Consider the following 57,671-nt stretch of genomic DNA (forward strand, 5'->3'; position numbering starts at 1 on the left):
GGACACGGTCCGAAACGCTCTATCCTTTTTCTTCATGTAACTGGAGAGGAACATGGCTTACACGGTTCAAGATATTATGCTGAACATCCTTTATTCCCTTTAAAAAATACTATTGCCGACTTGAACATTGACATGATTGGTCGTCGTGATGAAAAACATAAAGATAACGGAAATTATGTGTATCTGATTGGCTCTGATCGCTTGAGTACCGACCTTCATAAGATATCAGAAAAAGCAAATCAAGACTATATTAAGCTATTGCTGGATTATAAATACAACGACAGGAACGATCCTGAAAGAATCTATTATCGTTCGGATCACTATAACTTCGCGAAAAACGGAATTCCGTCGCTATTTTATTTCAACGGCGTTCATGCTGATTATCATAAGTCGACAGACACGCCAGATAAGATCGAATACGACCTGCTTCAAAAAAGAGCCCAGCTTGTTTTTGTAACAGCTTGGGAATTGGCAAACCGAAAAGAAAGACCTGTTATTGACAGGGATGGCAAATAATAAAAAAGCTCCGAAATCGGAGCTTTTTTATTTTATAAATCTTCTTTTACATCTGCATCGGGAGCATTCTTCTTTACCGATTCAATTCCGTTATCACGGCCGGAAGTCGAAGCATACATCTGGCTCGAGCCAATAATCTGTCCGTTAGTAGCTTTTAGATTGAAGTATGCCTTTCCGTTTGAAGCCTCCTTTTTTTCAAACTTTGAATCGTCTTGAGAATTTTTCCTCACCGATTCGATACCGTTTGTGCAATTTGCTTTGCTTGAATAACCTTCGCTACTCAAGATAACTTCTCCGTTTCCTGCTTTTAATACAAACTGAAACTCGTCGTTTTTTCTTTTAGAAATCAAGAATGTACCCATAAAATTTAATTTTTTAAGTTATACTAATTTGGTTCTTATGCAATTCTTAGAAATATATAAGCCAAAATATAACAATTTTATTAAATTTTATAACAAATCTTCATTATTTTTTCTTAAAACAATTACGAATTGAGATTTTCATTCTTTACAATCTGGATTTTTCCAAGTTCGACGCTATCGTCTTGGAGCAGCAATACGCCAAAGACATTAATCGGAATTTCAAATGTTTCTCCGGCAGAATGCTTTATTTCCTCAATAAGGCTTTTAAAATTCAACGGATTTAAAACAATAGAATCACCTTTGTTGATCTTATGATCGAATATATAATCTCTGATTGATTTGAAGGAAAGCGGATTTCCTATGAATATTTGCTGTGACATGATGTTTTTCTTACTAATTTAAAGAATAAAGCCCACAGAAGCAGTTCCTTTAAGTTTTAATTAGCAAAGAATAGGGAATAAAAAAAGCCTTGGAAGTTTCCAAGGCTTTAAAAATGGGTGGCAGACCGGGTTCGAACCGGCGACCCTCGGCACCACAAACCGATACTCTAACCAGCTGAGCTACAACCACCATTTGTTTAACGAGTGCAAATATACTGCAAAAGTTGATTTCTGCAAACAAAAAATTTAAAAAATTATATCAAATCTCCTAAGCTATTGACAGCCAAATATCTTTCTACGGTAAATCCTTCTGCATACTCCGAGTTAATCAACCTTCCTAAGTCTTGCGCACGGTAGAGTATGCTGTCTTTAAAGTTCTTTGTCGCTATTGGCGTTGTTGGCTCATTGGAATTCGGATCGTAAAATTGAGATTTGTATTCCATCAAAGAGGCAACTTTCTTATCCATAAATCCGCTGACATCAACAACAAAGTCTGGCTTCAGGTCTTTCCATTGAATGTAATGGTAGACAAGTTTCGGCCTCCAAGCCGCTTGGCTTATACCATCAATTTCTGTCTCAATCTTAATCAAGCCTGATAAAAAGCAAGAATCAGAAACGAGCTTGCTGCCTTTGCCGTGATCGATATGCCTATCATCTACTGCATTGCAGATTACGATTTCTGGCCTGTATTTTCGAATCATTTTGATGACTTCCATCTGATGAGCTTCATCGTTAGTAAAAAAACCGTCGCGCATTCTCAGGTTTTCGCGAATTTCGACACCTAAAACCGAAGCTGCATTTTTAGCTTCTTCGTCACGAATTTCTGCAGTTCCGCGTGTTCCAAGCTCGCCTCTTGTAAGATCAATAATTCCCACATTTTTGCCTAATGAGACTTCTTTAGCAATGGTAGCGCCACAGCCCAGCTCGACATCATCTGGATGAGCGCCAAAAAAAAGTATATCTAATTTCATGTTGTTTATTTGTTGTTATTCGTAAAAATACGAAGAATAGCGACGCGCTACCCTAGTATGTTTTTCATAGTTAATGATTTGTTCACGGTTTCCAAAAACTCTTTTCCGGGAATGCTGTCTTTGGTGATGCCGCATCCTATAAATAAATTAGCTGTTTTATTTTCCACCTTCATGCAACGAAGATTTACAAATAGATCGGAATTCTGCTCCTGCCCTTTTGCAAAGTCCTTGTTTAATTCCCCTAAAAATCCTGAATAATATTCCCGGTCGTAACCTTCGTTCTTTAGGATAAACTCTTTCGCCTCTTTCTTTGGAAGGCCGCATACCGCTGGCGTCGGATGCAGTATTTTTATAATCATACCTAGATCCTCCTGATTCTGCAGACGGGCTTCGATATCTGTTTTTATATGGACAATATTTCCTGCCCTGAAAGTATATGGTTCCGAAATAGTTTGTTCAGCAACATAGCTTTTCAATCCGTCGAGAATAAACTCAGTAACGAATTGCTGCTCTTCTTGCTCTTTGTTTTCCCATGTAATTTCACCTTCATGATATACCTGAGTTCCTGCCAAGGCAACAGTTTTTATATGATCGTTTGAAACTTTCAGCAACTGTTCAGGCGTAGCGCCCAACCACAATCCTATTTTAGGATGAAAAAAACAATATTTGAAAGCCGCGGGATAGGCAGAAAGTAATTTTTGAAAAAGAAGAAAAATATCAATCTGTTCCAATACAACCGATTCTTTTCGCGATAAAACAACTTTTTTGAAATCGCCCTCACGAATTGTATCAACGCCTTTCTGTACCAATTCTTCAAAATTTTCTTTGGCACTTGTATTTGCTTCAGCTACAGAATTAACAGTACTTTTACTAGGAGTCAGTACATAATTTTCAATATAAACCTCAGACTCTTTTTCGGGCAGCACTACAAAATCTTTTCCTTCAAAGGGTGCAAAAACAAAACCTACTTCGGTAAAATCTGTTGTAAAATGCAAAGAATCGTCCTTCTGGAAAATCCCGACAGCAACTGTTTCGTTCGGTTTCGAATACAGCGCAAAAGGAAGCCTGCTTTCGAAATGTTTTTTTGCTTGTTGGTATAAATCAGACATATTATTTGGTTCTTTCCAATACGATATTGGTGATTTTGCAGAGTGAGATCAGCATATCGTTTTCGTCAGTAATCTTGATTTCCCAAAGGTGTACCATTCTTCCTTTGTGGATGATTTTTGCCGTTCCGTACACCATTCCGGCACGTTTGCTCTTTACATGGTTGGCAGAAATCTCTATTCCTCTCACTTCGTGAGTTTCTGGATTGATGAACATTAAGGAAGCCGCGCTTCCCACGCTTTCTGCCAATGCCACAGAAGCACCGCCATGAAGCAATCCCATTGGCTGGTGGACTCTTGGATTTACTGGCATTTGGGCTTTTAAAAAACCTTCTCCAGCATCAATAAATTCTATTTCTAAAGTCTGCATTAGCGTATTTTCGCACCACTTTTTGCAGTTTTCAAGCATTGTATTTTTATCGAAAGCCATCGTTTTAATTTATTTTTCCAAAATTACGGAAATAAATATGGAACATAAACGTTCGGATTCTATCAGAAAAGTTAAAAAGACTATACTAATTTTAACATTTTTGAGTTTACAAATCAATCATCGTTCAAATTTGCAAATTAACCTATTCAATAAATCAGATTTTTACTATTTTTACCAAAATTCAAACCAATGCGTACTTCATTTTTCTTTCTATTTATAATTGCAGCTATTTCCTTGACTTCTTGTCGAAAAGATTTTGATTTCGAACCGAGCAATGGCAATCTTGGATTTTCAAAAGACACGGTATATCTAGATACCGTCTTTACCAACATCGGCTCCAGCACTTATACTTTGAAAGTGTACAATAGAAGTGATAAAGACATCAACATTCCTACTATCCAACTAGCTAAAGGAATGAATTCAAAATACAGAATGATGGTGGACGGAATGCAAGGGACTGAAGGGAAAATTTTCAATAACGTTGAGCTTTTGGCTAAAGACAGCTTGTTCATTTTTATAGAAACAACTATCGATTACGATGATTTTGCCAATCCAGAAGCAGAATACCTTTATACAGACCAAATCCTATTCGACGCTGGGACAAAACAGCAGAAAGTCGAATTGGTCACGTTAGTTAAAGACGCTGTATTTTTATATCCGACACGCGATAACGAAGGCAATTACGAACAAATTCCGATTGGAGTTGATGAAGAAGGTAATCCTATTACAGGTCGAGGCTTCTTTTTAGACGATACTGAAAGGCATTGGACTAAGGATAAGCCCTATGTCATATATGGCTATGCTGGCGTGCCTGCAAACGAAACGCTTACAATAGATGCCGGAGCGAGAGTACATTTCCACTCTGGTTCAGCATTAATCGCTTATAATGGAAGTTCCATCAAAATAAACGGAAGCCGATCTTTTACCAACCAGCTCGAAAACGAGGTTATTTTTGAAGGCGATAGACTAGAACCTGGTTTTTCTGATTCGCCAGGGCAATGGCTCGCTATCTGGCTGACCAACGGTAGTACCGGACATGAATTTACAAATCTTACAATCAAAAATGCTACTGTAGGGATTTTAGTTTCAGGGAATGCAGGAATCAACAATCCTGTTGCCGATTTGAAACTGAAAAACGTACAAATCTATAATTCGTCGAATGCCGGAATACTTGCACAGACAGGACATATACAAGGCGAAAATGTAGTTATCAATTGGGGCGGCTCTTCCAGCTTTATAGGAAGCTATGGCGGAAAATATGATTTCAAGCACTGTACCTTTAACAACAACTGGTCAGGTTCTAGAAAATATGCCGTTGCACTTGATAATTTTATTGATGGAGCAACGCCAGAAACGCAACCCTTAGACGCCAGCTTTAAAAACTGTATCATTTTTAGTTCTAACCAATCAGGATTACTGCTAAATAAAAAAGAAGGAAGCGATAATTTCAATACCGTATTTACGAAATGTCAGATCAAACTCAGCACCTCAATCAATACTACCAATAACTTGTATTCTTTCGTGAATGATGCTGCAAATATTGTTAGGAACGGAAATCCAAATTTCTTGGACATCAACAATAACAAATTAGCAATTGGTGAAGAATCAAGCGCTAATGGTTTTGGAGACCCTACTGTTGCTGTACAAGTTCCAGAAGATATAAAAGGAACAGCAAGAAATCTGACAAGCCCTGACCTTGGAGCTTACGAATCCATCACTTTTGAAGAAGAATAGAAATCTTTAAAAACACCTCCTTAAAATACGATTAAATGCATTTTTTTCATAATTTTATACGAATCAAACAAAATCAATTCAATTATGAAAACAAACTACATTTATTTAGGAGCACTGCTTTTATGTCTGACAGCTTGTAAGAAGGAAGTCAAGGTAGAAGAAAAAGTAGTGGTTGAAAAAGATTCTGTACCAGCAGAAGTCGTGAAATCGGAACCAATGGATTCTATTGCCATGCAAAAAGCCTGGGAAGAGTATATGACTCCGAGCGAAATGCACAAAAAAATGGCTGCTGATACAGGAACTTGGGAAGAAGAACTTACTTTCTGGATGGGTCCTGATGATACCAAACCACAAAAAAGCACGGCAACAGCCAATACTAAAATGATCTTGAACGGACTCTACCAAGAATCAGTTCATACCGGAAACATGATGGGAATGCCATTTGAAGGACGTAGCACTCTAGCGTATGACAATGCTGCGAAGCAATATGTCTCTACTTGGATCGATAATATGGGATCGGGAATCATGGTCATGAGAGGAAACTATGATGAAGCTTCAAAAACAGTAAAAATGGAAGGCGAAGTTACCGACCCAATGACCAAAAAAGTCAAAAAAATACGAGAAGTAATCACAGCTATCGATGCCAATACGCAAAAGATGGAAATGTATGACATGTCTCCTGACGGCAAAGAATTCAAGAGCATGGAAATCATGATGAAAAGAAAAAAATAATACCGAAAACAATACGAGAAAGACTGTCGAAAGGCAGTCTTTTTTATTTTAGTACAATGTTTTTGAACTTTTGACTTTAAGACTTTTGACTTTAGACTTTTTGAACTAAATTTGCACCACAACAACAACTAAAATAAAAACAATGATTCATTTCTTCGGAAACGAAAGCAATACCGTTTTTGCAGTACAGACGCAAAACGAGCTTTCTGCGCAAGACATTTCAAAACTAAACTGGCTTTTTGGCAACACTCATAAAATAGAAAAATCCGTCCTTGCGGATTTTTTTGTTGGCCCACGTGCCGCAATGATTACTCCGTGGAGCACGAATGCTGTTGAGATTACCCAAAACATGGCCATAGAAGGTATCATCAGAATTGAAGAATTTCAAAAAGTAACCGAAGCTTTTTCTGATTTTGACCCGATGCTTTCTCAGAAATATCCTGAATTAAATCAAGACATTTATACCATAAATATTCAACCAGAACCTATCCTTGAAATTGAAGATATTGCCGCTTTTAATGCAAAAGAAGGTTTAGCTTTGAGCAAAGAAGAAGTTGAATACTTAGATAATTTATCAAAAAAACTAGGCAGAAAACTAACCGATTCTGAAGTTTTTGGATTCTCTCAAGTCAATTCAGAACACTGCCGCCACAAGATTTTCAACGGGACTTTCGTCATTGACGGAGAAGAAAAACCTTCTTCCCTATTCAAATTGATCAAGAAGACATCTTCTGAAAATCCAAACGATATTGTTTCAGCTTATAAAGACAATGTGGCTTTTATCAAAGGTCCAAAAGTGCAGCAATTCGCACCAAAATCGGCAGACAAGCCTGACTTCTACGAAACAAAAGACTTTGATTCTGTTATTTCGCTCAAAGCGGAAACACATAATTTCCCAACAACGGTGGAGCCTTTCAATGGAGCTGCAACAGGTTCTGGTGGAGAAATTCGCGATCGTTTAGCAGGCGGACAAGGTTCGTTGCCATTGGCTGGAACTGCTGTTTATATGACATCCTATTCCCGTTTGGAAGAAAATCGTCCTTGGGAAGAAGCAATGAACGAAAGAAAATGGCTGTATCAAACTCCGATGGATATTTTAATCAAAGCTTCAAATGGAGCTTCTGATTTCGGAAATAAATTCGGACAGCCTTTGATTACAGGTTCAGTTTTGACTTTCGAACACGAAGAAAAAACTACAGACACTAACGCTGACAGGGTTTCAAACCCTGTCAGCGTCGAGACTTCAAACCCTGTCAGAGTTGAAGACAGAAAATTAGGTTACGATAAAGTAATCATGCTTGCCGGAGGAATTGGCTACGGTAAAGAAAGCCAAGCCATCAAACAAAAACCAAAAGAAGGCGACAAAGTCGTTATTTTAGGCGGAGAAAACTATAGAATCGGAATGGGCGGTGCGGCAGTTTCTTCAGCAGATACAGGTGCTTTCAGTTCTGGAATTGAATTGAATGCAATCCAGCGTTCTAATCCTGAAATGCAAAAACGTGCTGCCAATGCCATCCGTGGATTGGTAGAAAGCGACAACAATCCGATTGTTTCTATTCACGATCACGGTGCTGGCGGACATTTGAACTGTCTTTCTGAATTGGTGGAAGAAACAGGCGGCTTGATTGATTTGGATAAATTACCAGTTGGCGACCCGACGCTTTCTGCCAAAGAAATCATCGGAAACGAATCACAAGAAAGGATGGGATTGGTTATCGGCCAAAAAGATATCGAAACTTTACAAAAAATTGCCGATCGTGAACGCTCACCAATGTACCAAGTTGGGGATGTCACGGGTAATCACCGTTTTACTTTTGAATCAAAAACTACAGGTGCCAAACCGATGGATTTTGCTTTGGAAGACATGTTCGGAAGTTCTCCAAAAGTCGTAATGACCGATACTTCAATCGATAGAAAATATAATGATTTAGACTATACTCAAGAAAGCTTCAAAAAGTATCTTGACCAAGTGTTGCAGTTAGAAGCCGTCGCTTGTAAAGACTGGCTGACAAATAAAGTGGATCGCTGCGTAGGCGGAAAAGTAGCCAAACAACAATGTGCTGGACCGTTGCAGTTGCCTTTGAATAATGTCGGCGTTATGGCGTTGGATTATTTAGGAAAAGAAGGTGTTGCCACGACTGTGGGTCACTCGCCTATCGCCTCTTTGATTGATCCTGCTGCAGGAAGCCGAACTGCAATTGCTGAAGCATTGTCAAACATTATCTGGGCCCCAATCAAAGACGGATTGAAAGGCATTTCGCTTTCTGCCAACTGGATGTGGGCTTGCAAAAATGAAGGCGAAGACGCTCGTTTGTACGAAGCAGTTCAAGGTTGTTCCGATTTCGCTATTGAGTTGGGAATCAACATTCCCACAGGAAAAGATTCGCTATCCATGAAACAGAAATATCCTGATGGAGATGTAATTGCTCCTGGAACTGTAATTATTTCTGCAGGCGGAAACTGTATAGATATTCAAAAGGTGGTAGAACCGGTTTTAAAGAAAAACGGCGGTAACATTTACTATATTAATCTTTCAGAAGACGATTTCAAATTAGGAGGTTCGTCTTTTGCACAGATTTTGAATAAGATTGGAAACGAAGTTCCTACGATTAAAAATGCAGCGAACTTCAAGACGGCGTTCAACGTAGTTCAAGATTTGATTAAAGCCGATAAAATCCAAGCGGGACACGATATCGGAAGCGGTGGCTTAATTACCACTTTATTAGAAATGTGTTTTGCTGATGTAAATTTGGCCGCTGATTACGACTTGAGTTCCTTACGCGAAAGCGATACTATAAAAGTATTATTTTCAGAAAATATCGGAATTGTTTTCCAAGCGGATGCTTCCGTTGAAACGGTTTTTAATGACAATAATGTAACGTTCTTCAATATCGGAAAAGTAAAAGAAGGCAATACCGTTACCATTAAAAACGGAGATAAAAACCTTTCGGTTAATGTAGCAGAAGCTAGAGATACTTGGTACAAAACTTCGTATTTATTAGACAAAAAACAATCGGGAGAATTAAAAGCGAAGGAACGTTTTGATAATTTCAAAAACCAGCCTTTACGTTTTGAATTCCCAAGTCACTTTACAGGAAAGAAACCAGAAATTGATTTTTCTAGGCCAAGACCAAAAGCGGCGATTATCCGTGAAAAAGGAAGTAATTCAGAGCGAGAAATGGCCAATGCTATGTATCTAGCTGGTTTTGATGTAAAAGACGTCCACATGACCGATTTGATTTCTGGCCGTGAAACTTTAGAAGATATTCAATTTATCGGAGCAGTTGGAGGTTTCTCTAATTCTGATGTTTTGGGCTCTGCAAAAGGTTGGGCTGGTGCTTTTTTATACAACGAAAAAGCAAAAACAGCTTTGGATAATTTCTTCAAAAGAGAAGATACTTTGTCTGTCGGAATTTGCAACGGAGCACAATTGTTTATGGAATTGGAATTGATCAATCCAGAACATGAAGTTCATGGAAAATTAAGACATAACGATTCTCACAAACACGAAAGCGCATTTACCTCAGTAACCGTTTTAGAAAATAACTCTGTGATGCTAAACACTTTGGCGGGAAGCACTTTAGGAGTCTGGATCTCTCATGGAGAAGGGAAATTCGACTTGCCTTACACAGAAGATAAATATAATGTGGTTGGAAAATATGGCTACGAAAATTATCCAGCTAACCCAAATGGTTCTTTCTTTAACATTGCCATGATGTGCGATAAAACAGGAAGACACTTGGCGATGATGCCTCATATCGAACGTTCGACTTTCCAATGGAACTGGGCGAATTATCCTGAAGGCAGAAACGACGAAGTTTCTCCTTGGCATGAAGCTTTTGTGAATGCGAGAAAATGGGTGGAGAATAAAAAATAGATTATTTTTAACTATTTAAGAAAAGGCTTTCAGAAAATGGAAGCCTTTTCCTATTTTAGCAAGACTTAAACCTTATTATTTATGGAAAGCCCCTATTGTTTAAATTGTCAGGAACCTATTGAGAAGAATTATTGCTCCAACTGTGGCCAAAAAACCGATACACACAGAATCAATTTTAAACATTTTATTTTCCATGACATTTTGCATGGGGTATGGCATTTTGAGAAAGGTATCTTCTTTACAGTTAAAGAGGCCTTCACGCGACCGGGAAAAGCTGCTTTGGATTATATTAGCGGAAAACGAATTAAGTATTATAATGTATTCTACCTAACCGTTTTATTGGTCGGACTTAATATTTTTTTAGCAAATTATTACGACCATCTTGAATTAAAATATTATCCTGAACTACACGAAATAAAGCTAAATAAAGACCTTAAATCAGGCGATTTTTTATCCGATTATGCTAAAATATTAATTCTTTCCCTGATTCCTCTTTTTGCATTGACCAGCTTTGTCCTTTTTCCCAGAAAGAAATTAAATCTGAGTGAGCATTTTATAGTTTCTGGAATGACTTTTTTAGGCGTAATGCTAATCAGTACATTTAGCATATTTCTTTCCTTTTTAGGCTTTTTAGAAGGTTTCTCAACAGTTGCTTATGTCATTGATAAAATAACTCCAATAGCCTTATTGCTGTATATTAGCTTTGCTTACTACAATGCTTTTCATTTGATGTACACCAAATTAAATATAATCTTGAGAGTAATTGCTTTTGACATTTTATTATTATTAGAAATAGCCCTATTTATTATTGGTACTTTTTTCATCTTTAAATAAAAAAAATCCTTTCTAAAATTTAGAAAGGATTTTTTTCTATCGTTTCCCTTTCATCATAACAGCACCAACACCTGTCACAATACCTGAAGCCGCAAAAGCAAACATTCCGGAAGCAATCATTTCCTGTCCTGCAAATAATGCATTCTGTGATATTTGATTGTTAAATAAGGCACCGCCGGCTACGCCTGCAATGATTCCGATTACTGATAAAATCGAAAAGTCTCTCCAAGGTTCAGGATCCGGATGTGGAGGCACCGGAAAACGCCACCAGCCTGGAAATTTTGTTCCGCACCATCCCATCGCTAAATAAAATAACATTCCCATAATAGTAAGTTTTAGTTGTTGCCTACTCTTTTGCTTTTCGGCTTACGCATTAATCATAAGTCAAAAGTAGATACAGCTATTCACATACATTCAAGGTCATTTCCTGTTTTTTCTAGAGTGAAAATACCGCTTTTTATAGGGTATAAATTAGTATGTTTGTCAAAATTCCATACTTCTTCCTATCATGAGAAACAATAGAATTCTCTACTTTTTACTTTGTATCAGCATAATTGCTTTGGGAATCTTGTCCCGAAAAACAGAGATTATACCCTTAGTTGTAGGCGATATATTGTATTCCATAATGGTTTATTTCTTGATACGATTTTTGTTCCTGAAAACCAAACTGCAAAAAATAGCCTTTGTTTCGTTGCTAGTATGCTATGGCATCGAGACTTTACAGCTTTACCAAGCAGATTGGATTAATGAAATCAGGCATACTATTTTAGGTCGTTTAGTCTTAGGAAAAGGATTTTTATGGAGCGACCTACTTGCTTATAGCTTTGGAATAACGATTGCTTTTCTAGGCGACATGTATCTGATTCAGAAAAATAAATCTTAAACATTTTGTCTATTCTAAAGCCTGGAAAATCTTAATTTACGAAATGATAAAAACATTGCTGATTTATTAATAATTTCCTATTTTGCAGGGAATTTAATCTTCAACAAAATGGCTTCAATTACTAGACTGTTTGATTTTCCATATCATCAGCAAGAAAAATATAGCATTCCTGATTCATTAGTTACGAAACACAATGGCGAATGGGTCAAGACATCTACTGATGAATATATTTCAAAAGCCAATGCCATATCGAGGGCGCTTTTGAGAATGGGAATACAGAAAAATGACAAAATTGCTGTCATCTCTTCCAATAACAGAACAGAATGGCATATTCTAGACATTGGAATTCTGCAGACCGGAGCGCAAAATGTTCCTATCTACCCGACTATTTCTGAAACAGACTATGAATATATCTTAAACCACTCCGAAGCAAGTTATTGTTTTGTTTCAGACGATGTGGTATTGGGCAAGCTAAATGCGATCAAGAATAATGTTCCGAAATTAAAAGGAATTTATTCTTTTAATCAGATTGAAGGTTGTAAAAATTGGACGGAGCTATTAGACTTAGGAAAAGATACAAGCAATCAAAGTGAAGTAGAAGAACGAAAAAACAACGTAAAACCACTTGAACTTGCTACCATAATTTATACCTCTGGAACAACCGGAAAACCTAAAGGAGTAATGCTTTCGCACAATAATATTGTTTCAAACGTATTAGATTCTGCCAGTAGAATTCCGTTTGAAGCAGGGAAAAGCAAAGCGCTCAGTTTCTTACCTATCTGTCATATTTATGAACGAATGGTGACCTATATCTATCAATATTATGGTGTTGCTATTTATTTTGGAGAATCGATCGAAAAGATTTCTGACAATGTAAAAGAAGTGCAGCCAAACGTAATGACCGGCGTTCCGAGGCTTATCGAAAAGGTATATGAAAAAATTATTGCCAAAGGTTCTGAACTGACCGGAATTAAAAAGAAACTGTTTTTCTGGGCGATTTCTGTTGGTTTAAAATACGAACCAGACAATGCAAATGGCTGGTGGTACGGGTTTCAATTAATGATTGCCAGAAAACTTATTTTCAGTAAATGGAAAGCCGGGTTGGGCGGAAAATTAGATCTAATAGTAAACGGAAGCGCCGCACTACAACCGCGGTTGGCACGCGTATTTGCAGCAGCAGAAATCTATGTAATGGAAGGATATGGTCTGACAGAAACATCACCCGTAATATCTGTGAATGATACACGCAATGGAGGCTTCAAGATCGGTACTGCTGGGAAAATCATCGATAATGTAGAAATAAAAATTGCCGAAGATGGAGAAATCTTGTGCAAAGGTCCAAACGTAATGATGGGCTATTATAAAGATGAAAAACTTACCAGCGAAGTTATCGTTGACGGTTATTTTCATACAGGCGATATCGGCCTTATTGATAAAGACGGCTTCTTGAAGATTACCGACAGGAAAAAAGAAATGTTCAAGACGTCTGGCGGAAAATATATCGCGCCGCAGCTCATAGAAAATGCCATGAAGCAATCCCGTTTTATTGGCGAAATCATGGTCATTGGCGATGGCGAAAAGATGCCTGGCGCCTTTATCCAGCCTGATTTTGATTTCGTAAAACAATGGGCTTCTAAAAAAGGACTCTCAATCGGAAGCACAAATAAAGAGATTGTTGCCAACGAAGAAGTCAAAAAACGCTTCCAAGAAGAAGTAGACGATATCAACAAAAAATTCGGACACTGGGAAATGATCAAGCGCTTTGAGCTGACTCCAGACGTCTGGTCTATTGATGGCGGAGAGCTCACTCCTACCCTAAAACTGAAACGTAAAAACGTCAAGGAAAAATACCAAGACCTATACGACAAGATTTATAAAGACGCATAAAAGACGAAACCACAAACATAATGTTTGTGGTTTCGTCTTTTTTATACGACACTGTAGCTAATTTTTCTTTATCAATACCCCATAACAAAACAGCCACAGATTCAATGAATCCATGGCTGCTTTTTATTTAAGGAAAATGTCCTTTAACTGAGTGATGACGTTGCCGCCGCCAGAAATGGTGATTTCACCAATCCTATCTGCGATTTTCTCGACATATTCCATCTCTTTCAATTTCCACAACATTTCGTTTTCTTCCATCAATTTTGCCGTATTCAGCAAGCTTCTGGTCGAAGCCGTTTCTTCACGCCTCATGATGCTGTTCGCCTGTGCTTTTTTCTCGGCTACAAGCACCTGGTTCATGATTTCCTTCATATCGCCAGGCAAGATAACGTCTCGGATACCTGCATCAGAAACCGCCAAGCCCAAATCCTTGATTTTTGCTTCCACGTTTTCCAAGATTTCTTTAGCAATCGTATCTTTCCTGTTCAACAATTCATCCAATGTCAGGCTTCCGATAAAAGCCCTCAAGGCCAATTGCATTAAAACGTACAATTGCTTTTCAAAATCCTTGTTGCCGACCAAAGCATTGTAGATATCCGAGACTTGGTACCTCACAAAAAAGTTGATTCTCAAGCCTGCCTTGTCTTTAGTCAGCAATTCTTGTCCTGAGATTTCCAATTGCTGCTGCCTTGCGTCAATAGTCTTCACTTCAACAGAAATGGCATTGTTCCAAAAGTAATAAGCGCCTGCTGTCAATTCCTTGATAAAAGAACCGTTGACAAACAACAATCCTTTTTCATAGCTGGCTACCTGAAAGCGCCTTACATACATTTTCAACTTGGCCGTTTCCAATAAAGCAGTCGGAATCGGTTCGGTAATCTCTGTTTTTGACAAGTCTGCCCTTACGAATTCGTTTTTGACATAGCCTTTCCAGAAAGCATACCTTCCTGTGACCAAGACTTCTTTAAAGATACCGTTTACAAAATACAAGGCAATTTCGGTATCGGCAATCTCAACAACTTCTAGCAACGAAGCCAAGGCTTCATTCTGCAACAAAAGGTTCAGTTCTACTGGAGCCACAAAGGTTTGTTTCTTTTCAAAAACCATTACCTCTTTGTTTCCGAATACCCATGCTGTGCCTTCTTCCAAGACATCCACTAATTTTCTATTTTCAAATACCAGACCTACTTGGTAGGCATTAATACGTACTTTTCTAATCATTTTTATACTTTTTAAATTCAACATAAATAAGAAAACGAACCTTCTCCATCCTTCTTCAAAAACGGGAGCGCTGGTCGGTCTTTTTTTAATCAGGATCTGTTTCTGTCCATTTCCAAAAGAAATCCAGCAAATGAAATCTTTTGTCAAGCCAGAAAGAAAAACCAATAGTCCAAAAGACGCTTCCATGCTCGCAGGCCCTGTCAAAAGTGCAAGAACCCAGACATTAGATTCGGGCATTGCTGATAGAGACAGGCTCCTTCTCTTTGGTGGCATTATTTTTAAGAGCAATGCGACTCTTGCTTACAGATTGATAGTCTGCGAAGGCGACAACCGCTGTCAAACCGAAACGAGCTCGGTGCAGGATTCGAACCTGCGTAACTTCTATTGTTCTAACCAATTGAACTATCTGCCTAATGCAGAGCGGGACTCGAACCCGCAACCCATAGAGTGGTGATGGTTTTTTGGCAAACCACCCAAACCTCCAAATCAAGTTGCATAGAAAAACATGATGCTTTTCGGCAAAGTTCTCTACAATGGTGCCATACAGAAACACGCAACAGGACTTGTTTGATATTGTTGTTTCAATGAACTTGTCTTATTCCTCTACAAAGATTTTAAAACCACTGCGCAATTATTTTGCGCAGTGAATTAAATTATAAAAGCCCCCTATTTTTCTGGTGCTCTCGGTCTCTCTGTTCGATTGCCCCAAAGGGACTTCCTTTGAAATAGCCTATATTCACGAAGCCGTTTTCTTCTGTTATCAGCGATTCTTTTTTAGTGACGGCTCCAGTATATTTAGAACCATAACTGCCCGTCAGCTTTTTTGTCGCCGGATCCACGTCGCCCCATTCGGGCGTCTTCCCGTTATAGATCGGCTCGACAAAATAAACAATACCCGTCAGTCGCGACTTCATCAAGAAGCGGCCCGTCTCATCCGTATTGGTCAAAAACCTTTTTAAAATGTCTTGTCTCATGATTCTCATTCTTTTTAAATTAAACACTGCGGAACAGATTCGAGTCGAACGAATACCTCTAGTGCTTCAAACTACCGTGCATACCACATACACCACTGTTCCTTTTCGTACAGGAAGAGAGACTCGAACTCTCAAAAAACAGATCCTAAATCTGCCGCGTATACCATTCCGCCATTCCTGCATTTTGGTGGAAGTAGTAGGAATCGAACCTACTCCGTACTTAAACAACAGATTTACAGTCTGCCCCAACCCTCCAACTTTGGCGTACTTCCTTACTTTGTCTGAGAAGCAGGATTCGAACCTGCGGCCTCCCGCGTCCAAGGCGGACAAACAACCTCCGTTATCTTCCCAGTTTTAGGGTGCTTTCGGGAATCGGACCCTGTTCTTCAGAACCACAATCTGAGGTTTTACCAAATAAACTAAAAGCACCATTCGCGGCTCATACGGGGATCGAACCCGTTTCTCCCGAGAGACAGTCGGGAAGGTTAGCCAGTAACCCCAATGAGCCAGTTCCTTTCTAGAACTCGTGTGGCCTCGACTGGATTCAAACCAGTAACCTGCTGCTTCGTAGGCAGATGCTCTATTCTGTTGAGCTACAAGGCCATTGCGGAGAGCAAGAGAATCGAACTCTCATTGCCTTTTGAACAAAACCGATTAGCAGTCGGTTGCAACAAACCACTATTTGCCTACTCTCCTTTTGGGCATAAAAAAAGCACCTCGTTAAAGGTGCTTCAAATCATAGGGCAGGATATGCTTATCCTATCAGCCTGTAATCATCATACACCTGTATCTTATAAAATCTGCGATCGAGACTCGGGCTAGACGGCTGCCCGTTATGTGATCTAAAATAAATAGCCATCGCTTCTGTGTTTTTATATAGTGAATTCATTGTCTTCATTTGTAATTCGTAATTTCTAATTCCCAATTCTAAAATTTCTTCGGCAAAGATAAAGTCAAAAAAATCAAACCTCCAAATTATTTTTAAATTTATTTTATTGATAATCAGTTAGTTATACTTGTATTTACGCATAGAAAATCTTGTCCGTTATACAACAGATATCCTTACAATATTCAAATGACTGTCTCTCATTTGGTTAGCTTCCAAGTCTTATTTTCGTTTTTTTATACTAGGCATGAAACATTTTTTTGCTTTTTTTTAGGCCGTATTTGCTATGGCGCTTGTTTTTATATCATTTCTGTTCTTTTTTGCTTTTTATTTCTTCTCTAAAACCGCTCATGTTTGTTCCTATTCGTTTCCAAATAGAGTGAAAACAAAAAAAGCGCCCCGATGTCGGGACGCTTTTGCTATATAGTTTCAGATTACCAGTTACAAATCCTGCTTGAAATCTTTACGATACCTACCACATCCATGACGTTCCGCCAGAAGTTTTGCTTCATGACGATCGCTTATTGGTCCAAAAGACGGTGTGCTATGTTGGTATGTATTTTTCATTTCGAGGGCAAATGTAGTTGATTTTTTTAAATAAACGATGAGACTAAAAGTGACACATGATTAAGCAAACTTCAGATAAGAATATAATTGTAAAACATATTCCTAAAATAGGAAAGAAAAGCTATCTATATAACAACAATATATCACTATATACTTTTTACTTTATAGACAGACAAGAATAAAATTAATTCCTATATAGCAAAGCAGTATCTATACCATATTTCATATCTATAAAGTCATCCAACTTTCCTTTGTCTTGTTCGTTTATTAAATGATTTATTTCTTCTTCTGTAAAATCATAAATTCCAAATCGTTTAATGTAATTTCGGCTTAAGGAGAAATATCCCGACCCATAAGGCTTACTTGAATTAACAATATAAAACCAAAAGAGCCTTGAACTCATTATTTTTTTCATAAATAACAAGTCTTTCTCATTAGAACTGATAAGAGCCAAACCATTATAAAATAATAAATCTTCATCAAGATTTACAACAAAATTTGGTGTATTTGGTGTTATATGTGGAAAAAACAATTTATATTTTAATTTTTCTATTGATTGATTTCTACCATATGCAAACCAATTTTCATATTTCCCATTCCCTTTGTCTCTTTTTGCTAGAATCTGTTTTTTAGATTGTAAATATTCATAAGCCTTTGGAAAATTATTTTTGAAGTTAGTTTCTTCAATCAATTTTACATTTCCTTCTTCATGATAATAAGGGAAAATTATTTTCTTCTTTAAAAATTCAATAGAATCAATTTTAGTTAATTTATTTGGATTTATAATTTCCTTACAAATTTCCTTTTCTATTTGATATAAACTTCCATTTTGTAAATAAAAATACTTATCGTCTTCTTTTATTGAATCAAAAATAAAAATATCGTTTTTTAAGGTCGCAATTCCATTTCTAGTCTTAAACTTTTCACCTAAAGGAGTACCTATAGATTCAATTTTATTTAGAATTTCAATTTCTTGAAGATTCCATCCATTTAATGTTCCTAATGAAGAATATAGTATATTATTAAATTTTATTCTTGATAAAACAAGATCATGAGGATTGTTTAATTTTGAATATTGTATGAAATCTGAATTTGTTTTTTTTATTAAGCATAAACAGGTATAAGTAGATTTTGAATGAAATACCTGTTCACCACCAAAATCAATTAATATGAACTTATTTTTTTCCTTTTGAAAATATTCCCTTAATGCTCTACCATTTATGCTCTTAAAAAAAGTGTTCATAGTAATATAACCTAAGATACCGTTCGGTTTAAGAATAGATAATCCTATTTCAAAAAAAGGAATATATAAATCCGGATGCCCTGATGAACAGACTGTCCATAACTTTAGATATTCTTTAGACTCTTTATCAATATTACGAGAACAAACATAAGGTGGATTACCAACAACGATATCAAAACCTTCAAAGTTTGAAATTTTTTTATCCCACTTAAAATTTAAGGCATTTCCTTTGAAAAAATTGAATTCAAATATTTCTTCATCCTCTCCATCAATTATTGCTAATAATGAGAGTAATAATTCCGACCTTTTAACAGAATATTTTTGAATATCTAATCCGAAAATATTTGTTTTGAAAATATCGAAATAAGTTTTTTTTGTTTTGTTCTTTATTTTTTTTGAAACATTGTACAGGAATCCTGCACAACCACATGCCGGATCACATATCGTTATTCCATCAAAATCGTCATAATTAGAAAGTGCATAATCTAAAATATAATTTCTAATATAATCCGGAGTATATATTGCCCCAGTAACTATTTTTTCTTGAGGAGATATTACAAATTCAAATGCTTCAATTAACTCTTCAAAGGATGATAGTTTTTGAATTTTTAAAAAATCTGTCAATTCATTATAATCATCACATTCCTTCGTTATTAAAAGTTTTTTTATTCTTTTATTATTAATTGAAAAAATATTATTAGAATACAAAAAGGCAGAAACTATTAATCTATTTATTTTTTCTGTACTAAAAGAATATGATTCTAAATATTTGAATATTTCTTGTTTCATTACATTATTTGTGGACATATATCCTTAGTATTCCAATCATTATTTATTGCATGGAAGCCAAAGTGATGAGCTAAACTAGCAATAAACGGTTTTAAAGTCCTTTCCTGCGAACTTTTTAGGGCTTTTAAGTATTTAGGGTCTTTTTTAAGTTTACGCCATAATGCAGGTGAGAAATTTGATAAAACGAAATCTAATCCTGATATAAAGTCCATCGGGTAATGCATGAATCTAGGATTATCTAAGATTAGGTGATTACCGAAATTCCTTCCTACAGCATTATATTTTCCTAGCTTTCTTCCCCCCATTTGGAAATGATAAATTGGATGGACTTCATTCGATGGATTTTCTCCTTCTATATGTCTATCCAAATGATATGATAAAATATGGTCTTTTTGACTTCTAGACTTACCTTCAATGACTATATTGAATTCTAGATGCTTAAAAGGGTCTTTACATTCTTTTGATGCATCAAAATATTCTCCTTTTAAATCAACACTAAACTCCAATATTGCCTTCTTAACAGTCTTAGGATATTGAATGTTACTTGATATATCAATTTCAATAATAAAACTGTTTACACTGTATCCCCAACTTAAAGGCGTACCTACCATTTGTCCATCCTTTCCAACAAATGTAGGTGGTAGATTATACTTATCTTTTAATCTTTTAATTGCTCTATCAATTGTTCCTATTGAACTTTTATCAACTTGGCATCTATCCAAAGCTTGCTTTAATAGATTCAATTCGTCAGCTAAAGCCAATCGATATTTATAATTTGATTCATCAATTGTCATTTAGTCTATTTTTTTTCTTTCAAAACTTAGTCGCTCTATATCAGTTGGATGTACTTTTATTCCTTTTTTTGACACCAAATCTGGCTCTTCAACAATTGCATATAAGGAAACATATGCATAATCTTGCCATGGCTTTGGTTCTCCTTTTCCACATATTTTAAATCCTTCAAAAGGATCTAATGGTCTCCTTGTAATTTCACATATATTCCAATAATTACTACTTTGAAAAAGTTCAATTGGTTTTGCTGTCTTTAAATCATTAAAACCCGTTTTTTCTCTTAACAATGTGACTCTAGATTCCGCATTAAGACTTGCAAGATTTTCATTTGTCATATTTTCAAAAACGTCAATCACTATATCATTCCACCATCTGTTCCAACTATTATGGAAAATTCCATCATATCTAGCTTCTAAAAAAAATTTCACAAGAGCACTCCAATCTTTTGATTCATAGATATTAATCCCTAATCTTGCCGCTAGTGTTTCCTCGCTAATTAATACACCAGTAGGTTGAATAATATCTTTAAATATAACTCTAGCAATTTCATGAATTGGCGGATTCTCTTCAATAACAAATCTAGACAACATTCTTTCATCTAGTTCCTTATAGTCTCTTTTTAATATTAAAGAAAAATCTTTTTTGCTTGTATTTAATATTTGATATCCATCTATTAAAGAAGATATTTTATTAACTGTTTCATTATCGATATCGTCCTTTAAAAAAGTCCAATCAAACAAATCATGACTAGTAAAATCTCTAGTAAAAGAATCTTTAATTTTATCTTCAGTAGAACATAGAATAATTGGTAAATCAGGTAACAAACCTTCAGATGCTAAAGTTCTAATCATTTGTGCCAATGGAGGTGCTTGATATCTAACTTGAAATTTTATGTCTTTTTCATCGGCAGTATTTTCTTGAGGTCCATTTAATTGGAGATCCAAAATTAAAGCATTATAACTTTTAAGTTGTTCAACTAATATGTCTAATTCATTTTCAAAATTGTGAGGTTTCCTTAAACTAACTTCTAATATATCATTTGCTTCTAGTTTTTTCTTAATTGGTTGGGTCAAATCATCTTTCTCATCATCAAGATAAAATACTCTATATTTACTCATAATCTTCTATTTCAGTTTTTGGTAATTCAATTCTAATTGTAGTAGCATAATTCTCTTTTGGTTTTGTTACAAATACTTCACCACCGTATCCTTCTATAATGTCTTTCACAATTTTAAGACCTAAACCTGTACCTGATAGTTCTTCTATTTCAGTAGAACTACTGCCAGATGGGTTGCTTGTTGTATAAAAAGCATCAAAAATTTCATCTTCCTTTTCAGGGGCAATACCAATACCATTATCTGAAAACTCTAAATATACTTTATCTTTAATTTTGCCAGCCTCAATACTAATCTTACCAACTATAGATTTTTTAGCAATTGCTTTTTTTGAATTTGTATAAAAATTAAACAAAATTGAAGCCCACTCTGATGAATGCATAGGACAAGTAAATAAATTATATCCTTTAAATTCTGGCTTCTCTAAATAAATATTACTTCTCTCTAAATCAGGTGTAATTATTTCAATGAAATTAGAAATTGGCTCTCGTAATTCAATTGGCTTAAGTTCTCTATTCACATTTTTAGAAATAGCATCCTTAAAAAAAGATGTATAAACGGTGAATGCTTCTAAATTTTTTTGCAAACGAAGTCCTGTTTTTTTACCCTGAATATCTTCGATTAAATTTGTTAAATATTCGGCATCATATTTAAATGCTGGTTCATAATGATTTACTTCATGAACAAATTCACCAATCGTCAAACCCAATCCTGCTAGAATTCTTAACATTTGTATTTCCTTGAGTAATTCTTTTGTTTCTATTTCATGATCTATCGTTTCTTGCTGTTGTACCTCTTCCAACTCAATTAATTTCTCGTTAATTGTTTTTAATTTCGTTGAAATATTTTCTTTTGTGTTTGATTCAATAGTACTCTCATCAGTGATTAACTCTGGACTAACTATTTCATTAAATTCTTTTTTAACTTCTTTAATTATGTCTGCAGTTGTTTTTTTATCCCAATCTTTTTGACCAGCAGTACCCTTTTTATCTCTAGTTTGTGAAACTTTTAAAGCTACATCAGTTAATACTTTGTATCCAAAATCCTTAAGTTCTACTAATGCATTTGTCTCCAACAATCCTTCTCTACTTGATAATTCTTGAAAATTAATTCCATTTTTATCAATTACTTCAACAAAACCAAAAAAATGTAAATTCGAATGGGGAGCTAAGATACTTCTTCTTCTCATTGAAGCATCTAATGTAAGCCAATCATCATTTTTTTCAGCATATGGTAAAACTCTAAATCCATTTCTATATAGTCTAATTCCACCATATTCCTTTGCATTTTCTAGTATGTAAGAATTGACTGTTTTAGGGATAAATGAAGTTTGATTTCCGTTATAAATAAAATAGAATGCTTTCAGGTGAACATTCTTTAAATCTGAATACTTATCATCTCTTTCTTTTTTTCCTACTAAATATACTTCTTCTGGAATTGATAGTTTATCACTTTTAAAGGAATAATATCCTTGTCCTTCATTGTCTACATACGCTTCTATTTCAGCTAGAGCATGCTGAAAAAAAGCACTTTCCTCATCAATTATTACATTTCCATTTCTATAAAAAGTAACTTTAAATCCCGGATCATCTTTACTTTTTTCAAACCTATCCGATAAAGGAAAAGGTTGTAATAAATCAGAAATATATTTGTAAGCTCTTTTTATCATTGAATCAGACCAAGAATCCCTTACATTTTCAATAATAAGAGTAGTACCCTCTTCTTTTTCCTTATCAACTTCTTCAATTTTATTTGAGATTAAAAGTAAATTTGAATCAATCTCATATCTATCCCAATCAATTGTTACTTTGAGGGCTTTACTTGAATCTAAAGTTTGTGTAATTATCGTTAATGTCTGACCTATTCTCTGAGTTGCAAAGCGACCAATTCCTTTTTGACCTGCTCTAGTTCTACCAAATCTTGGAGACTTTGGATTGTGTATTTTATCACTAGATGATATAGTCATAAAACCTTTTATAAGTTGACTCCTAGTCATACCTAATCCAGTATCCTCGATTGTTAAATTACCACCAGGCTTCTCACAATTATCAAAATATAAATCAACTGTTAAGGCGTCTGAATCATAAGCGTTTTTTACTAGTTCTGAAACAGCAGTTTCATGCCTTCCAACAAGCTCCTTACCTAACCTATTTATAACACCTGCATCTACAGAAAAACGTACACTATCTAAATCAAGATTCGCTATTTCATGTGAAAGTTCAAGAATTAAGTTATTATCAGAAATGTCTTTTAAAAGCTCTTCATTTAGCCTTTTCTTCAAAAGCTGTATATCCTTACTAACAATATCCATCGTAATCAAGTTTGTGTAAAAATACATAAACTAAATGTATATTTTTTTAAAATATTTTTATCATAATAAAAAATGTAACGACAAGTAATAATCAATATTGTGCTTGTAGATAAAGCAGATGTCATAGTCGCTGTCTGGAGAAGCAAATCCTCAGGCACGGCTACCCGATTCGCAGGCAAAAAGGATCTCTACTCCTTTTTCTTTTTCTACCTGCTCCAATTTATAAAGTATCTTATTTATCATCGTCAGTAATTTCTCAAATTTAACAAAAAAACAATCGTAAAAACAGTTTAAAAAATAAGTCCGATTTTACGCCTTTTTTAGGGGCTTTCTCCCAGTCATGTTCGGGTCTTGTTCTGATCGTGTTCGGAAAAAAGCATCTTTTTCCGAACAACATCAAAACAAAACTGCATTAAAACTAGAGCAAAATACCATTTTTCCCAAAAATAAACCTGCCAAGCAACCCAAAAACATCGTTAAACAAATTTGTTTATTATCGACCCCGTTGCCTTTTTTCCACCGCAAAGCCGCGAGTTCCTCCAGGCTCCGAAAGCAAGGCGACTATTGCGATTCCAGCAGCGCCCAAAACCCAACAACCCACTTCCTGATAAAAATTATCAATTACAAAACGCAATATTTAATTTATTAGCCTAAGTTTGCAGTAGTGGCCTTATAACCAAGCTGCTGCCTGCCATCTATCGCCCCTCAAATCAGAATCTGCCACACAGACCGTATGCCCCAAACAAGGCGGTTGCAGTACAAAAAGAGCGCCACCCATACCACAAAACCGACCAACACGAGCAATGCTTATGAAAAAAATTACCCTCTGGACAGCGGGCCTGCTGTTTGTATTTTCCTCAGCCTATAGCCAAAAAGAACTCTGGGGCTACCGAATGACTTCAATCGGTATGCCCGGCAGCAATGACGGCCAGATTATCAAGACTCCTCTTATAGGAACCGATACCGAACCGGAAACGGTGTACTCTTTTGATCCTACGGGACTGACAGGACGGTATCCGAGAGGCAAGCTGTTTCAGGCATCTAGCGGAAAATTATACGGTGTTACGAGCTACGAGACTACCGTTCCCGCACCGGGAGTGCCTTCGGGCGTCTTGTTTGAGTACGACCTTACGACCGACCGCTACAAGCTTCTTTATAGCGGCCTTGTCAATGCCATGCATGCCGTAATCGAGCCGCTTCCTGGCGTGCTGTACGGCGTGACCAACGGCGGCAGTTCGGTGTTCAAGTACGTTATCGATTCGGAGCAGTTCAGCATCGTGGCCACCCTGCCTCCCTTTACATACAACGGCAGCAACCAGTACCCGAAATTGATAGCAGGAATGATGAAGGCTTCCGACGGAAATCTCTACGGCGTTACGTCTATGGCGCCTTCTACGCAAAATATTCCCTATCCGGGCGGCATCTACAGGCTCAACCTTGCTACGGGACAGCTCGTCAAGGTCTATGTCTTTGGCGTGGGCGGCTCTGATATCATGTATCCTATGTATGAGAGCGGATTGGTAGAAGGCGCAGCCGGAAAACTTTATGGCACGGCTCTGGGCGGCGCACATATAGGCCCTCAAGGCGTGGCTCCGCTCGGAAGCGGCACGCTCTATGAATTTACGATAGCCGGCGCTACCATGTCAAAAAAGTTTGATTTCGACTATGCAGTCAACGGGGCCAACCCAAGCCCGCTCGCCAAGAGCGCAGACAACAAGCTCTACGGTACCTTGGGCGGAAACAACAACAGCGCTCTTGCCAACGCAGACGGGCTGGTCTTTGAATATGATCTTGCCACAGGATCCTTATCGATGCCTCATATTTTTTCTTATGTTGCAGATGATCTGGTCCGGTCGCCCTACGGCGCGGTGCTAAAGGGCAGCGATAATGCTATCTATGGCAACAGTCCGCAAGGAACCTTCAAGCTCGACTTAACCAACAATACGGTCATCCGCAAGATGATTACCAGCAATATGTCTGAGCTAAAAGACCTTATCGAGATCTGCCGCAAGCCGTCGTACCGCTTCTTTGATACGGCCTCGTTTATCGTGTGCCAGAACAACCCGTTCGTGTTCGACGTGCACAATACGAACGCCGCAAGCTACGTATGGAGAAAAGGCTCTACGGTACTGCCCTTGCAGACTACCGGAATACTCAACATTGCCAGCCTTACGCTGGCCGACAGCGGCATCTATACCTGCACCATGACCAACGCCTGCGGCACTACCGTGACCATGCCTTTGCAGCTTACGGTTGACGGCTGCCTGGGGCTGGACGAGGCTATCGGCCTTAAAAATGCCATCAAGCTGTATCCTAATCCTGCCGCGAATGTCTTAAACCTAAAGCTTCCGGAAGCGGCCGATTTTGCCATACAGCACATTTCGATCACCAATATGCTGGGACAGCTCGTCTATAGCGGCGCTTATAACAGTCCGGCTATAGAGATCAGCTTCTTAAAAACGGGACTCTACCAGTTGCTGTTGACAACGGACAAAGGCGACTGGAACGGCAAATTTGTCAAGGAATAATTTCCATACAAATTAGCTTCGTATCAACCTTATAGGCTATCAAACCAACCCAGAATAACAAACCGACCATGAAGATAAAATTACTATTCTTTGCAGGCTTACTGCTCTGTTCTTTACAGAGCTTCGGGCAGTTCATCACCGAATGGAACACGGGCGCTTCGACCACTATCACGGTTCCGACTACCGGAACGGGCTATAATTATACGGCTACCATAGCGCGGCTAGATACTCCGGCCGTCATCCTCACCACCCTGACCAACGTAACGGGGAATGCTTCTTTTACGGGATTGGCTATAAATACGGCCTATCAGGTCAAAATTACGGGTGCTTTTCCGCGCATCCATTTTAACAATGCGGGCGACAAGACCAAAATAAAAAACATCACGCAGTGGGGCACTATTGCCTGGAGCAGCTTTAGCAATGCTTTTTATGGCTGTACCACGCTAAATATCACAGCTACCGACGTGCCCCTGCTTGCGGGAGTGACCTCTATGAGCCATATGTTCCAGTTTTGTACGGCCTTGAACGGCCCTGCCAATATCGGCAGCTGGAATACGGCTTCGGTTACCGACATGAGCTACCTCTTTAGCGGGGCTTCTCTTTTTAACCAAAACATAGGCGGCTGGAACACGGCTGCGGTGACCAACATGAGCAACATGCTGGCCAATGCCACCGCATTCAACCAGCCTATCGGAAGCTGGAATACGGGTGCCCTAACGACCATGGACTATCTTTTTTATGCAGCCAGGGCCTTTAACCAGCCTATCGGAAACTGGAATATGGCAAATGTCACAAATATGGACAGCGCGTTTTCGCAAGCTTCTGCCTTCAACCAGAATATCGGCAGTTGGAATACAGGAGCCGTGACCACTATGCGCAGCATGTTTACTGGCGCGACGGCCTTCAACCAGCCTATCGGGAGTTGGAATACGGGAGCCGTGACTACCCTAAGCGGCATGTTTAACGAAGCAACGGCCTTCAACCAAAATATTGGCAGCTGGAATACGGCTGGGGTGACCGACATGTCTACTCTGTTTTCTGGCGCGACCGCCTTTAACCAGAATATCGGCGGGTGGAATGTCAGCGCTGTTACCAACATGAACGCCATGTTCCGTCAGGCTGCGGCTTTTAACCAGAACATCAGCGGCTGGAATGTTTCTTCGGTCATCAACATGCTGAATATGTTCCTGCAGGCGACCTCTTTCAACCAAGACATCAGCAGCTGGGATATTTCCTCGGCGCTTTATATGGATTCCTTGCTTAAAGATGCTACCGCTTTTAACCAGAACCTTGGCCCTTGGGGAGAACACTTGAATCCGAATGTCATCTTGGGCAGCTTTTTCGGCGGCTTTTTAGAGAACTGCGGCATGAACGTCGCCAATTATGACGCGACACTGGTGGGCTTTAATACGCACGGCCCAAACGGCATTACCATGGGAGCCTTGGGAATGTATTATTGCAATGACGGCGCGGCTGCCCGTGCCAACCTGATCCTGCCGGTTGCAAGCGGCGGAAAGGGATGGAACATTTCGGGCGATACGTCGCTGGCGGCTTCTACCCCGCTGCTGGCTACGGCCGGTACTACCGTGACGTTGACCTATGCGGGCTGCAATTACGACTGGTCGAATCCGTCGAACCGTGCCCGAAAGATGCTGACACTTAACCCGAACGGCAATAGCCTGGCACCGACTGGCGTATCCATCAACCATAATAGTATCGGTGCGCTTCCGGCGGGAATCGCTTCTTCCAGCGGCTACTACCAGATCAGCAACGGCACGAACAGCGCCAGAATCAGCAACCGCCTGGTAACGGTTATCGATGCCGGAAACCATACCGCCAATGGGGGCGTCATCGCAAGAGTCTATTATTCGACAGCAGAATATACTAATCTCGTCATCAATACCCCTCCAGCGGGAGAAATCGTAGATGCGGGATGGTTCTTGTCTAGCACGACTACGGCTGCGGGCGTGGTAGCTGGCTTGTCTGCCGCTGCCTATGCGCTACCGGGTGCCGAAAAGATCGTTCCGTTCAATTCGGGTTCTGAAAACGGCATTGCTTTCGTGGAGTTCAAGCTTTCAAAGATGGGAACTATCGGGCTGTACGCCAAGACACAGGATGGGCCGCTCTCGCCTGCCTTGTCTGTGCCAGACAATGGCAAGAACAGCCGGCTGGTACTGTACCCAAATCCTGCAAAGAACCTGCTGCACCTGAAACTGCCAGACAGCCAAGACGGACCGATACGAAAAATAACGATAACTAATTTGCTGGGACAGGCCGTGTACAGCACTGCCCAAAATATAACGGATATCGATATCGCTAGCTTGGCGGCCGGAATGTACCAGATTGTGCTTTCGAACGACCAGGCCCATTGGAGCGGGAAGTTCGTAAAGGAATAGCACGTCTGAGCCATTACTTCAGCTCAAAAAAAGCTTTTGCGTTGGCTGTCGTCTGCTGGGCTACTGCATCTAAGGTTATGCCTTTAAATTGTGCTACGGTACCCGCTACAAAAGGCAAAAAAGCAGGCTCGTTACGGCGTTCGTGGTATTGGGTCAACAGCGACTTGGGTACGTTTTTAGGCATCATAAAAGGCGCATCGGTCTCGATCATTAGGCGGTCGAGCGGCACATACTGCACGACTTCCTTTAATTGGGCAAAGCGGTTCGTATCGCTTACAGCTCCGGTAAAGCCAAGATAAAAGCCTTTGTCCAAGTAAACCTTTGCCTCGTCTAGCGTGCCTGTAAAACAGTGCACTACGGCTTTGGGCAGTCTCGGCAGATAAGCATCTGTAATAGCAACAAAACGTTTAAAAGCCGCTCTTTCGTGAAGAAAAAGCGGCAGCTGCATTTCGATAGCCAGTTCCAGATGTGCCGCATAACATTGCTCTTGCTTGTCGCGGGGCGAAAAGTCTCGGTCAAAGTCCAAGCCGCATTCGCCAACGGCAACTACCTGCGGTTTTTGCAGCAGTGCCTTGAGTCGGCCGATGCTCTGCCCGTCAAAGGTCTTGGCATCGTGCGGATGGATACCTGCCGTAGAAAAAAGGGTGTCTTTGTAGCGTGCTGCTATTACCGCAGCTTCTTCACTACTTCGTACGCTGGTTCCCGTAAGCAGCATCTGCGACACGCCGGCCTCCAGCGCATTTTGTACGATATCGTCTGTATCGTTTTGGAATTGTCTGTTCGTCAGGTTGATTCCTATATCTATGTATGTTTTCATTTTTTGGTTATTTATGTAATCCGCATTTATATGCTGTTATTGCTTATTGTTATTCTTTTTAGGTTCGGTCGCTCGGCTATAAATGACTCAAGCTCTGTGTGGTTTATTGCTTGCTCTGTAGGGTACCAAAATCATTAAAGATTTTTTGGCTGTCGGGATCGGCTGATTTCACAATCGGCTGAACGGATGCATTAGTATCTTCGTAAGGAAATTGCAAGCCTACTGTACTCCATCCTGAGCTGTAGTACAGAATCACCTCATCCCAATACGGAATGGACTTATAGGCTTTTCTTCGTTCTTCGAGCCATTTATTTCGTTCTTCAGCTGCTTGTATTACAGATTCCTTGCTTTCTTCTTCATCTTCTACCGAGTCTGTCAGGCTTTTGATAGCACTAGATAGGATTGAGGGCGGCGGGTTTAGGACATCAGTATCATCATACTCTCTTACATCCAAGCCTAAATCCCACTTTAATTCATAGAGCAAGTGTTCTTTTAGGTTGATGCCGTACAGCAGCATATCAAATCCATAAGAAGAGAGTACATGGCTCTCTTCTCCTTCTCCTGCAGCTACAAGATAGCGATGGGTGTTAAGAGGAATCAGTACAGGGACTTTTTGGCGCCAAGCCTCAATAATCTTGATACACTCATCTTTATCATCAGGCTTTATACCCCATGATTTTAGCCATGAGGGCTGCTCGCTTTCAAACACATCAAAGCGCATACATTCAAACGGCCATTCAAATCGTTCTTTGATAGCTGCATCGTCGCGCCAGTCATGGAATAAAGGAAAAGGATTGAGGGTTATCTCGCCTGTTTCATCATCTTCATATTCTATAACTTCTTCCTTGTCTACTTTGTGCAGTATCTTTAAGAAGCTCCTATGGCTTGGGGAGAACTTGATATTCCATTTCGATTCTAAAGCGTCGATTTCTTCATCGCTAAGCGGATCTGTCCATCGAGCACCTTCAAAAAGGTAATGCCTTTGGTTCCACCAATTGCCGTCTTTTTTGCTTTCTGAAAAATCGGCCCATCTTTTTTCTGTCGTGTCCTTGACCCAATATAAAAAGGATTCAAAATCGGCTAGTCCTGTATTCATCTTATTGCTTTTTCGCTATGCTTTTTTCTTCTTTCACTCTATAAATGACTGTTCTCTTAACAGCGCTTGCTAATCTTCTCGGCTTCCGTCATCGGCCATTCGCACCATCTTGGGCGTAAACTTGGCGACCACATCTACCAATTCTTGCTGCGCGGCCATGACCTGGTTGATGTCTTTATAGGCCATCGGCGCTTCGTCTAGTCCGGCACCGATTAGGGTCACGCCATGCTGTTTTAAAATACCCTGCATCTCGTTTTTGGTAATCGTCTTGATGGCTTTGGTACGGCTCATCTGTCGTCCGGCACCGTGCGAAGCCGAGTTGATGGCATTTTCTTCTCCTTTCCCTCTCACCAGAAACCCGGGCGCGGTCATGCTTCCGGGTATGATTCCCATCACGCCCTTTCCGGCCGGAGTGGCTCCTTTTCGATGTACGATGACTTCTTCTCCGTTCCAGACTTCTTTCCACGCAAAATTATGGTGGTTTTCGACCTTCGCCAAGACCATAGCGCCCAGCGCCTGCTGCATTTTGTTATGGATAATCTCGTGGCAGGCAGAAGCATAATCGCCCGCCAGGTTCATGGCAATCCAGTATTCTTGGCCCAGTTCAGAATCCATATCCAGATACGCCAGGTTTCGTGCCGCTTCAGGCAGTCGGCATACTTCTTTGGCGATCTTTGTATAATGTCCGGCAACCGTAGCGCCAAAACCTCTGGAACCGGAATGCGTCAGCAGCGCGACGTATTTTCCTTTGGGAATGTTCAGTACTGCATCATCGGCTGCAAATTCCAAGATTCCGAATTCTACAAAGTGGTTTCCTCCGCCAGACGAACCCAGCTGCGACCAGGCTTTGTCTTTCAGGTTCTTGATAAATGAGTTGGTCTCAAAATCGGGGCTTTCCAAGACTGCATGGTCTGATCGGTACTGTCCTTGGAAACCGTGTCCGGCTCCAAATTTAGAATGGGCTATCAGCTCTCTCTTGAACTTGTCTTCGTTCTTGTAATAGAAATCTTCTGGAATATCGTATACCGACAGTGCCATACGGCATCCGATATCCACGCCCACTCCATACGGAATGATGGCATTTCGGGTCGCGAGTACGCCTCCGATAGGCAGTCCGTAGCCTTGGTGTGCATCGGGCATCAGGGCACCGGCAGCCGTAACGGGCAGCTGCATTGCTACCTTCATCTGCTGGATAGCGCCTTCTTCGATATGGTCGAGTCCGTAAGACGAAAAGGCCTTTGGCTGTGGGTTTAGTGATATAAAATCTTCTGGCTTTTCATTTGCTTTTTCGATCAGTGCCGTGGCCAGCTTTCCGAAAAGCGCATCGTCTATATAATTTTCTGGAGCTTGCAGCACTTTTTTATAGTGGTCGAGCATCTGGTCTTTGGTAAGTCCATTTCTCTTTTTGTTTATCTTTAAGGCCGTCCCGATGATGCTTCCTTGCGGGTATCCTAATTCTAGGAGGTCTGTACCGTTGATTGGTGTTTTCATGTCTTTTGTTTTTTGATGGTACAAAGCTGAAATCAAAGTACGCAATTATTTTGCGCAGTAAAAAAGAATTTCTATTTTTGGCTGTAAGGCTTTATCGAGCCTGCCTGTGCTGTATCTTAAAGCTAAGAAAAAATGTCTCAAAACAAAAATGCGCTTATCCGGTATAAGACGATTGACAAGTGCCTGCAGAACCACTACCGGAAATGGACTTTGGAAGACTTGATGGAGGCCTGCTCTGATGCCTTGTTTGAATATGAGGGCAAGGAAAACTCCGTGAGCAAGAGAACGACCCAGCTCGACATCCAGCTCATGCGCAGTGAAAAGCTGGGTTATAATGCGCCCATAGTGGTTTATGACAAGAAGTATTACCGCTATGAGGACGAGGAGTATACGATTACCGATATTCCTTTGACAGAAACGGACATCAACGTGCTGACGGAGACGGTTTCAATGCTCAAGCAGTTCAAGGACTTTTCTCTTTTTAGCGATGTGTCCGACATCTTGCAGCGGCTCGAAGATAAGATCTATGCCGAGAAATCGCATACCAAGCCGGTCATCTACCTTGACAAGAACGAGAACTTGAAAGGACTGCATTTTTTGGATACGCTATACCAGGCCATCATAAAAAAGGTGGTCGTGCTGCTCACCTACCAGTCGTTCAAATCGAAAGAGCCGCAGCAGTTTGCCTTTCATCCGTTTGTGCTCAAAGAATTCAATAACCGCTGGTTTTTGGTCGGCAAGAAAAAAGCATCGCTGCCTGTGGTCAATCTTGCCTTAGACCGTATTGTTTCTGTTGATTTTGATTTTAACCTTCCGTATATCGAAGAAAACTTTGATGCCGAAGATTTTTACAAAGACATCATCGGGGTCACGGTCAACCAAGGGCTCAACGCTCGAAAAATCAGCCTTTGGGTCGATGCCGATAATGCGCCTTATGTACTGACCAAGCCGTTTCATTCATCGCAGACTATTGAAGAGCAGCGGGAAGACGGAAGCATCGTGTTCTGCCTGTGGCTCAAGGTTAATTATGAGTTCGAAAGGCTGCTGCTGGGCTTTGGCGAAGGCATCGAGGTCTTGGCACCGGAAAGCCTGAGACAGCGTATCAGGGAAAAGCTGAAAAAAGCGCTGAGAAATTATGAATAGGCCGTTAAACAAATCATAATGGCCTGCATCCGTATCAGATAAAAACAGAACTTCGCCAAATGCAATTACAGTACTTCACGCCGAAAAGCAAGCTTCTTGCCCGATACCTTGAGGGATATTATTTCTTGGAAAAAGAAAGGGATGAGCCTGCGGTAGAATACCTGACGTTTCCGAACAATTTCAGCATCGTATCGCTGCTGCAGGATACGCAGCTGACCTTGGCTGGTAATAGCGTGCTTATTGAAGAAAAAACAGGGGGCGATTTTACCTCGCAGCTTATCTGCCATTACGAGAAGCCTATCAAGATCCGCTACGAAGGGCGTATCCGAGAGATTACGTTCTATTTTAAGCCGCTGGGACTGAATGCTTTTATCGAAAAGCCGCTGCAGCAGTATCTGGGAGATTCGTTCCGTTCGTTTCTGCCGTTCGAGGATTATGAGGCCGCGATGAAGTCGGTATTGGCCGAAGAGAGCCTGGACGAACAGCGGAACAGCATCGAAAACTATTGGCTGTCAAAGTTTTTGGGATTTGAGCACGAACTCTTGCAGGATATCTTGTCTGACCTTACAGACAAGACAAAAGACTATGCCATAGAGCAGCTGGCGGAGAAATACCATACCAGCAGGCAGAATATCAGCAGGCAGTTTAGCATCCATATCGGCAAGACGCCATCGGAATTCAAGAAAACGCAGCGCTTTCGGCAGACGATGGCAAAAAACATGGAGGGCACGAACCTGACCACCTTGAGCTATGACAATTCTTTTTATGACCAGTCGCACCTCATCAGGGACTTCAAGTCGTTTACGGGGCTGACACCGAAGGCGTTCTTTAAGTCGATATCGCTGCAGGAAAACGCGACCATAAACTGGCTGTTCTTATAGCAGCGCAGATTGCTGTGACTTCTTTTGCTTACCGTTTTTTCTTGACGAGCTTTAGGGTATGCTGGAGTGCCTTGGGACTGTCCCAAGCAAAATGTCCGGGTATCACATAGCTCGGCTTCGGGTATTTGTTGATCAGCTTTTTCATGGTTCCTTCCCAAGCATCGATGTCGGCATCGCCAGTATATCCGAGATCATTGTTTTCGGTACTTTTTATAAGGCATCCGCCATACAGTACTTTTTCCTTTTCGAACCAAACAACAATATTGTCCTGAGTATGGCCTGCACCTGGATAAAAAGTCTCAAATTTCTTATTTCCGACAGTAAAGACGGTGTCCTTTTCAAAATGGTAGGCTGCCTTGGCATTGCCTTCTTGAACGGACAGCTCATGCGTCAGCTTGGATGTATAGGTCGGGATGCCGTGCTTTTTATAATAGTCAAGCCCTGCCGAACTGTCGTCATGAAAGTGCGTAGCGATGCAGAGCACTACTTTTTTCTGGTGCCTTTTGTAGATGCTGTCTAATAGCGGCTGAAAGTCGGATTCGTCCCAAGGGGTATCGATCAAAATAACGCCTTTGTCCGACACCACATACATGCTGTTGGATGGGAAGGGCTTGCCGTCGAGGTCTTTGTAGGTCGTATAAACGTAAAAGTCATCCGTCAAGGGCGTGATCGTAAGCTTGGGTGTTTCTGCCTGCCCAAAAAGGGTATTGGAGAACAGCAGCAGGATAGCGAATACTGCTGTGACATATACGGGCTGTTGGATGCTGGTGTTGTGTTTTTGTAGGATCATTTTTGATTTTTGATTTTTGATTTTGGCGGGGTGTCTTGTCTGGCTTCTAAGAGGTTATGGGCATGATTACTCGTTTCCTTTAGGAATCCATTTTCCTACTTCGGGAGCTTTATAGGCTTCCATCTTCTGGAAAAGTGTTTCGGCAACATCGCTCACAAGAATCATCTGCTGATTGATAGGCTTTAAAAAGCCTTTCTGGGTCATGTTGGAGACAAACTCGAGCAGCAGGGCATAAAAGCCCGCCACGTTCAGTATGCCTATCGGTTTTTTATGGAGTCCGAGCTGAGCCCAAGTGAGCATCTCAAAAAATTCTTCGAGGGTACCAAAGCCGCCCGGCAAGACAATCACGCCGTCGCAGAGCTCGTTCATCTTGGTCTTTCTTTCATGCATGCTTTCTACAAGAAGCAGTTCCGTCAGTCCTTGGTGTGCTATTTCCTTGTCTTTCAGGAAATACGGCAGGACTCCGTAGGCTTTTCCGCCCTGCCCTAGAACGCCGTCGGCTACGGCACCCATGAGTCCTACATTGGCACCTCCGTAGACAAGTTCGTAGCCGTGTTTTGCCATAGCTTCTCCTAGGGCGAAAGCTTGTTTTTCAAAGGCCGCATCGGTACCGAAGCTGGAACCGCAGAACACTGTTATTCTTTTTATGCTCATAGCATTTCTTTTTTTGTAGGGTTCAAATATACGAAATGGGCCCGAGAGCCCATTTATTATTTGTTTGTATACGACTGTTAGACTGGCTTTGCCAGTTCCTTGATGTCTTCTATTTCGAGTATGGATTTCGGATAGCCTTTCTGCACGGCATGAATCATGGCCTGCCCTATCTGCTGCATCGTGAGCGATTTTTTCGGGAACAGAATCGGAATTATCGGTATGATGATCTTAAAGATAGCCTTTATGTTCTTTTGGTCTTTGAAGGGCTTCATGAATCCGGGACGGAAATTGTATTCGCCCCTAAACGGCAACTTTAGTAGCGCATTTTCGGTGCGGCCTTTTACTCTTGCCCACATGATGCGGCCTTTTTCAGAACTGTCGGTATGACTGCCGGAAACGAAAGTAAAGACCATGTTCGGGTTGATTGCTGCCAGAACTTTGGCAAAAGCGAGCGTCGTATCGTAGGTGATGTGCGTATAGTCGGCTTCGTTCATCCCTATGGAGCTTATGCCGGCGCAATAAAAGCAGGCGTCGTATCCGGCTAAGACATCTGCATATTGTTCCAGCTTCATAAAATCAGGCACGATAAGCGCTTCTAATTTTGGATGGCTTAGCGGCGATGGCTTGCGGTTGACCATCAGTACTTGCTTTACGGCTGGGTTCTGCAGGCATTCTAACAGGACTCCTTCTCCAACCATGCCTGTCGCTCCGGTAATGATTACTTTCATATCGTATTGGGTATTTGCTGTATGCTAATGATACAGTCGTTATCTTTTCTGCCAAAAGTCGGTATTCTGTACGCTTTGTGCTTTGCTGTAAGGTTCAATTGTGCTTTGTTGTAGAGTCCACAAATGCATTATGAATTGGGAATTACGAATTACGATTAGAAGACAGGATTAAGGATAGAGTGCCTTGGCGTGTTTTGTCGAGGCAGTGATGAGCTGTTTCATGATGTCGATGTCGATATCTGCGAGTTTTTTGATGTAGACACAGACCTTTCCCGTCTTGTGTTTTCCGAGTTTCTGCAATAATTCTTCGCGGGTCTCAAATTCGTCTATATACAGTACTATCGAATCTTTTCTTGGCGAGAATGCGGCATAAGGCATGTCGCCCTCATGGCCGCTGTTGTATTTATAATGGTAGCTGCCGTACCCGATGATGCTGCCTCCCCACATTTTGGGAGGGTATCCTGTAAGTTCTTCATAGATAGCGGCTATCTGGAAGCAGTCGTTTCGTTTGGTCTCGTCTGGAACCGTGTTGATAAAATCTGTTACGCTGGATTGGGTTTCTGTCGTCTTGTTTTTTGCCATGGCCTTTGTGTTTCTCTATTATTGGAACCTGTTGCAATGCACCGCTAATATACAAAAAAGCTGCCCTGCATGATAGCAGGACAGCTTGATAAATAATTGTTTTCATGGAAGGAATCAGGATGCTAAAAGTGCATCTAGATTTTCTAATCCGGCTGTAAATCCTTCCTTGAAGCCCATTTCGAGGATCTGTTCTAGGTCAGCCAGCTCTTTGTAGCTGATTTCGATAGTCACGATAGTCGAATCGGCTTGCTGCTTGAAGGTGTTGTTCCACAGCGATCTAGAGAAATCCGTATTTATAGTACCGTTCTCGTCGCAGAAAGCGTCATAGGCCGAATAGCTTTGTGAAACTTTGATGTCTTTATAGTCGGCTCTCGCCCAGTGTTGCGTACCGTCAGGGCCTACCATGGCATAGAGCCAGGTTCCGCCTTCGCTGAAATCCATCGATTTGGTTTTGGCTTTCCATGGTTTTGGCGCCCACCACTGGTCGAGCAGTTCGCTCGTGGTCCACGCAGCCCATACCTTGTCTAGAGGTGCTGCAAATTCCCTTTCTACTTTGATTTTCTTATTTTCCTTGTCAACAGAAAAATTCATTAAAAGATTGTTTCTCATTTTTTTTACTTTAAATTACTCAATACTATCGAGTTGACAAAATAGTTTCCTAAAAAAGTGATTTCAGAAACGTTCAATGCGCAACTTATCAGTTGCAAATATATGCAACTTTTTGGTTGCACAAAATAATTTAGTGTTTTTTTTAACTTGTTGGATTACGATAGTACAGAAAAACAATCCGTGACAGCCTACCACACATACAAAACAGAATAGATGTCGGGTCCGGAACCGGCATAGAGTAAATTGAGCTGATCCGCCAGATAGAGGCCATTGACGATGAATTTATAGCGGTATTCTCCTTTGGGCAGCGAAACGGTACAGGTCCACTTTCCCTTTTCTTTTTGCAACGGAAGGATTGCCCAATTGGAAAAATCGCCCGTAAGGGAAACCTGCTCGGCTCCTTCAAAATCATTCATCGTGAAGGTAACAGTCTGGTCGTGCTGCTTGCCGAAGAGCGTGGCGGCGTAATTGTTAGGGTCGGCTGCAAGCACTTTAGCAAAACATCGGTCGCTTTCGGCAATCCTGCCCTCTTTGCGGTAGGCTGTCGCAAGCCAGGTGTCGATTTCGAGTTTTTCTGGGTCATACGCTTTCAGCCGTTCTAAGAAACGGATACCGTCTTTGGTATGGCCCATGGCTATTGCCTGTGCGGCCAGCTCAATGGCATCGTTGTTCTTGAAGTTGTAGTCATGGGGATGGTATTTTCTTAATGAATCATAGGCAGTCAGGGCTCTGTCAATGCCTCCTGTTGTGTATTTCTCTAGTATCACCGGAGCAATACTCTTGGGGAAATAGGCCTGCATGTCTTGAAAATGCTTGCCTTTTTTAAGTTCTTCGTGTAAAGAAATAACGACGGGAAGAGCAAAGTCGTTTTTATAATACAGATGGATGGTTTTCTTTTTTAATTCTGCTACCATGGAATAATTGGAAACGAGATTGCTTGGCTTTTTCTGCGCTGTCTTTTGCAGGATCTCTACAATGTCTTGCAACTCATAGTTTTTTTCCTGACGTAAATATTCTTTGGCAAGATCCCTACGCCAGCAGGCTTCATGGTGCTGGTTGTTGATACTGTAGTTGGTCAGTACAAAATTCTTTGTGGCACGTCTTATTACGTAACTACCGTGTACCGTAGCATAGTCGCCGCTGGCATCGCTTATAAAAAGCTGGGCTCCCGTGAGGCGTACCAGATTAAACTGGGAGATGAATTGCAGGGCTTCGTCTACAGTCTTGCATTGCTTTAGGATGTCTGTAGCTACTTCGGTTTCCCTGTCTGTTTTTTTAGGGTCGCGGGTGGCAGGAATTTCGTCTATGGCGGTATAATCTACAAAGAGCCCTTTGGTATTCATGCCGCCTTGAGGGTTCTTATACATCTGGCTGTTGGTGTTTTCATCGGACGAAAGTTCTGTCCAGATCATATACCCATAGGATTTTTTGAGGGCAGGAAAATACCAAAGCCTGTAATTAAGAGAAGGTGTTTCGTCTTCGTTATTGCCGATCCAGACATGACGCCCGTCGTTCGCAATAAATATCGTGCAGGCATTGGAAGCCGGCAGGCTGAAAAAGATAGAGAACAGGAAAGCAACGAAATTTTTACGGTAAGTGGTCATAGGTACGCTGTTTTTAAAGGCCAAAATTAGCCTGAAAAACAGCCTTGTTTGTTCGGGTGGATATATCCGAACAGGTTTTATTGCCTGTTATTGCTCTTGGCGTATTCGGTAGGCGACATCCCGGTCCACTTTTTAAAAGCAGTATTAAAGGCCGTCTTTGAATTAAAACCGGAAGCAAAGGCAATACCGACCATGTTGAGTGCTTCTACCTTATCTGAAGCCAGCAGCCGTTTTGCTTCTTCTACTCTTTTGCTGTTGATGAAGTTATAGAAATTGCCTCCCGTAGCTTCATTGATCAGATAGGAAGTATCGTGTATGCTGATTCCGAGCTTGTCTGCCAAAACAGGAAGGCTTAGTCCGTTATCTAAGAAAATCTTTTCTTCGGAGACCAGCTTGTCTAGCTTTGCTGATAACAGGGCCAGCTCGGTTTTGTCTAGCCGTTCTGTTTTTTTGGGCTCTTTTAGTACGGGAGCTTCAAAAAGCGCGGTTATGTCTTGCAGTTCTTTTGTGTCGAATTCAAAAATAGTACGCTGCCGGATGGAAAAATAGGATAGGAAAAAGACAGCGCCTGTATATACGATCGGCATGATATCTAGCATCTGCGGCAGGCCTATCAAGGCGTCATTGATCCAGAAAAGCAGCATAAAAATCAAGATGAGTAAAAAGTACCGAAGCCAGTCTAGGCTTATCTCTGAAGTCACTGCTGCTATGAGGCGCAGGTTCTTTTTGTGCCGAATCAGGGCAAGATAACAGAAGATTATATAGGCTGCCAGCTGTACGGGCACTATATCGCGGACTAAAAAATCTGCGGAACCGATGCTAAATAGCTTTACCAACATCAGGTTGGTGGTTTCAGAAAATCCTAGAAAAGCAATACTCGTGTAGATCAAGAAGGGCAAAAAATGTAATACGTCTTTCTTTGCAAAAGATTTGGTGGGATTCACAAAATAGAGCGTGCTTAGCCAAAGGCTGGGCGCCATGATAAACTGCAGGGCATTGAGCCATAGGCTAAGATTGGCGAACCGATGTGCTTCGCTTCTAAGGCTGACTTCTAAAAAGGAGCTTCCCATCAGAAAGACAAACAGAGCAAGCCATCTGTTGGCTTTTAGGTTCTGTCCCAGCGGATGGAAAAAAAGCATAAAGCCCAAGAGAAGGCAGGCTCCGGCAGAAAAGCACATTAGGAAGACGTTCATCGGCAAGCGTGATTTAAGAGGAGTGGCACAATGCCCTCTAAATAAATTCAATCTTCAAATCTAAGGAAAAAACAATTCACGGTACCACTATCTAAATACGATTGCGATGGAGAACATCGAGCTACAGAAAAAATCTTAATGCTTTTTTTCTATATTGGACGAAGAAAACCAGATACTATTTTCGTATTAAGACATTCCTTTACGTCATTGCAAAAGACTCGTCCAAATTTATATATTTGTATCTAAAATTATCCTATGCTGCACCAATTCCCTTTCTATCTGGCTGTTATTCTGGCCATTATTTTTCTGGTCATGCTGGCCAACAAGATCAAGATTGCCTACCCTATCTTATTGGTATTGGCGGGCTTGGCTATCAGCTTTATACCGGGCATACCTCCGGTCAAGATAGATCCTGAGTTGATATTCATCATCTTCCTGCCGCCGCTGCTTTATGAAGCGGCCTGGTCTACTTCTTGGAAGGAACTTTGGCGCTGGCGCAGGATTATCGGCAGCTTTGCCTTTTTGATCGTATTTCTTACGGCTTTTGCCGTCGCCTTGGTATCCAGCCACTTTATACCCGGATTCACGCTGGCGTTGGGATTCCTTTTGGGCGGCATCGTATCACCTCCTGATGCGGTGAGCGTAGGCGCCATATTAAAATTCGTAAAAGTGCCGAAAAGGCTGGCCTCTATGCTGGAGGGAGAGAGCTTATTGAATGACGCTTCGAGTTTGATCGTCTTTCGATTTGCGTTGATTACCATTGGTACGGGACAGTTTATCTTGCAGGAAGCCGCACTGAACTTCGGCTGGATGGTCTTTGGAGGAATAGGCATCGGTGTGCTTATCGCGTTCGTGTTTTTTAAAGTGCATCGGCTATTGCCAACAGACGTCAACATGGACATCGTGCTTACGCTGGTGGCGCCTTATATCATGTATATGGTTGCGGAAGAACTGCACAGTTCGGGAGTCTTGTCTGTCGTGAGCGGCGGCTTGTTCTTGGCCACGCGAAACCATCGTTTTTTGTCCGGAAGCAGCAGGCTCAGGGCCGTAAATGTATGGGAGTCGCTGGTATTTGTGCTGAACGGACTTGTATTTATGTTTATAGGATTAGAACTTCCGGAAATCGTGAACGGCTTGGAAGGCGTGAGCATAAGCGCTGCCATGGGCTACGGCGTATTGATTACGGCTGTATTGATTGTCGTTCGTATCATATCTGCGTATGGGGCGGTTATCTTTACGCTGATTGTCCGAAATTTTATCGCGGTAGCCGACACCCGAAATCCAGGGATAAAAGGACCGTTTGTTTTAGGATGGGCGGGCATGAGAGGCGTGGTATCCTTGGCAGCAGCACTGTCGATTCCCGTACAATTAGACAACGGAGCTGCTTTTCCGCAGCGCAACCTCATCTTGTTCATCACTTTTGTTGTCATCTTGCTGACGTTGGTCGTGCAGGGCTTGACGCTTCCTTTTATTATCAAGAAATTCAACTTGCCCGAATACGACCATCTGCTTAGTGACGAGGAATCGTATCATCACATGTACAAACAGCTGGCCCAGCAAAGTCTGGAACATCTAAAGACCAAATATTCAAAAGAGCTAAAAGAACAGCCTGTCTTGCAGCAGATAGCCCGCAAATGGGAAGACAGCAGCGTTTTGCTGGATGATGCCTCGATGGCTTCGGAATGCAAGACTGTCTATCTTGCGATGCTCGACCAGCAAAGGCATTGGCTGCGTACGTGGAACCATGACCATCATGTGAATGAAGAGGTTGTCCGCAGGCACTTGCGCCGTCTGGATATTGAGGAAGAAAAGATGCAGTTTCAATAGACCGACTGATTTGTTTTTAAAATAAAAAAAGAGTGCCTTAACAAACAAGGCACTCTTTTTTATTATTCTCTTGAAGCATATTGGACAATGTCAATCCCTACTCCATTCGGGTCTTGGATGGCAAAGTGCCTGTCGCCCCAGGGCTCGTCTCTCAGGTCGATCTTGATAGCGATGCCTTTCTTTTTTAATTCTTCATACCGGCTGTCGACGTTTTCGACTTCGATAGTCAGGTACATCCCGTCGCCCAAAAAAGGCTTGTGGAATAACGGCTGCTGCGAAGGATGATTCGGCAATAGAAAGCTGATCTCTGCTTCATGGTTGGGCGTGTGCATGAGCAGGTAAAATTCATTTTCGAAGGTGACTCCAAATCCTAGTATATCGGTATAGAATGCCTTGCTTTCGGATAGCTTATTTGTTACAATTCCTGCGTTTAGTTTCATGGGTTTTGCGGTTTTAACGGTTAGACTTTTTTGAGCATAAAAATGTGCTGATGTGCCAGCCAACAATAAAATTAATAGTACTTTTTTCATAATGTTGCTTTTTTACATTACAAATTTCTCAAAACACGATTGGATTAGATTGTAAAAAATAGACATAATTACCTTCCGAAGGCTTTGCTCGGCGTCACGCCATAAAAGTTTTTAAAGTCTTTGATAAAATGGGATTGATCGTAATAGCCTACGTCATAAAACAGCTTGTTCTCCCTAAGGCTCTGGCTGGAAGGCTTGGCTTTTAATATGTTTTGGAATCTCACGACCTGGCTGAAGGTCTTGGCACTGGTCCCGACATAAAAATCAAACAGCCTATGGAGCTGCCTCGGACTGATTCCCGTATCCAAGCCATTTTTGATGTCGACCACGCCATAATTTTTAAGGATAATCTGGATGGCATCGTAGAGCCTGTTATCATAATTCAAGCTGGCTTTTTGCAAGTGGCCTATAAAAAAGGAATCTAGCACATCTGTAATCCTGCTAAAATCCATAGTCACGTCGAACCGGCTTCTGATAAACGCGGCAACTTCGGGCAGGACCAATTCTAATTCTTGGGAACGGTTGCTCAGTTCAAAGGCCGGGACTGAAAATAATTGCGTGAACATGGTCGGCAGAAATCGTATGCCGATATAATGAAAGTTTTTGTCGAGAATAAATTCGGTGTATTTTTTGCAAAAGCCCATGACAAAGTTTTCTTCGGGCCTGTGCAACTCAAAAAAGATATCAATACAGCCGTCGGCCACAACCCGATAGACGAATTCGTTTTCTAGCGGTGCATTTGTCTTTAATTGCCAATAGCAGTAAATAGTATCCTGCAATGCCAGACTTGGAGCCTTATCTTGATAGAGCACTTCAAGATTATGGGGCGTAACGGTAGGCTGCAAAGGCGTGAATAGCTCTCTTATTCTCATTCATTAATTATAAGGGTTATACAAATTTAAAATTATTTTATTGCTGCTCTAGGAAATCTATAGCCTGAAACCGCATTTAGGTGCCGGATAAAAAGCAACGGAAGTTATCAAAAGATAATTATTCTGTTAAAAAAACAAATTACTATGCGTGCATAATATTTTATTTTGTACATTTGGAATAAGCTAATACTTATGAAAGACAAAACTATAGACTATATTTTGAGAGCGACATGGCAAGCGGTCTCGCGCATGTATAATGAAGAAGCCGCCAAATACGGTGCAACTATGGCTACGGGATTCGCGTTATTGAGCCTTGATAAAGACAAAGGGTCGCCTTCGACCACGCTAGGACCTAAAATGGGAATGGAAGCTACCAGCCTTACCAGAACATTGAAATCCATGGAAGACAAAGGATTGATTACACGCAAGAAAAATCCAGTTGATGGACGCGGCGTATTAATACACCTTACCAAGTTCGGAAAAGAAAAAAGAGAGCTCTCTAAAAATACGGTACTGAAATTTAACGAGACCATCCGAGAGCACATCTCTGAAGAAAAGCTGCAGCACTTTATTGAGGTAGCAGAAACCATCAACAATCTCATTGCAGACAAGCATATCTTTTCGGATATCGAAGAAGAAAAACAGATACAAACAACAAACAAATAATATAAAGGAATGAAACGACTCATTAAAAAAGTTGCTGTCATTGGTTCGGGAATCATGGGATCGGGCATTGCCTGCCATTTCGCAAATATCGGCGTAGAAGTACTGCTGCTCGATATTGTGCCTCGTGAATTGACCGAAGCAGAACAGAAAAAAGGCCTGACGCTTGAAAGCAAAGCGGTCAGAAACCGAGTAGTAAACGAACATTTGGCGAATGCGTTAAAATCAAAGCCCTCTCCTATCTACAGCCTGAAATTTGCTGACAGAATCAAGACAGGGAATACGACCGACGATTTGTCTAAAATAGCAGAAGCCGACTGGATTATTGAAGTCGTAGTCGAAAGGCTCGACATCAAAAAACAGGTTTTTGAGCAGATTGAAAAATTCAGGAAGCCGGGTACTTTAATTACTTCAAATACCTCGGGAATTCCGATTCACTTTATGAGCGAAGGAAGAAGCGAAGATTTCCAGAAACATTTCTGCGGAACGCACTTCTTTAATCCTGCTCGATATTTAAAACTCTTTGAAATCATTCCGGGACCAAAAACTTCGACAGAGGTATTGGATTTCTTGAATGAATATGGTGAAAAGTTCTTGGGCAAGACATCGGTCATTGCAAAAGATACGTCTGCATTTATCGGAAACCGTATCGGTATCTTCGGAATCATGAGCATGTTCCACCAAGTAAAAGAATTGGGACTCACTATAGAAGAAGTCGATAAATTGACCGGACCGGTTATCGGCCGACCAAAATCGGCCACCTTCAGGACAGTAGATGTTGTTGGATTGGACACGCTCGTTCATGTAGCCAACGGATTGTATGATGGTGTTCCGAACGATGAAGCACACGAACTGTTCAAATTGCCAGAGTTCATCAGCAAGATGATGGAAAACAAATGGCTCGGAAGCAAGACAGGTCAAGGATTCTACAAAAAAGTAGACAAAGACATCTTGTCGCTTGACCTGGATACGCTAGAATACAGAGCGCCAAAGAAAGCTTCTTTCGCAACATTAGAACTCACAAAGACCATAGACAAGCCGATTGATCGTTTCAAGGTTTTGGTTAAAGGAACGGACAAAGCGGGAGAATTTTACAGAAAAAACTTTTCTGGTATGTTTTCATATGTTGCCAACAGGGTACCAGAAATCACTGAAGATTTTTATAAAATAGACGATGCCATGAAAGCCGGCTTCGGATGGGAAAACGGACCGTTTGAAATCTGGGATGCGATTGGCGTAGAAAAAGGAATCGAATTGATGAAAGCCGAAGGCTATGAACCTGCTGCTTGGGTTACTGAAATGCTGACATCTGGCAACAAATCTTTCTACACTATCAAAGACGGAGCTACCTATTTTTATGACAGGGCTTCGAAATCACAGAAAAAAGTACCGGGACAGGATGCGTTTATCATCCTTAACAACATACGCGAAAGCAAAAAAGTATGGAGCAACAGCGGCGCCGTAATCCATGATTTGGGCGATGGAATCTTAAATCTGGAGTTCCAATCAAAAATGAATACTATCGGAGGCGATGTGCTGCAAGGCATCAACAAAGCCATCGATTTAGCTGAAAAAGAATACTCTGGTTTGGTTATCGGAAATCAAGGAGCCAATTTTTCTGTCGGCGCGAACATCGGAATGATTTTCATGATGGCTGTCGAGCAGGAATATGACGAGCTTAATATGGCCATCAAACTGTTCCAAGACACGATGATGCGTGTGCGCTACTCTGGAATTCCTGTGGTAGTCGCTCCACACGGAATGACCCTAGGCGGTGGCTGCGAAATGAGCATGCATGCCGACAAAGTAGTTGCGGCAGCAGAAACGTATATCGGTTTGGTGGAATTCGGCGTAGGTGTTATCCCTGGCGGTGGCGGTTCGAAAGAAATGGCACTCAGGGCATCTGACTTGTTCCGCAAAAACGACGTGGAGTTAAACGTATTGCAGGAATATTTCTTGACAGTGGCGATGGCAAAAGTATCGACTTCTGCTTACGAAGCGTACGACTTGGGCATCTTGCAGCATGGAAAAGACGTCGTAGTCGTCAACAGAGACCGTCAGATTGCAGAAGCTAAAAAACATGCCTTATTGTTAGCAGAAGCCGGATATACGCAGCCTGTGAGAAGAAAAGACGTTAAAGTCTTAGGCAAACAAGCCTTGGGAATGTTTCTGGTAGGAACCGACAGCATGGAGGCCGGACACTACATCTCCGAGCACGACAAGAAAATCGCAAACAAGTTGGCTTATGTAATGGCGGGCGGCGATTTATCGGAACCAACCTTGGTCACAGAACAATATTTACTGGACATTGAAAGAGAAGCCTTTTTATCCTTATGTACAGAAAGAAAGACATTGGAGAGAATCCAGTTCATGCTGACTAAAGGGAAACCATTGAGAAACTAATCGAGACATTAAAGAAACTAGAAATGAAAACAGCATATATAGTAAAAGCATACCGCACAGCCGTCGGAAAAGCCCCAAAAGGAGTCTTCCGCTTCAAGCGTCCTGACGAGCTGGCCGCAGAAACCATCCAGTACATGATGAATGAGCTGCCTGATTTCGACAAAAAACGAATTGACGATGTCATGGTCGGAAACGCCATGCCGGAAGCCGAGCAAGGACTAAACGTAGCCCGTCTGATTTCCTTAATGGGACTAAAAATAGACGACGTTCCGGGAGTGACTGTAAACCGTTACTGCGCTTCGGGATTGGAAACTATCGGAATGGCGACTGCAAAAATCCAGTCGGGAATGGCCGATTGTATTATTGCCGGTGGTGCCGAAAGCATGAGCTTTATTCCGATGGGAGGTTACAAACCAACTCCAGATTATGCCGTAGCCAAAGAAGGGCACGAAGATTACTACTGGGGAATGGGACTAACAGCTGAAGCAGTTGCTAAGCAATTCAAGGTATCTCGTGAAGATCAAGATTTGTTCGGTTACAATTCGCACCAAAAAGCATTGAAAGCACAGGCCGAAGGCAAATTTGACAAACAGATCGTTCCTATCACCATCGACCAGATTTTTGTAGATGAAAACGGAAAGAAAGCTACCAAATCGTATACGGTGACCAAAGACGAAGGCCCAAGAGCCGACACCTCATTGGAAGCCTTAGGAAAGCTAAAACCTGTTTTTGCTGCTGACGGAAGCGTTACGGCAGGAACCTCATCGCAAATGAGCGACGGTGCCGCATTCGTAATGGTCATGTCGGAAGAATTGGTAAAAGAGCTAAACCTTGAACCAATCGCAAGACTAGTAAGCTATGCCGCTGCAGGTGTTGAGCCGAGAATCATGGGAATCGGTCCCGTAAAAGCCATTCCAAAAGCATTAAAGCAAGCGGGAATGTCGCTGAACGATATCGAATTAATCGAATTGAACGAAGCTTTTGCATCACAATCATTGGCCGTTATCCGCGAATTGGGCATCAATCCGGATATCGTAAACGTAAACGGAGGCGCAATTGCATTAGGCCACCCGCTGGGATGTACCGGAGCCAAGCTTTCCGTACAGCTATTTGATGAAATGAAACGAAGAGGCAACAAATACGGTATCGTAACTATGTGTGTAGGTACTGGACAAGGAGCTGCTGGGATTTACGAAATACTATAAATAGTTGAAAGTGGATAGTGGATATGAGACATCATTTTAAAAAATTTAGAATTTAGGAGATTATATGGATTTTCAAAATTCTTTGCAATCCTCTTTTCTATAAACTATAAACTATGCTCTATTCTCTATTATCTTAAAAAGTCTAACAAAAAACAGAAAAAACAATGGCAGATACAATCGAAAAAGACGTTACCCGTGGCGGGCAGTTTTTGGTAAAAGAAACAAAAAGTGAAGACATTTTTACTCCGGAAGATTTTTCGGAGGAACAGTTGATGATGAAGCAGACGGTAAAAGAATTCGTAGATAAAGAAATCTGGCCGAACAAAAATCGCTTCGAGAATAAAGATTATGCCTTTACAGAAGAATGCATGCGCAAAGCTGGAGAACTAGGACTTCTTGGCGTTGCTGTTCCAGAAGAATACGGCGGTTTAGGAATGGGATTCGTTTCTACCATGCTGGTTTGCGACTATATTTCGGGCGCTACAGGATCATTCTCTACGGCATTTGGAGCGCATACCGGAATCGGAACCATGCCGATTACTTTATACGGAACCGAAGAACAAAAGAAAAAGTACGTACCAAAATTAGCTTCTGGCGAATGGTTTGGCTCGTATTGCCTGACCGAACCTGGAGCAGGATCGGATGCCAATTCTGGAAAAACCAAAGCAGTTTTGTCTGAAGATGGCACACATTACAAAATCACAGGTCAAAAAATGTGGATTTCTAATGCGGGATTCTGTAGTCTTTTCATCGTATTTGCTAGAATTGGCGACGATAAAAACATCACCGGATTCATTGTAGAAAACGATCCGGATAACGGAATCTCTATGAACGAGGAAGAACATAAATTAGGCATCCGTGCCTCCTCTACCCGTCAGGTTTTCTTTAACGAGACAAAAGTTCCTGTAGAGAACATGCTTTCAGAAAGAGGAAACGGCTTTAAGATTGCCATGAATGCTTTGAATGTGGGCCGCATCAAATTAGGCGCTGCCTGTCTTGATGCCCAAAGGAGAGTGACTTCGGGAGCTGTGAAATATGCGAACGAAAGAATCCAATTCAATACGCCAATTGCAAACTTTGGGGCCATTCGCTCTAAATTAGCTGAAATGGCTACGTCTTGCTATGCAGGAGAAAGCGCTTCCTATCGCGCTGGAAAATCCATTGAAGACCGAATTAATGCACGTGTTGCCGAAGGCGTTTCTCACCAAGAAGCAGAATTGAAAGGAGTTGAGGAATTCGCTATCGAATGTTCTATCTTGAAAGTAGCTATTTCAGAAGACGTACAAAATTGTTCAGACGAAGGAATACAGATTCTTGGAGGAATGGGATTCTCTGAAGACACACCAATGGAAAGTGCCTGGAGAGATGCGAGAATCGCAAGAATCTATGAAGGAACGAATGAAATCAATAGAATGCTTTCTGTCGGAATGCTTGTCAAAAAGGCAATGAAAGGCCATGTCGATTTGTTAGGCCCTGCTATGAAAGTGGCTGAAGAATTGATGGGAATTCCGGATTTCAATACGCCTGACTATTCTGAGTTATTCGCTGAAGAAAAGGAACTGATAGCCAAATTGAAAAAAGCATTTTTGATGGTAGCCGGAAGCGCCGTACAAAAATACGGTCCGGATTTAGACGCGCACCAGCAATTGCTGATGGCTGCGTCCGATATTTTGATTGAGATCTATATGGCCGAATCTACCATCTTAAGAACCGAAAAGCTGGCAAAATCAAAAGGTGCCGAAAATGTAAAAGAACAGATTGCGATGGCGCAATTGTACTTATACAAAGCTGTAGATATCGTAAATGCTAAAGGAAAAGAAGGTATCGCTTCTTTTGCAGAAGGCGACGAGCAACGAATGATGCTGATGGGATTAAGACGTTTCACGAAATACACCAATCTGCCAAATGTGGTTGCCTTGCGTGAAACTATTGCTTCAAAGTTAATTGAAGAAAACCAATATTGTTTTTAGTTAAGTTTAAATAGTTGGTCAATGAAAAAGCCGCCGCAATATAGCGGCGGCTTTTGTTTTTGCTTTTGGCGGGATTAAATTTCTTATAAAGGCTTTCTCCCTTGAATAATTCTAAGCAAGATAATAATGACTGCGATCACTAATAAAATGTGGATCAAGCCGCTGGTAGCAATTCCTGTTCCTAGCACTCCGAAGAATCCTAATGCCCAGATAATTACCAAAATAACTGCAATTGTATAAAGCAAATTTCCCATAATGTTTTGTTTTTTATTGGTTAGACTATTTGTTTATAAATTATTCTAAAGGCTTTCTTCCTTGTATTACTCTTAAAAGTACGACAATTATTGCAATTACAAGCAAAATATGAATAAGATTGCTAGTAACCATTCCTCCTAAAAAGCCTATGGCCCAGATAATTATCAGGATTACGGCGATTGTATAAAGTAGATTTCCCATGGTATATGAATTTGATTGATAACGATTTTTATAAGGCTTATTTTTTAACAGTGGTGGATTGCAACTGCTGGATGGCATCATGATGGTCTTTTAAAGCAATTACTTTTCCTTCAAGATAGACTTTGATTTCTACATCTTGTGTTTTCTGTCCATCTTGTGTAAAATCTTCTATAGCTTCGTGATGGTCTTTATAAATACGGTCAAGGTATTCTTTGTCGAAGTTTTTGGCATCGACCTTGTTCAGACGGTCATATTCTTTTTGTCCGTCTTCTGTAATTGCGGAAGGAATTGATATCTGTTTCCCTTTGGCCAACGTCGCTAATTCATTAAAGGAATCGTTATGATGTTTCTCCATCATCTTTCCTAAATCTTTTACGGCTGTCGAAACTCCCTTAGTTTGGGCTAATTTCCCGAGTTCTCTCTGCTGCAAGTCGAATTCAGCGGCATCTACAAGGATTTCTGCATCTTCTTCGGCTTTTTTGGTATCGTCAAACTTGGCTTCGTTTTCTTCTTCTGCAATTTCTTTAGGGTCTTCTGTTTTTAGTTCGTTTTTACAGGATGTCATTCCAAAACTTAGTGCCAAGACAGCCAGGCTTAGTATTGCTTTTCCATAAATTGCGGGCTTTTTCATAAGATATAGATTTTAGCTGGTTCATAAATAATTTTCAGTTTATCTAAATTACCCAATAAAAAACCCATCCTACTTATACAATTAGTCTTTTATGTTATACGATTTTGCTGACACGAATTTTAGTATAAATCAGACTCTATCAAAGGAAAAAATTGAGGCATCCTTGTTCTTCTTGCCAAGAATTAAGTCGGTAATAATTTCTGCTGCAATTAAGCTGAAAGTAATCCCGTTTCCTCCAAAACCTAAAGCAAAATAACTGTTCGGAAGCTTGTCATACGTACCAATAAAAGGAAGTCCGTCTTTGGTAGAACCAAAAGTTCCCGTCCAGCTGAATTCAGGCTTAAAATGCAAATGAGGAAAAATAGTATTGACGTCTTTGGTCAACTGCTTGGTTTTTTTGTTGATAAGCTTATTCCTCTTGTCAGGATCGTGAAAATCTTCATCCCTGCCTCCTACCAAAACCCTTCCGTCTGGTGTTGTCCTTATGTACAGATACGGATCAGCTGTATTCCAAATCAAGACCTCATCCTTCCAAAAATTCTTTTCGTTATATTGTTCACTAACGACGGCATAAGTAGATTTTAGATCGACTATCTTTTTATCGATAAACTCCACAATCTCATAGCCTGTGGCATAAATTACTTTTTTTGCTTTTATGGTAAAACCCGTTTCAGTCTTCAGCACAGCTCCGTCTTTTTTTGTCTTAATATCGACAATAGGACTTCTGTCATAAATATTAAGCTCCTTATCTGTTTTAAACTGCAATAAGCGATGCGTTAGCGCATAAGCATTGGTCTGGGCGCCATGATTGGAAAGAATTGCCAGCGGAGCCTTGAATCCGTATTGACTGTAAATCTGTTTTTCGTTGAGCAGTTTTACATCAAATCCGGCTTGTTTTCTGGCTTCAAATTCTTTTTCCAGCATCGGAATGTCTTTTTTATAAGCAGCATAGTAAAGGCTTTTCTTTCTTTCAAATTCTTCCGCTTTGACTTTTTTTGCAATCTTTTCCAATTCATCAATGGCATAATCGCAAAGCTGATAGGCTCTTTCTGCAGGTTCCTTTCCAATCATTTCAATCAATTTATGCAGCGGCGTGTCAATTTCATACTGAAGCAGCGAGGTACTGGCTGATGTACTGCCTAACCCGATAGTCCGGGCATCAATCATCGTGCATTGTATTCCGGCATTGAGAAGATAATAACGAACTAATGCTCCAGAAATGCCAGCACCAATGATGACCACATCGGTTTCTATGTCTTTGTCCAGTTTTGGAAAAGTAAACGGCAGGCCGTCTTTGATCAGCCAAAAAGGCATTCCTGATTTTAGGTTCATGGAGATTATTTTAGGATTATGTCTATTAAAAATAAGTATAAAGCGTCAAAAGTCAGTTTCAATTGTGACTAATTTAAGTTTTGTTCAACACACTTTCTAAGGATTTTAATGTCAACCGACAGCGTAAAAGGCAACCTTTAAATATTTTTTGTCTTCTTAATAAAAAACATAGCTTTGCATCAGAAATTCAAACCATGATCAACCCATCGGCACACGGCTGGATAGACAAGTTTTTTGCAGAACAGAAACATCTGCAACTTCCTGTCGTGGGCTATCCTCTGGAGTTTTATAAAAATACAAGAGCGACCGGCTTTATCTACGGCCATGTGGTTTCTTTCGATACGCCGATGCCTATTGATACTAAAGGATGGATTTCTGAAGAATACTCTAAAGTAGCGCTCTTGAATACGCTTTATGGCGTTTACGGTTTGGTCTCCCATGAATCTAATTCAAAAGACTTTATCACAAGAGCTATCGCTTTTTACAAAGAAATGCATCCTAAAGGGTTTACGCTTTTGGATAAAATGCTTCCGGAAAGCCTGCCGTCGCACAATCTTGAAAAGATTATTGCCGAACGAGTTCAAACCAACGAAGACATCATCAGCAAGAACTTTTCGCATATCTTGACGAATGCTTTGTTGTTTATGGATGTATTGGCTTTTCAGCAGTATCTGATGAATAATGCTATTCCTGAGAATTACTTAAAAAAGCTGGAAGAAACTATTGTCAGCATTATCTCTTTAGCTTTGAAGACTAAGCTTAAGAAGTCACAGTATGACGATTTGCTAATCAAGCTTTTTGAAGCTTCAGTCCGTTATACGAAATTTTCAAAAGTGAATGTCCAAGACCTTGAAGCTTTGGAATTAATTTTTTTCACCCAGCAGCTAGAAAAGCTGTACCTGATAGACATGGCTGGAATGGCACTCTGGAATGATATGGAAATGGAGAGCAACGAGGCTTACTTTCTTTACGAGCTTGCAAAAACCATGAATGTTCCTGATAATTTTGTTACCGAAAGTATTGTCTCGACTGACAATTTTATCAATAAGTATAAAAAGCAGATTCCGTATTTTAATTATTCGAATCCTGTCAAGCACTTTTACGATCAGGCCACCCAGAATGTAAAACTACTGATTACGCGAAATAAGTCGCGATTGGCAAAAGAATTGGCTAACAACGGCGATCTGATGCTTTTACTTACACATTCCACACACCGCAGCTTAGATGCAAAAGAGAAGAAAAAAGTAAAAAAACAGCTTTTGGAAATCTGCAAGACGATTCCATCGCTGACAATCTTTTTATTGCCTGGAGGGACTTTACTGCTGCCGATACTTATAAAATTTATCCCGCAATTATTGCCTTCCACTTTCAACGAAAATCTGGAATCAGAAGAATAAAAAAAAGCCTCTTGAATCAAGAGGCTTTTTTTATTTAGAATTTTAGCTGGTAGACGCTGTCAAGGTCTTCATTACCGCAAAGGTTTACTTCTAGGTCTTTTACGATACCTGAACTCAACCCGTATACCCAACCATGGAGGCATAATTCCTGTCCGTTTTTCCAAGCTCCTTGTACGATTGAAGTTTTAGCCAGGTCATACACTTGTTCTTTCACGTTCAATTCTACAAAAGAATCAAAACGTTCTTTTTCATCTAAAATTGAATCCAAATAGTGGTGGTGGTGTCTGTAAACGTCTTTAATGTGGCGAATCCAGTTATCAATCAAACCAATCGAATCGTTGCCCATAGCTGCTTTTACGCCGCCACAGCCGTAGTGTCCGCATACAATAACGTGTTTCACTTTCAAAACGTTTACGGCATAATCCAAAACACTAAGCATGTTCATGTCAGAATGCACGACCATGTTGGCAATATTTCTGTGAACAAAAACTTCGCCAGGCTGTGCTCCGATTACTTCGTTGGCAGGAACACGGCTGTCTGAACATCCGATCCATAATAATGGTGGCGACTGTCCTTCTGCTAATTTTTCGAAATATTTTGGATCTTGGCTAATTTTAGATTCAACCCATTTTTTGTTACCGTCTAATATCTTTTTATAAAAATCGCTCATTGTTTTTAGTATTATAATTTTAAAATTACGTCGGTTATACCGACTCTTTATTGTTTCTTTCGTTTTCGACTAATGCAATACATCTGTCATAATCGGCTTTGGCTTGTTTTCTTAGTCTTGCTTCTTCGTAATTTTCGAAGAAGACATGATTGGCTTTATCGTCAATATCATCCAATTCATATGCCCTTTTAAAGCCTTTTAGTTTTACCTTTATATTTTCTTCGGCGGCCTTAATGGTTGCAAATTCTTGAATCAAGTCCAATACGTCGTGGGCAATATATACCGTATCCGAAGCATTGATTACGACTTTAGAATTTTCTGGTATTTCAGCTAAAGTTGTCTTGATGGCAGCCTTGTTCAAGAAAGAAACTTCTTGTGCCAAATCAATTCGGATCACGTCGCCATCTTCAAATTTCTCTTTTCTAAAGCGATAGGCTCTTTTTAGATTTCCTCTCAAAATAAAGATGATACTGATGATGATACCCAGGGCAACTCCTTTTAGCAAATCTGTGAAAACTACTGCTAATGTTGTTGCAAAAAATGGAAAATATAAGTATTGATTGCGGGTTATCATTTTTCTAAATTCGATAACATCTCTAAATTTATAAATACTGTAACCTAAGATTACTACTGAAATAGCAGCAAAAACGATTACTGCAGTACCTACTGTTTGAGTTACATCATAAGCAATCTTGATGGCAACTAATGAGATAATCAATAAATTAATTGCTTTTGGCATGTAAGAAGCAAAGTGCTTGATATTGGGAACTGCTAGTTTGTAACCTACCAATAAAAGTACTGCTGCCAAAGTTGCTAAAGGAATTTTATTAAGCAGAAAAGGTATCGCCAAAACGCTAATCAGTAATAAAACACCATGAATGATGGCCGACATTTTTGATTTTGCGCCTGCGTTATTATTTGCAGAAGTTCTTACTACAACCGAAGTCATTGGCAAACCTCCAAGAAGAGCGCTCAACATATTTCCAATTCCTTGTGCTTTTAATTCAACATTAGTATCGGTATATCTTTTCTGAACATCCATTCTGTCTGCAGCTTCAATACACAAAAGTGTTTCAATTGATGCGACAATTGCTATTGTAGCTCCCACTATCCAAACTTTCGGATTCAGGAATCCTGCAAAATCTGGCAAAACGATTATATTTTTAAAATCTTCTAAACTTGAAGGAACTGGTAGAGCAACTAAATGTTCATTAGAAATGGCAAGTGAGCTTCCCGAAGTTATAAAAAACTCGTTTAATAGAATTCCAACAATTACAGCCACCAATGCTCCTGGAACCAATTTTAAACGTTTTAGAAAACTTAGCTTGTCCCAAGAAATAAGAATAGTCAGCGATACGAGGGTTATGATAATTGAACCGATTTGGATATAATCCAAAGCTCCTAATAGCGATGAAAATGTATTACCACCATCATTCTGAAGAAAACTTTCATCTCCTTCAAAATCAGTGTCGTATCCAACAGCATGAGGAATTTGTTTTAATATAATGATGACTCCGATACCAGCAAGCATTCCCTCAATTACATTCGTCGGAAAATAATTGGATATGCTTCCGGCCTTGATAAATCCAAGAATCAACTGAAGCAATCCAGCGATTAGTACAGCTGTCAGGAATATATTAAAGGCTCCCAAATCTGTAATAGCAGTCAAAACAATTGCAGTCAGGCCGGCTGCAGGTCCGGAAACGCTGATGTGAGAGCGGCTCAAGAAGCCTACTACTACACCACCTACGATTCCAGCAATAATACCTGATAGTGGCGGTGCACCAGACGCTAAGGCGATACCCAAACATAATGGAAGCGCCACCAAGAAAACCACTAAACCAGAAGCAAAATCTGATTTAAGGTTAGCAAAAAGATTGATTTTTTTTGTCATACCTAAAAAAATTTAATACAAGAATTTAGATCACATTAAAGAAATGCAACCGTAGATTTTGAAGTATTCAAAATCTTAAATTGTATTAAACCTGTTCGGGCGGTGGAGAAAAAATGCTTGAAGCCGCATTATCGTGCTTCAAAGTATGTTGTGAAATAATAAGACTTGATGAACTTTCTGTATAGTTTGAGAAAGTGATATAGTCTGTCGCTTTTAAAGCGGCTTTTAATTCTTTGCAGCAGTTGTGGTTGTGCTGTTCTTCTTCTGACATGCTGTAAACCATAGACGTATCGATGTCTTCCTTTATCAGACTCACAACTGTGGGTGTGACGATAAAAGTCATAAACATTAATAAAACTAATTTTACTGCCAATTTCATAAGCGCGAAAATAGAAATTTCAATCGTTATTTTAAAACATCGTAAATTAATTTAATCAAATTTTAACAACAGAAAAAAATGCAACAGTTACTCTATCATAATTGTTGCATTTTTCATAAAAAACACGGAATTAATTTCCGAAATTCTAACCGACTATATTTTCTCTTCAAGCCAAGCTTTCATCATCCAGATTGTTTTTTCTTGTTCTTTGATAAAGTCGCTCATCATCGAATTTGTTCCTTCGTCATTTGCTTCTGCAGATTTTGTCAGAAGATCTCTTTCTATTTTTAGCAGATCCGATAAGGATGTTACGATCAAATGTACCGCTTCTTCATCTACAGAAATATTTTTCCCTACTTTTAATTTGTTGTTTTTAATGTAATCTTCAAACGTATGTAATGGCTTTCCGCCTATAGTCAAGACTCTTTCAGCAATTAAATCAATTTTGAGCTGGGCATCGTTATACAATTCTTCAAATTTCACATGGAGATCAAAAAAACGCTTTCCTCTAATATTCCAATGTATTCCTCTTAAATTTTGATAATATACTTGAAAGCTCGAAAGCAGTATGTTTAGATCATTTGAAATTTCTTCGGTTTCTTTAACTGGCAATCCTAAAATATTAGTTTTCATTGTTGGTTGATTTTATAATTCTTAAAAATTCTCTATCATAAAATTACAAAAAAATAGCCTATTTAAATCATAAATAAATCTTATAGTTTTTATATTTGCATCATAAATTATTATAGTAATGACAATCACACAATTATATTATGTCTTGGCAGTCGCCGAGAATAAAAACTTCACCCTAGCAGCCGAAAAATGTTTTGTAACACAGCCAACGCTGAGTATGCAGATCCAAAAACTGGAAGATGAGCTAGGCATTTTGATCTTCGATCGAAGCAAAAAACCAATCCAGCTGACAGAAATTGGACAGAAGATTGTGACTCAGGCCAAAAATATCGTCAATGAATCAGACCGTATACAGGATATTGTAGACCAACAAAAAGGATTCATCGGCGGCGAATTCAAACTAGGAATCATTCCAACGATAATGCCCACGCTCTTGCCGATGTTCTTGAATAATTTTATAAAAAAATACCCAAAAATCAAGCTGATAATCGAGGAACACAATACGGAAGAAATAATCACACGTCTAAAAAACGGACATCTGGATGCGGCAATAGCGGCGACTCCGTTGGAAGATGAAAAGATAAAAGAGATTGTCTTGTATTATGAGCCTTTCGTCGCTTATTTCCCAGAAAACCATCACAGTTTTCAAAAAGAAGAAATAGAAGTGGATGATATTGATGTGGATAC

General features: G+C 40.3%; 50 protein-coding genes, 8 tRNA genes and 1 pseudogene (2 of these 59 cut by a window edge). 18 read left to right on the plus strand and 41 right to left on the minus strand.

From position 1 onward, the window contains the following. On the plus strand, positions 1 to 516 hold the 3' portion of the coding sequence (locus tag OLM56_RS14220) for a M28 family metallopeptidase (protein ID WP_121374461.1). 486 nt of this gene lie to the left of the window's left edge; 516 of the gene's 1,002 nt are visible here — the last part of the coding sequence; its start codon lies beyond the left edge, outside the window; its stop codon occupies positions 514 to 516. Between the two features lie 32 nt (positions 517 to 548). Here the strand turns inward: OLM56_RS14220 and OLM56_RS14225 are convergent, their stop codons facing one another. From OLM56_RS14225 to OLM56_RS14250, 6 genes are all read right to left on the minus strand, one after another. Then, entirely contained in the window at positions 549 to 878 is a 330-nt protein-coding gene (locus OLM56_RS14225) for a YegP family protein (RefSeq protein WP_121374462.1), read from the minus strand. Between the two features lie 122 nt (positions 879 to 1,000). Then, positions 1,001 to 1,258, minus strand: a complete 258-nt coding sequence (locus OLM56_RS14230; protein ID WP_121374463.1) for a hypothetical protein — start codon at positions 1,256 to 1,258, stop codon at positions 1,001 to 1,003. A 115-nt stretch (positions 1,259 to 1,373) separates the two neighbouring features. After that, positions 1,374 to 1,449: transfer RNA gene (locus OLM56_RS14235), tRNA-His, on the minus strand. A gap of 63 nt (positions 1,450 to 1,512) precedes the next feature. After that, on the minus strand, positions 1,513 to 2,229 hold the full coding sequence (bshB1, locus tag OLM56_RS14240) for a bacillithiol biosynthesis deacetylase BshB1 (RefSeq protein ID WP_264527457.1): 717 nt from the start codon (positions 2,227 to 2,229) through the stop codon (positions 1,513 to 1,515). A 47-nt stretch (positions 2,230 to 2,276) separates the two neighbouring features. Beyond that, positions 2,277 to 3,338, minus strand: coding sequence for a chorismate-binding protein (locus tag OLM56_RS14245; protein ID WP_264527458.1), 1,062 nt, complete (start codon positions 3,336 to 3,338; stop codon positions 2,277 to 2,279). Between the two features lies 1 nt (position 3,339). Continuing rightward, positions 3,340 to 3,765 (minus strand): hotdog fold thioesterase, encoded by a 426-nt coding sequence (locus OLM56_RS14250; protein ID WP_121374466.1) that lies wholly within the window; start codon positions 3,763 to 3,765, stop codon positions 3,340 to 3,342. A 189-nt stretch (positions 3,766 to 3,954) separates the two neighbouring features. Between OLM56_RS14250 and OLM56_RS14255 the strand changes: the two genes are divergently transcribed. The 4 genes from OLM56_RS14255 to OLM56_RS14270 all read left to right on the plus strand — a co-directional run bounded on the left by OLM56_RS14255 (position 3,955) and on the right by OLM56_RS14270 (position 10,942). Further along, entirely contained in the window at positions 3,955 to 5,499 is a 1,545-nt protein-coding gene (locus OLM56_RS14255; protein ID WP_264527459.1) for a hypothetical protein, read from the plus strand. A gap of 84 nt (positions 5,500 to 5,583) precedes the next feature. Then, positions 5,584 to 6,231, plus strand: coding sequence for a DUF1579 domain-containing protein (locus OLM56_RS14260; RefSeq protein ID WP_121374468.1), 648 nt, complete (start codon positions 5,584 to 5,586; stop codon positions 6,229 to 6,231). A 142-nt stretch (positions 6,232 to 6,373) separates the two neighbouring features. Further along, complete coding sequence (purL, locus tag OLM56_RS14265; RefSeq protein WP_264527460.1) at positions 6,374 to 10,108, plus strand: phosphoribosylformylglycinamidine synthase; 3,735 nt, start codon at positions 6,374 to 6,376, stop codon at positions 10,106 to 10,108. An 81-nt stretch (positions 10,109 to 10,189) separates the two neighbouring features. Continuing rightward, a complete protein-coding gene (locus tag OLM56_RS14270) occupies positions 10,190 to 10,942 on the plus strand; it encodes a DUF3667 domain-containing protein (protein ID WP_264527461.1) in 753 nt (250 codons plus the stop codon). Between the two features lie 36 nt (positions 10,943 to 10,978). On the opposite strand, the gene OLM56_RS14275 is transcribed toward OLM56_RS14270, so the two are convergent. Next, positions 10,979 to 11,266 carry a hypothetical protein gene (locus OLM56_RS14275; protein WP_264527462.1) on the minus strand — a complete coding sequence of 96 codons (288 nt, stop codon included), beginning with the start codon at positions 11,264 to 11,266 and terminating at the stop codon, positions 10,979 to 10,981. A gap of 184 nt (positions 11,267 to 11,450) precedes the next feature. Between OLM56_RS14275 and OLM56_RS14280 the strand changes: the two genes are divergently transcribed. Then, a complete protein-coding gene (locus OLM56_RS14280) occupies positions 11,451 to 11,825 on the plus strand; it encodes a DUF2809 domain-containing protein (protein WP_264527463.1) in 375 nt (124 codons plus the stop codon). Between the two features lie 108 nt (positions 11,826 to 11,933). Then, the gene (locus tag OLM56_RS14285; protein WP_264527464.1) at positions 11,934 to 13,712 is read left to right on the plus strand and encodes an AMP-dependent synthetase/ligase; all 1,779 of its coding nucleotides are present in this window, start codon (positions 11,934 to 11,936) and stop codon (positions 13,710 to 13,712) included. Positions 13,713 to 13,835: 123 nt separating this feature from the next. Here OLM56_RS14285 and OLM56_RS14290 read toward each other — a convergent pair whose 3' ends face one another. The 14 genes and pseudogenes from OLM56_RS14290 to OLM56_RS14355 form a co-directional block, all read right to left on the minus strand. Beyond that, complete coding sequence (locus OLM56_RS14290) at positions 13,836 to 15,206, minus strand: slipin family protein (protein ID WP_264527465.1); 1,371 nt, start codon at positions 15,204 to 15,206, stop codon at positions 13,836 to 13,838. 380 nt (positions 15,207 to 15,586) lie between these two features. Next, positions 15,587 to 15,907 (minus strand): hypothetical protein, encoded by a 321-nt coding sequence (locus OLM56_RS14295; RefSeq protein WP_264527466.1) that lies wholly within the window; start codon positions 15,905 to 15,907, stop codon positions 15,587 to 15,589. A gap of 29 nt (positions 15,908 to 15,936) precedes the next feature. Further along, a tRNA-Phe gene (locus OLM56_RS14300) sits at positions 15,937 to 16,009 on the minus strand. 6 nt (positions 16,010 to 16,015) lie between these two features. Beyond that, positions 16,016 to 16,088 (minus strand) — tRNA-Leu (locus tag OLM56_RS14305). 4 nt (positions 16,089 to 16,092) lie between these two features. Then, positions 16,093 to 16,179, minus strand: a tRNA-Tyr gene (locus OLM56_RS14310). 8 nt (positions 16,180 to 16,187) lie between these two features. Next, positions 16,188 to 16,259: transfer RNA gene (locus OLM56_RS14315), tRNA-Pro, on the minus strand. An 83-nt stretch (positions 16,260 to 16,342) separates the two neighbouring features. Continuing rightward, positions 16,343 to 16,415, minus strand: a tRNA-Asp gene (locus OLM56_RS14320). Positions 16,416 to 16,436: 21 nt separating this feature from the next. Further along, a tRNA-Arg gene (locus OLM56_RS14325) sits at positions 16,437 to 16,510 on the minus strand. 4 nt (positions 16,511 to 16,514) lie between these two features. Further along, positions 16,515 to 16,602, minus strand: a tRNA-Ser gene (locus tag OLM56_RS14330). Positions 16,603 to 17,544: 942 nt separating this feature from the next. Beyond that, a complete protein-coding gene (locus OLM56_RS14335; protein WP_264527467.1) occupies positions 17,545 to 19,392 on the minus strand; it encodes an Eco57I restriction-modification methylase domain-containing protein in 1,848 nt (615 codons plus the stop codon). Continuing rightward, positions 19,392 to 20,186, minus strand: a complete 795-nt coding sequence (locus OLM56_RS14340; protein ID WP_264527468.1) for a hypothetical protein — start codon at positions 20,184 to 20,186, stop codon at positions 19,392 to 19,394. Before OLM56_RS14340 ends, OLM56_RS14335 begins: the two co-directional genes overlap by 1 nt. Then, positions 20,187 to 21,302: a hypothetical protein gene (locus OLM56_RS14345; protein WP_264527469.1), complete on the minus strand. Its 1,116-nt coding sequence runs from the start codon at positions 21,300 to 21,302 to the stop codon at positions 20,187 to 20,189. Next, positions 21,295 to 23,610: an ATP-binding protein gene (locus OLM56_RS14350; protein ID WP_264527470.1), complete on the minus strand. Its 2,316-nt coding sequence runs from the start codon at positions 23,608 to 23,610 to the stop codon at positions 21,295 to 21,297. Before OLM56_RS14350 ends, OLM56_RS14345 begins: the two co-directional genes overlap by 8 nt. A gap of 78 nt (positions 23,611 to 23,688) precedes the next feature. Beyond that, positions 23,689 to 23,853 (minus strand): annotated as a pseudogene (locus tag OLM56_RS14355) (DNA polymerase beta superfamily protein); the annotation flags it as partial. Positions 23,854 to 24,419: 566 nt separating this feature from the next. Between OLM56_RS14355 and OLM56_RS14360 the strand changes: the two are divergent. Together OLM56_RS14360 and OLM56_RS14365 are read left to right on the plus strand one after the other, a co-directional pair. After that, the gene (locus OLM56_RS14360) at positions 24,420 to 26,138 is read left to right on the plus strand and encodes a T9SS type A sorting domain-containing protein (protein WP_264527471.1); all 1,719 of its coding nucleotides are present in this window, start codon (positions 24,420 to 24,422) and stop codon (positions 26,136 to 26,138) included. A 68-nt stretch (positions 26,139 to 26,206) separates the two neighbouring features. Further along, positions 26,207 to 28,534, plus strand: coding sequence for a BspA family leucine-rich repeat surface protein (locus OLM56_RS14365; protein ID WP_264527472.1), 2,328 nt, complete (start codon positions 26,207 to 26,209; stop codon positions 28,532 to 28,534). A gap of 13 nt (positions 28,535 to 28,547) precedes the next feature. Here OLM56_RS14365 and OLM56_RS14370 read toward each other — a convergent pair whose 3' ends face one another. The 3 genes from OLM56_RS14370 to OLM56_RS14380 all read right to left on the minus strand — a co-directional run bounded on the left by OLM56_RS14370 (position 28,548) and on the right by OLM56_RS14380 (position 31,938). Beyond that, on the minus strand, positions 28,548 to 29,351 hold the full coding sequence (locus OLM56_RS14370) for a TatD family hydrolase (protein ID WP_264527473.1): 804 nt from the start codon (positions 29,349 to 29,351) through the stop codon (positions 28,548 to 28,550). A 103-nt stretch (positions 29,352 to 29,454) separates the two neighbouring features. Then, a complete protein-coding gene (locus OLM56_RS14375) occupies positions 29,455 to 30,447 on the minus strand; it encodes a hypothetical protein (protein WP_264527474.1) in 993 nt (330 codons plus the stop codon). Positions 30,448 to 30,516: 69 nt separating this feature from the next. Continuing rightward, complete coding sequence (locus tag OLM56_RS14380; RefSeq protein ID WP_264527475.1) at positions 30,517 to 31,938, minus strand: RtcB family protein; 1,422 nt, start codon at positions 31,936 to 31,938, stop codon at positions 30,517 to 30,519. A 132-nt stretch (positions 31,939 to 32,070) separates the two neighbouring features. Here OLM56_RS14380 and OLM56_RS14385 point away from each other — a divergent pair, with 132 nt between their 5' ends. Next, a complete protein-coding gene (locus OLM56_RS14385; RefSeq protein ID WP_264527476.1) occupies positions 32,071 to 33,081 on the plus strand; it encodes a helix-turn-helix transcriptional regulator in 1,011 nt (336 codons plus the stop codon). Between the two features lie 59 nt (positions 33,082 to 33,140). Continuing rightward, positions 33,141 to 33,962 carry a helix-turn-helix domain-containing protein gene (locus OLM56_RS14390; protein ID WP_182492175.1) on the plus strand — a complete coding sequence of 274 codons (822 nt, stop codon included), beginning with the start codon at positions 33,141 to 33,143 and terminating at the stop codon, positions 33,960 to 33,962. Positions 33,963 to 33,990: 28 nt separating this feature from the next. On the opposite strand, the gene bla is transcribed toward OLM56_RS14390, so the two are convergent. From bla to OLM56_RS14425, 7 genes are all read right to left on the minus strand, one after another. Beyond that, positions 33,991 to 34,752, minus strand: a complete 762-nt coding sequence (bla, locus tag OLM56_RS14395; RefSeq protein ID WP_264527477.1) for a BlaB/IND/MUS family subclass B1 metallo-beta-lactamase — start codon at positions 34,750 to 34,752, stop codon at positions 33,991 to 33,993. 66 nt (positions 34,753 to 34,818) lie between these two features. Beyond that, positions 34,819 to 35,406: a TIGR00730 family Rossman fold protein gene (locus OLM56_RS14400; RefSeq protein WP_264527478.1), complete on the minus strand. Its 588-nt coding sequence runs from the start codon at positions 35,404 to 35,406 to the stop codon at positions 34,819 to 34,821. A gap of 77 nt (positions 35,407 to 35,483) precedes the next feature. Beyond that, positions 35,484 to 36,134: an NAD-dependent epimerase/dehydratase family protein gene (locus OLM56_RS14405; RefSeq protein WP_264527479.1), complete on the minus strand. Its 651-nt coding sequence runs from the start codon at positions 36,132 to 36,134 to the stop codon at positions 35,484 to 35,486. A gap of 168 nt (positions 36,135 to 36,302) precedes the next feature. Continuing rightward, on the minus strand, positions 36,303 to 36,716 hold the full coding sequence (locus tag OLM56_RS14410; protein WP_121374495.1) for a DUF1801 domain-containing protein: 414 nt from the start codon (positions 36,714 to 36,716) through the stop codon (positions 36,303 to 36,305). A 114-nt stretch (positions 36,717 to 36,830) separates the two neighbouring features. Beyond that, entirely contained in the window at positions 36,831 to 37,325 is a 495-nt protein-coding gene (locus OLM56_RS14415) for an SRPBCC family protein (protein ID WP_121374496.1), read from the minus strand. A 188-nt stretch (positions 37,326 to 37,513) separates the two neighbouring features. Continuing rightward, positions 37,514 to 38,929 (minus strand): hypothetical protein, encoded by a 1,416-nt coding sequence (locus OLM56_RS14420; RefSeq protein ID WP_264527480.1) that lies wholly within the window; start codon positions 38,927 to 38,929, stop codon positions 37,514 to 37,516. Positions 38,930 to 39,006: 77 nt separating this feature from the next. After that, positions 39,007 to 40,122: a helix-turn-helix domain-containing protein gene (locus OLM56_RS14425; protein ID WP_264527481.1), complete on the minus strand. Its 1,116-nt coding sequence runs from the start codon at positions 40,120 to 40,122 to the stop codon at positions 39,007 to 39,009. Positions 40,123 to 40,377: 255 nt separating this feature from the next. Between OLM56_RS14425 and OLM56_RS14430 the strand changes: the two genes are divergently transcribed. Next, entirely contained in the window at positions 40,378 to 41,949 is a 1,572-nt protein-coding gene (locus OLM56_RS14430) for a Na+/H+ antiporter (RefSeq protein ID WP_121374499.1), read from the plus strand. A gap of 62 nt (positions 41,950 to 42,011) precedes the next feature. Here the strand turns inward: OLM56_RS14430 and OLM56_RS14435 are convergent, their stop codons facing one another. Beyond that, complete coding sequence (locus OLM56_RS14435; protein ID WP_264529024.1) at positions 42,012 to 42,389, minus strand: VOC family protein; 378 nt, start codon at positions 42,387 to 42,389, stop codon at positions 42,012 to 42,014. 158 nt (positions 42,390 to 42,547) lie between these two features. Beyond that, complete coding sequence (locus tag OLM56_RS14440) at positions 42,548 to 43,351, minus strand: helix-turn-helix domain-containing protein (protein WP_264527482.1); 804 nt, start codon at positions 43,349 to 43,351, stop codon at positions 42,548 to 42,550. A 192-nt stretch (positions 43,352 to 43,543) separates the two neighbouring features. On the opposite strand from OLM56_RS14440, the gene OLM56_RS14445 reads away from it, so the two are divergent. From OLM56_RS14445 to OLM56_RS14460, 4 genes are all read left to right on the plus strand, one after another. Next, the gene (locus tag OLM56_RS14445; RefSeq protein WP_182492183.1) at positions 43,544 to 44,017 is read left to right on the plus strand and encodes a MarR family winged helix-turn-helix transcriptional regulator; all 474 of its coding nucleotides are present in this window, start codon (positions 43,544 to 43,546) and stop codon (positions 44,015 to 44,017) included. 9 nt (positions 44,018 to 44,026) lie between these two features. Then, complete coding sequence (locus OLM56_RS14450; protein WP_264527483.1) at positions 44,027 to 46,417, plus strand: 3-hydroxyacyl-CoA dehydrogenase/enoyl-CoA hydratase family protein; 2,391 nt, start codon at positions 44,027 to 44,029, stop codon at positions 46,415 to 46,417. A 23-nt stretch (positions 46,418 to 46,440) separates the two neighbouring features. Then, positions 46,441 to 47,622, plus strand: a complete 1,182-nt coding sequence (locus OLM56_RS14455; protein WP_121374503.1) for an acetyl-CoA C-acyltransferase — start codon at positions 46,441 to 46,443, stop codon at positions 47,620 to 47,622. Between the two features lie 164 nt (positions 47,623 to 47,786). Next, a complete protein-coding gene (locus OLM56_RS14460; protein ID WP_264527484.1) occupies positions 47,787 to 49,592 on the plus strand; it encodes an acyl-CoA dehydrogenase family protein in 1,806 nt (601 codons plus the stop codon). An 83-nt stretch (positions 49,593 to 49,675) separates the two neighbouring features. On the opposite strand, the gene OLM56_RS14465 is transcribed toward OLM56_RS14460, so the two are convergent. The 4 genes from OLM56_RS14465 to OLM56_RS14480 form a co-directional block, all read right to left on the minus strand. Next, a complete protein-coding gene (locus OLM56_RS14465; protein WP_121374505.1) occupies positions 49,676 to 49,846 on the minus strand; it encodes a lmo0937 family membrane protein in 171 nt (56 codons plus the stop codon). A gap of 40 nt (positions 49,847 to 49,886) precedes the next feature. Continuing rightward, the gene (locus tag OLM56_RS14470) at positions 49,887 to 50,048 is read right to left on the minus strand and encodes a lmo0937 family membrane protein (protein ID WP_121374506.1); all 162 of its coding nucleotides are present in this window, start codon (positions 50,046 to 50,048) and stop codon (positions 49,887 to 49,889) included. Between the two features lie 37 nt (positions 50,049 to 50,085). Continuing rightward, positions 50,086 to 50,679, minus strand: coding sequence for a DUF4142 domain-containing protein (locus tag OLM56_RS14475; protein ID WP_264527485.1), 594 nt, complete (start codon positions 50,677 to 50,679; stop codon positions 50,086 to 50,088). Between the two features lie 129 nt (positions 50,680 to 50,808). After that, positions 50,809 to 52,011, minus strand: coding sequence for an NAD(P)/FAD-dependent oxidoreductase (locus OLM56_RS14480; RefSeq protein ID WP_264527486.1), 1,203 nt, complete (start codon positions 52,009 to 52,011; stop codon positions 50,809 to 50,811). A 194-nt stretch (positions 52,012 to 52,205) separates the two neighbouring features. Here OLM56_RS14480 and OLM56_RS14485 point away from each other — a divergent pair, with 194 nt between their 5' ends. Beyond that, the gene (locus tag OLM56_RS14485) at positions 52,206 to 53,408 is read left to right on the plus strand and encodes an LETM1-related biofilm-associated protein (protein WP_121374509.1); all 1,203 of its coding nucleotides are present in this window, start codon (positions 52,206 to 52,208) and stop codon (positions 53,406 to 53,408) included. Between the two features lie 34 nt (positions 53,409 to 53,442). On the opposite strand, the gene can is transcribed toward OLM56_RS14485, so the two are convergent. The 4 genes from can to OLM56_RS14505 all read right to left on the minus strand — a co-directional run bounded on the left by can (position 53,443) and on the right by OLM56_RS14505 (position 56,984). Then, entirely contained in the window at positions 53,443 to 54,078 is a 636-nt protein-coding gene (gene can / locus OLM56_RS14490; RefSeq protein ID WP_121374510.1) for a carbonate dehydratase, read from the minus strand. A gap of 34 nt (positions 54,079 to 54,112) precedes the next feature. After that, entirely contained in the window at positions 54,113 to 55,972 is a 1,860-nt protein-coding gene (locus OLM56_RS14495; RefSeq protein ID WP_264527487.1) for a SulP family inorganic anion transporter, read from the minus strand. An 85-nt stretch (positions 55,973 to 56,057) separates the two neighbouring features. Continuing rightward, the gene (locus OLM56_RS14500; protein ID WP_170148720.1) at positions 56,058 to 56,288 is read right to left on the minus strand and encodes a hypothetical protein; all 231 of its coding nucleotides are present in this window, start codon (positions 56,286 to 56,288) and stop codon (positions 56,058 to 56,060) included. A gap of 216 nt (positions 56,289 to 56,504) precedes the next feature. Continuing rightward, complete coding sequence (locus tag OLM56_RS14505; RefSeq protein ID WP_121374512.1) at positions 56,505 to 56,984, minus strand: Dps family protein; 480 nt, start codon at positions 56,982 to 56,984, stop codon at positions 56,505 to 56,507. Between the two features lie 118 nt (positions 56,985 to 57,102). Between OLM56_RS14505 and OLM56_RS14510 the strand changes: the two genes are divergently transcribed. Continuing rightward, positions 57,103 to 57,671, plus strand: the 5' portion of a protein-coding gene (locus OLM56_RS14510) for a hydrogen peroxide-inducible genes activator (protein WP_121374513.1). It continues 379 nt past the right edge of the window; only the first 569 of its 948 coding nucleotides appear in the window; the start codon lies at positions 57,103 to 57,105; the stop codon falls past the right edge of the window.

The sequence above is a fragment of the Flavobacterium sp. N2550 genome, from assembly GCF_025947265.1.
Classification (GTDB): domain Bacteria; phylum Bacteroidota; class Bacteroidia; order Flavobacteriales; family Flavobacteriaceae; genus Flavobacterium; species Flavobacterium endophyticum.

Excerpts from the sequence above, each read along its gene's own strand:
- OLM56_RS14225 (WP_121374462.1), bottom strand. The coding sequence starts at position 878 with ATGGGTACATTCTTGATTTCTAAAAGAAAAAACGACGAGTTTCAGTTT.
- OLM56_RS14230 (WP_121374463.1), bottom strand. The coding sequence starts at position 1,258 with ATGTCACAGCAAATATTCATAGGAAATCCGCTTTCCTTCAAATCAATC.
- bshB1 (WP_264527457.1), bottom strand. The coding sequence starts at position 2,229 with ATGAAATTAGATATACTTTTTTTTGGCGCTCATCCAGATGATGTCGAG.
- OLM56_RS14245 (WP_264527458.1), bottom strand. The coding sequence starts at position 3,338 with ATGTCTGATTTATACCAACAAGCAAAAAAACATTTCGAAAGCAGGCTT.
- OLM56_RS14250 (WP_121374466.1), bottom strand. The coding sequence starts at position 3,765 with ATGGCTTTCGATAAAAATACAATGCTTGAAAACTGCAAAAAGTGGTGC.
- OLM56_RS14255 (WP_264527459.1), top strand. The coding sequence starts at position 3,955 with ATGCGTACTTCATTTTTCTTTCTATTTATAATTGCAGCTATTTCCTTG.
- OLM56_RS14260 (WP_121374468.1), top strand. The coding sequence starts at position 5,584 with ATGAAAACAAACTACATTTATTTAGGAGCACTGCTTTTATGTCTGACA.
- purL (WP_264527460.1), top strand. The coding sequence starts at position 6,374 with ATGATTCATTTCTTCGGAAACGAAAGCAATACCGTTTTTGCAGTACAG.
- OLM56_RS14270 (WP_264527461.1), top strand. The coding sequence starts at position 10,190 with ATGGAAAGCCCCTATTGTTTAAATTGTCAGGAACCTATTGAGAAGAAT.
- OLM56_RS14275 (WP_264527462.1), bottom strand. The coding sequence starts at position 11,266 with ATGGGAATGTTATTTTATTTAGCGATGGGATGGTGCGGAACAAAATTT.
- OLM56_RS14280 (WP_264527463.1), top strand. The coding sequence starts at position 11,451 with ATGAGAAACAATAGAATTCTCTACTTTTTACTTTGTATCAGCATAATT.
- OLM56_RS14285 (WP_264527464.1), top strand. The coding sequence starts at position 11,934 with ATGGCTTCAATTACTAGACTGTTTGATTTTCCATATCATCAGCAAGAA.
- OLM56_RS14290 (WP_264527465.1), bottom strand. The coding sequence starts at position 15,206 with ATGCCACCAAAGAGAAGGAGCCTGTCTCTATCAGCAATGCCCGAATCT.
- OLM56_RS14295 (WP_264527466.1), bottom strand. The coding sequence starts at position 15,907 with ATGAGACAAGACATTTTAAAAAGGTTTTTGACCAATACGGATGAGACG.
- OLM56_RS14335 (WP_264527467.1), bottom strand. The coding sequence starts at position 19,392 with ATGAAACAAGAAATATTCAAATATTTAGAATCATATTCTTTTAGTACA.
- OLM56_RS14340 (WP_264527468.1), bottom strand. The coding sequence starts at position 20,186 with ATGACAATTGATGAATCAAATTATAAATATCGATTGGCTTTAGCTGAC.
- OLM56_RS14345 (WP_264527469.1), bottom strand. The coding sequence starts at position 21,302 with ATGAGTAAATATAGAGTATTTTATCTTGATGATGAGAAAGATGATTTG.
- OLM56_RS14350 (WP_264527470.1), bottom strand. The coding sequence starts at position 23,610 with ATGGATATTGTTAGTAAGGATATACAGCTTTTGAAGAAAAGGCTAAAT.
- OLM56_RS14360 (WP_264527471.1), top strand. The coding sequence starts at position 24,420 with ATGAAAAAAATTACCCTCTGGACAGCGGGCCTGCTGTTTGTATTTTCC.
- OLM56_RS14365 (WP_264527472.1), top strand. The coding sequence starts at position 26,207 with ATGAAGATAAAATTACTATTCTTTGCAGGCTTACTGCTCTGTTCTTTA.
- OLM56_RS14370 (WP_264527473.1), bottom strand. The coding sequence starts at position 29,351 with ATGAAAACATACATAGATATAGGAATCAACCTGACGAACAGACAATTC.
- OLM56_RS14375 (WP_264527474.1), bottom strand. The coding sequence starts at position 30,447 with ATGAATACAGGACTAGCCGATTTTGAATCCTTTTTATATTGGGTCAAG.
- OLM56_RS14380 (WP_264527475.1), bottom strand. The coding sequence starts at position 31,938 with ATGAAAACACCAATCAACGGTACAGACCTCCTAGAATTAGGATACCCG.
- OLM56_RS14385 (WP_264527476.1), top strand. The coding sequence starts at position 32,071 with ATGTCTCAAAACAAAAATGCGCTTATCCGGTATAAGACGATTGACAAG.
- OLM56_RS14390 (WP_182492175.1), top strand. The coding sequence starts at position 33,141 with ATGCAATTACAGTACTTCACGCCGAAAAGCAAGCTTCTTGCCCGATAC.
- bla (WP_264527477.1), bottom strand. The coding sequence starts at position 34,752 with ATGATCCTACAAAAACACAACACCAGCATCCAACAGCCCGTATATGTC.
- OLM56_RS14400 (WP_264527478.1), bottom strand. The coding sequence starts at position 35,406 with ATGAGCATAAAAAGAATAACAGTGTTCTGCGGTTCCAGCTTCGGTACC.
- OLM56_RS14405 (WP_264527479.1), bottom strand. The coding sequence starts at position 36,134 with ATGAAAGTAATCATTACCGGAGCGACAGGCATGGTTGGAGAAGGAGTC.
- OLM56_RS14410 (WP_121374495.1), bottom strand. The coding sequence starts at position 36,716 with ATGGCAAAAAACAAGACGACAGAAACCCAATCCAGCGTAACAGATTTT.
- OLM56_RS14415 (WP_121374496.1), bottom strand. The coding sequence starts at position 37,325 with ATGAGAAACAATCTTTTAATGAATTTTTCTGTTGACAAGGAAAATAAG.
- OLM56_RS14420 (WP_264527480.1), bottom strand. The coding sequence starts at position 38,929 with ATGACCACTTACCGTAAAAATTTCGTTGCTTTCCTGTTCTCTATCTTT.
- OLM56_RS14425 (WP_264527481.1), bottom strand. The coding sequence starts at position 40,122 with ATGAACGTCTTCCTAATGTGCTTTTCTGCCGGAGCCTGCCTTCTCTTG.
- OLM56_RS14430 (WP_121374499.1), top strand. The coding sequence starts at position 40,378 with ATGCTGCACCAATTCCCTTTCTATCTGGCTGTTATTCTGGCCATTATT.
- OLM56_RS14435 (WP_264529024.1), bottom strand. The coding sequence starts at position 42,389 with ATGAAACTAAACGCAGGAATTGTAACAAATAAGCTATCCGAAAGCAAG.
- OLM56_RS14440 (WP_264527482.1), bottom strand. The coding sequence starts at position 43,351 with ATGAGAATAAGAGAGCTATTCACGCCTTTGCAGCCTACCGTTACGCCC.
- OLM56_RS14445 (WP_182492183.1), top strand. The coding sequence starts at position 43,544 with ATGAAAGACAAAACTATAGACTATATTTTGAGAGCGACATGGCAAGCG.
- OLM56_RS14450 (WP_264527483.1), top strand. The coding sequence starts at position 44,027 with ATGAAACGACTCATTAAAAAAGTTGCTGTCATTGGTTCGGGAATCATG.
- OLM56_RS14455 (WP_121374503.1), top strand. The coding sequence starts at position 46,441 with ATGAAAACAGCATATATAGTAAAAGCATACCGCACAGCCGTCGGAAAA.
- OLM56_RS14460 (WP_264527484.1), top strand. The coding sequence starts at position 47,787 with ATGGCAGATACAATCGAAAAAGACGTTACCCGTGGCGGGCAGTTTTTG.
- OLM56_RS14465 (WP_121374505.1), bottom strand. The coding sequence starts at position 49,846 with ATGGGAAATTTGCTTTATACAATTGCAGTTATTTTGGTAATTATCTGG.
- OLM56_RS14470 (WP_121374506.1), bottom strand. The coding sequence starts at position 50,048 with ATGGGAAATCTACTTTATACAATCGCCGTAATCCTGATAATTATCTGG.
- OLM56_RS14475 (WP_264527485.1), bottom strand. The coding sequence starts at position 50,679 with ATGAAAAAGCCCGCAATTTATGGAAAAGCAATACTAAGCCTGGCTGTC.
- OLM56_RS14480 (WP_264527486.1), bottom strand. The coding sequence starts at position 52,011 with ATGAACCTAAAATCAGGAATGCCTTTTTGGCTGATCAAAGACGGCCTG.
- OLM56_RS14485 (WP_121374509.1), top strand. The coding sequence starts at position 52,206 with ATGATCAACCCATCGGCACACGGCTGGATAGACAAGTTTTTTGCAGAA.
- can (WP_121374510.1), bottom strand. The coding sequence starts at position 54,078 with ATGAGCGATTTTTATAAAAAGATATTAGACGGTAACAAAAAATGGGTT.
- OLM56_RS14495 (WP_264527487.1), bottom strand. The coding sequence starts at position 55,972 with ATGACAAAAAAAATCAATCTTTTTGCTAACCTTAAATCAGATTTTGCT.
- OLM56_RS14505 (WP_121374512.1), bottom strand. The coding sequence starts at position 56,984 with ATGAAAACTAATATTTTAGGATTGCCAGTTAAAGAAACCGAAGAAATT.